This is a genomic window from Curvibacter sp. GW821-FHT09D12, assembly GCF_059416245.1.
Genome location: NZ_JBWKOU010000003.1, coordinates 288,357 through 344,144, shown reverse-complemented (window position 1 = coordinate 344,144; position 55,788 = coordinate 288,357). Strand labels below are relative to the sequence as shown.

At 63.3% G+C, this 55,788-nt stretch carries 56 protein-coding genes, 1 tRNA gene and 1 pseudogene (2 of these 58 running past the window's edge); 39 read left to right on the top strand and 19 right to left on the bottom strand.

Annotated features, from left to right (window positions below):
- On the top strand, positions 1-370 hold the 3' end of the coding sequence (locus tag AC07PT_RS06435) for an aldose epimerase family protein (protein ID WP_494656165.1). Its footprint begins 443 nt before the window's first position; only the last 370 of its 813 coding nucleotides appear in the window; its start codon lies off the left edge, out of view; it ends in the stop codon at positions 368-370.
- Between the two features lie 216 nt (positions 371-586).
- On the opposite strand, the gene msbA is transcribed toward AC07PT_RS06435, so the two are convergent.
- Positions 587-2,407, bottom strand: coding sequence for a lipid A export permease/ATP-binding protein MsbA (gene msbA / locus AC07PT_RS06430; RefSeq protein ID WP_494656164.1), 1,821 nt, complete (start codon positions 2,405-2,407; stop codon positions 587-589).
- A 329-nt stretch (positions 2,408-2,736) separates the two neighbouring features.
- On the opposite strand from msbA, the gene tolB reads away from it, so the two are divergent.
- From tolB to typA, 16 genes and pseudogenes are all read left to right on the top strand, one after another.
- Positions 2,737-3,963: a Tol-Pal system beta propeller repeat protein TolB gene (gene tolB, locus AC07PT_RS06425; RefSeq protein ID WP_494656282.1), complete on the top strand. Its 1,227-nt coding sequence runs from the start codon at positions 2,737-2,739 to the stop codon at positions 3,961-3,963.
- Positions 3,964-4,030: 67 nt separating this feature from the next.
- Positions 4,031-4,573, top strand: coding sequence for a peptidoglycan-associated lipoprotein Pal (pal, locus tag AC07PT_RS06420; protein WP_492349039.1), 543 nt, complete (start codon positions 4,031-4,033; stop codon positions 4,571-4,573).
- A 20-nt stretch (positions 4,574-4,593) separates the two neighbouring features.
- Positions 4,594-5,367, top strand: a complete 774-nt coding sequence (gene ybgF, locus AC07PT_RS06415; RefSeq protein WP_494656163.1) for a tol-pal system protein YbgF — start codon at positions 4,594-4,596, stop codon at positions 5,365-5,367.
- Between the two features lie 4 nt (positions 5,368-5,371).
- The gene (locus tag AC07PT_RS06410; RefSeq protein ID WP_494656162.1) at positions 5,372-6,172 is read left to right on the top strand and encodes a tRNA threonylcarbamoyladenosine dehydratase; all 801 of its coding nucleotides are present in this window, start codon (positions 5,372-5,374) and stop codon (positions 6,170-6,172) included.
- 46 nt (positions 6,173-6,218) lie between these two features.
- Positions 6,219-6,294, top strand: a tRNA-Lys gene (locus AC07PT_RS06405).
- A 47-nt stretch (positions 6,295-6,341) separates the two neighbouring features.
- A complete protein-coding gene (locus AC07PT_RS06400) occupies positions 6,342-7,439 on the top strand; it encodes an acyltransferase family protein (RefSeq protein WP_494656161.1) in 1,098 nt (365 codons plus the stop codon).
- 191 nt (positions 7,440-7,630) lie between these two features.
- Positions 7,631-8,287: a c-type cytochrome gene (locus AC07PT_RS06395; protein WP_494656160.1), complete on the top strand. Its 657-nt coding sequence runs from the start codon at positions 7,631-7,633 to the stop codon at positions 8,285-8,287.
- A pseudogene (locus AC07PT_RS06390) lies at positions 8,182-8,721 on the top strand (c-type cytochrome); the annotation flags it as partial. The gene AC07PT_RS06395 and the pseudogene AC07PT_RS06390, both read left to right, overlap by 106 nt.
- Positions 8,722-9,057: 336 nt before the next feature.
- Entirely contained in the window at positions 9,058-9,585 is a 528-nt protein-coding gene (locus AC07PT_RS06385; RefSeq protein WP_494656281.1) for a c-type cytochrome, read from the top strand.
- Positions 9,586-9,619: 34 nt separating this feature from the next.
- Complete coding sequence (locus AC07PT_RS06380; RefSeq protein ID WP_494656159.1) at positions 9,620-10,033, top strand: thioredoxin family protein; 414 nt, start codon at positions 9,620-9,622, stop codon at positions 10,031-10,033.
- A 180-nt stretch (positions 10,034-10,213) separates the two neighbouring features.
- On the top strand, positions 10,214-10,807 hold the full coding sequence (gene rimP, locus AC07PT_RS06375; protein ID WP_492349160.1) for a ribosome maturation factor RimP: 594 nt from the start codon (positions 10,214-10,216) through the stop codon (positions 10,805-10,807).
- Positions 10,808-10,873: 66 nt separating this feature from the next.
- Positions 10,874-12,358, top strand: coding sequence for a transcription termination factor NusA (gene nusA / locus AC07PT_RS06370; RefSeq protein WP_492349033.1), 1,485 nt, complete (start codon positions 10,874-10,876; stop codon positions 12,356-12,358).
- A gap of 24 nt (positions 12,359-12,382) precedes the next feature.
- A complete protein-coding gene (gene infB, locus AC07PT_RS06365) occupies positions 12,383-15,256 on the top strand; it encodes a translation initiation factor IF-2 (RefSeq protein ID WP_492349032.1) in 2,874 nt (957 codons plus the stop codon).
- Positions 15,257-15,283: 27 nt separating this feature from the next.
- Entirely contained in the window at positions 15,284-15,655 is a 372-nt protein-coding gene (gene rbfA, locus AC07PT_RS06360) for a 30S ribosome-binding factor RbfA (protein ID WP_492349031.1), read from the top strand.
- 4 nt (positions 15,656-15,659) lie between these two features.
- On the top strand, positions 15,660-16,661 hold the full coding sequence (truB, locus tag AC07PT_RS06355; RefSeq protein WP_492349030.1) for a tRNA pseudouridine(55) synthase TruB: 1,002 nt from the start codon (positions 15,660-15,662) through the stop codon (positions 16,659-16,661).
- A complete protein-coding gene (gene typA, locus AC07PT_RS06350) occupies positions 16,658-18,481 on the top strand; it encodes a translational GTPase TypA (RefSeq protein WP_492349029.1) in 1,824 nt (607 codons plus the stop codon). Before truB ends, typA begins: the two co-directional genes overlap by 4 nt.
- A 261-nt stretch (positions 18,482-18,742) precedes the next feature.
- Here the strand turns inward: typA and AC07PT_RS06345 are convergent, their stop codons facing one another.
- From AC07PT_RS06345 to cyoA, 7 genes are all read right to left on the bottom strand, one after another.
- The gene (locus tag AC07PT_RS06345) at positions 18,743-19,279 is read right to left on the bottom strand and encodes a response regulator transcription factor (RefSeq protein ID WP_492349028.1); all 537 of its coding nucleotides are present in this window, start codon (positions 19,277-19,279) and stop codon (positions 18,743-18,745) included.
- A complete protein-coding gene (locus AC07PT_RS06340; RefSeq protein ID WP_492349027.1) occupies positions 19,269-20,573 on the bottom strand; it encodes an ATP-binding protein in 1,305 nt (434 codons plus the stop codon). The genes AC07PT_RS06345 and AC07PT_RS06340 overlap by 11 nt, the downstream gene beginning before the upstream one ends.
- Positions 20,574-20,638: 65 nt before the next feature.
- Complete coding sequence (locus AC07PT_RS06335; RefSeq protein ID WP_494656158.1) at positions 20,639-21,424, bottom strand: SURF1 family protein; 786 nt, start codon at positions 21,422-21,424, stop codon at positions 20,639-20,641.
- A complete protein-coding gene (gene cyoD / locus AC07PT_RS06330; RefSeq protein WP_492349025.1) occupies positions 21,421-21,822 on the bottom strand; it encodes a cytochrome o ubiquinol oxidase subunit IV in 402 nt (133 codons plus the stop codon). Before cyoD ends, AC07PT_RS06335 begins: the two co-directional genes overlap by 4 nt.
- Positions 21,819-22,466 carry a cytochrome o ubiquinol oxidase subunit III gene (gene cyoC / locus AC07PT_RS06325; RefSeq protein WP_492349024.1) on the bottom strand — a complete coding sequence of 216 codons (648 nt, stop codon included), beginning with the start codon at positions 22,464-22,466 and terminating at the stop codon, positions 21,819-21,821. The genes cyoD and cyoC overlap by 4 nt, the downstream gene beginning before the upstream one ends.
- Entirely contained in the window at positions 22,459-24,465 is a 2,007-nt protein-coding gene (gene cyoB / locus AC07PT_RS06320) for a cytochrome o ubiquinol oxidase subunit I (RefSeq protein WP_494656157.1), read from the bottom strand. Before cyoB ends, cyoC begins: the two co-directional genes overlap by 8 nt.
- Before the next feature lie 70 nt (positions 24,466-24,535).
- Entirely contained in the window at positions 24,536-25,591 is a 1,056-nt protein-coding gene (gene cyoA / locus AC07PT_RS06315; protein ID WP_494656156.1) for a ubiquinol oxidase subunit II, read from the bottom strand.
- Between the two features lie 169 nt (positions 25,592-25,760).
- On the opposite strand from cyoA, the gene AC07PT_RS06310 reads away from it, so the two are divergent.
- The 3 genes from AC07PT_RS06310 (at position 25,761) to AC07PT_RS06300 (ending at position 29,254) form a co-directional block, all read left to right on the top strand.
- Entirely contained in the window at positions 25,761-27,101 is a 1,341-nt protein-coding gene (locus tag AC07PT_RS06310; protein WP_492349021.1) for an MFS transporter, read from the top strand.
- 186 nt (positions 27,102-27,287) lie between these two features.
- Positions 27,288-28,163, top strand: a complete 876-nt coding sequence (locus AC07PT_RS06305; RefSeq protein WP_492349020.1) for a DMT family transporter — start codon at positions 27,288-27,290, stop codon at positions 28,161-28,163.
- Positions 28,160-29,254: an enoyl-CoA hydratase/isomerase family protein gene (locus AC07PT_RS06300; RefSeq protein WP_494656155.1), complete on the top strand. Its 1,095-nt coding sequence runs from the start codon at positions 28,160-28,162 to the stop codon at positions 29,252-29,254. The genes AC07PT_RS06305 and AC07PT_RS06300 overlap by 4 nt, the downstream gene beginning before the upstream one ends.
- Positions 29,255-29,277: 23 nt before the next feature.
- Here AC07PT_RS06300 and AC07PT_RS06295 read toward each other — a convergent pair whose 3' ends face one another.
- The 4 genes from AC07PT_RS06295 to smpB form a co-directional block, all read right to left on the bottom strand.
- A complete protein-coding gene (locus AC07PT_RS06295; protein ID WP_494656154.1) occupies positions 29,278-30,138 on the bottom strand; it encodes an anti-sigma factor family protein in 861 nt (286 codons plus the stop codon).
- 22 nt (positions 30,139-30,160) lie between these two features.
- Positions 30,161-30,730, bottom strand: coding sequence for an RNA polymerase sigma factor (locus AC07PT_RS06290; protein WP_494656153.1), 570 nt, complete (start codon positions 30,728-30,730; stop codon positions 30,161-30,163).
- A 12-nt stretch (positions 30,731-30,742) separates the two neighbouring features.
- Positions 30,743-31,141 (bottom strand): COG4315 family predicted lipoprotein, encoded by a 399-nt coding sequence (locus AC07PT_RS06285; protein ID WP_492349016.1) that lies wholly within the window; start codon positions 31,139-31,141, stop codon positions 30,743-30,745.
- Positions 31,142-31,230: 89 nt separating this feature from the next.
- Positions 31,231-31,704 (bottom strand): SsrA-binding protein SmpB, encoded by a 474-nt coding sequence (gene smpB, locus AC07PT_RS06280; protein ID WP_492349015.1) that lies wholly within the window; start codon positions 31,702-31,704, stop codon positions 31,231-31,233.
- A 179-nt stretch (positions 31,705-31,883) separates the two neighbouring features.
- Between smpB and AC07PT_RS06275 the strand changes: the two genes are divergently transcribed.
- Together AC07PT_RS06275 and AC07PT_RS06270 are read left to right on the top strand one after the other, a co-directional pair.
- Positions 31,884-32,324: a type II toxin-antitoxin system RatA family toxin gene (locus AC07PT_RS06275; RefSeq protein ID WP_492349014.1), complete on the top strand. Its 441-nt coding sequence runs from the start codon at positions 31,884-31,886 to the stop codon at positions 32,322-32,324.
- Positions 32,317-32,673, top strand: coding sequence for an RnfH family protein (locus tag AC07PT_RS06270; protein ID WP_492349013.1), 357 nt, complete (start codon positions 32,317-32,319; stop codon positions 32,671-32,673). Before AC07PT_RS06275 ends, AC07PT_RS06270 begins: the two co-directional genes overlap by 8 nt.
- Before the next feature lie 42 nt (positions 32,674-32,715).
- On the opposite strand, the gene AC07PT_RS06265 is transcribed toward AC07PT_RS06270, so the two are convergent.
- Positions 32,716-33,240, bottom strand: coding sequence for a DUF4124 domain-containing protein (locus AC07PT_RS06265; protein ID WP_494656152.1), 525 nt, complete (start codon positions 33,238-33,240; stop codon positions 32,716-32,718).
- Positions 33,241-33,356: 116 nt separating this feature from the next.
- Here AC07PT_RS06265 and guaB point away from each other — a divergent pair, with 116 nt between their 5' ends.
- The 5 genes from guaB (at position 33,357) to AC07PT_RS06240 (ending at position 39,072) form a co-directional block, all read left to right on the top strand.
- A complete protein-coding gene (guaB, locus tag AC07PT_RS06260) occupies positions 33,357-34,826 on the top strand; it encodes an IMP dehydrogenase (RefSeq protein WP_027474456.1) in 1,470 nt (489 codons plus the stop codon).
- 14 nt (positions 34,827-34,840) lie between these two features.
- The gene (guaA, locus tag AC07PT_RS06255; RefSeq protein ID WP_492349010.1) at positions 34,841-36,460 is read left to right on the top strand and encodes a glutamine-hydrolyzing GMP synthase; all 1,620 of its coding nucleotides are present in this window, start codon (positions 34,841-34,843) and stop codon (positions 36,458-36,460) included.
- 452 nt (positions 36,461-36,912) lie between these two features.
- The gene (locus tag AC07PT_RS06250; protein ID WP_494656151.1) at positions 36,913-37,080 is read left to right on the top strand and encodes a hypothetical protein; all 168 of its coding nucleotides are present in this window, start codon (positions 36,913-36,915) and stop codon (positions 37,078-37,080) included.
- A 239-nt stretch (positions 37,081-37,319) separates the two neighbouring features.
- Complete coding sequence (locus tag AC07PT_RS06245; RefSeq protein WP_494656280.1) at positions 37,320-38,141, top strand: type IV toxin-antitoxin system AbiEi family antitoxin domain-containing protein; 822 nt, start codon at positions 37,320-37,322, stop codon at positions 38,139-38,141.
- Positions 38,125-39,072 (top strand): nucleotidyl transferase AbiEii/AbiGii toxin family protein, encoded by a 948-nt coding sequence (locus AC07PT_RS06240; RefSeq protein ID WP_494656150.1) that lies wholly within the window; start codon positions 38,125-38,127, stop codon positions 39,070-39,072. Before AC07PT_RS06245 ends, AC07PT_RS06240 begins: the two co-directional genes overlap by 17 nt.
- A gap of 183 nt (positions 39,073-39,255) precedes the next feature.
- Here AC07PT_RS06240 and AC07PT_RS06235 read toward each other — a convergent pair whose 3' ends face one another.
- The 4 genes from AC07PT_RS06235 to AC07PT_RS06220 form a co-directional block, all read right to left on the bottom strand.
- A complete protein-coding gene (locus AC07PT_RS06235) occupies positions 39,256-40,509 on the bottom strand; it encodes an alkyl sulfatase dimerization domain-containing protein (RefSeq protein ID WP_494656149.1) in 1,254 nt (417 codons plus the stop codon).
- 167 nt (positions 40,510-40,676) lie between these two features.
- Entirely contained in the window at positions 40,677-41,657 is a 981-nt protein-coding gene (locus tag AC07PT_RS06230) for a Bug family tripartite tricarboxylate transporter substrate binding protein (protein ID WP_494656148.1), read from the bottom strand.
- A gap of 102 nt (positions 41,658-41,759) precedes the next feature.
- Positions 41,760-41,957 carry a hypothetical protein gene (locus AC07PT_RS06225; RefSeq protein WP_494656147.1) on the bottom strand — a complete coding sequence of 66 codons (198 nt, stop codon included), beginning with the start codon at positions 41,955-41,957 and terminating at the stop codon, positions 41,760-41,762.
- A 476-nt stretch (positions 41,958-42,433) separates the two neighbouring features.
- Complete coding sequence (locus AC07PT_RS06220; protein ID WP_492345561.1) at positions 42,434-42,841, bottom strand: hypothetical protein; 408 nt, start codon at positions 42,839-42,841, stop codon at positions 42,434-42,436.
- A gap of 126 nt (positions 42,842-42,967) precedes the next feature.
- On the opposite strand from AC07PT_RS06220, the gene AC07PT_RS06215 reads away from it, so the two are divergent.
- The 12 genes from AC07PT_RS06215 (at position 42,968) to AC07PT_RS06160 (ending at position 54,019) form a co-directional block, all read left to right on the top strand.
- Positions 42,968-43,228, top strand: a complete 261-nt coding sequence (locus AC07PT_RS06215) for a DUF167 domain-containing protein (RefSeq protein ID WP_494656146.1) — start codon at positions 42,968-42,970, stop codon at positions 43,226-43,228.
- 117 nt (positions 43,229-43,345) lie between these two features.
- Positions 43,346-44,572 carry an efflux RND transporter periplasmic adaptor subunit gene (locus AC07PT_RS06210; protein WP_494656145.1) on the top strand — a complete coding sequence of 409 codons (1,227 nt, stop codon included), beginning with the start codon at positions 43,346-43,348 and terminating at the stop codon, positions 44,570-44,572.
- 1 nt (position 44,573) lies between these two features.
- Entirely contained in the window at positions 44,574-46,607 is a 2,034-nt protein-coding gene (locus tag AC07PT_RS06205; protein WP_494656144.1) for a MacB family efflux pump subunit, read from the top strand.
- 70 nt (positions 46,608-46,677) lie between these two features.
- Positions 46,678-48,126, top strand: coding sequence for an efflux transporter outer membrane subunit (locus tag AC07PT_RS06200; protein WP_494656279.1), 1,449 nt, complete (start codon positions 46,678-46,680; stop codon positions 48,124-48,126).
- A gap of 77 nt (positions 48,127-48,203) precedes the next feature.
- Positions 48,204-48,845 (top strand): FMN-binding negative transcriptional regulator, encoded by a 642-nt coding sequence (locus tag AC07PT_RS06195; RefSeq protein ID WP_492345557.1) that lies wholly within the window; start codon positions 48,204-48,206, stop codon positions 48,843-48,845.
- Complete coding sequence (locus AC07PT_RS06190; protein ID WP_494656143.1) at positions 48,845-49,090, top strand: hypothetical protein; 246 nt, start codon at positions 48,845-48,847, stop codon at positions 49,088-49,090. The genes AC07PT_RS06195 and AC07PT_RS06190 overlap by 1 nt, the downstream gene beginning before the upstream one ends.
- Before the next feature lie 7 nt (positions 49,091-49,097).
- The gene (gene tadA / locus AC07PT_RS06185) at positions 49,098-50,522 is read left to right on the top strand and encodes a tRNA adenosine(34) deaminase TadA (RefSeq protein ID WP_494656142.1); all 1,425 of its coding nucleotides are present in this window, start codon (positions 49,098-49,100) and stop codon (positions 50,520-50,522) included.
- A gap of 65 nt (positions 50,523-50,587) precedes the next feature.
- Positions 50,588-51,580, top strand: a complete 993-nt coding sequence (locus tag AC07PT_RS06180; protein WP_494656141.1) for an LD-carboxypeptidase — start codon at positions 50,588-50,590, stop codon at positions 51,578-51,580.
- Positions 51,581-51,650: 70 nt separating this feature from the next.
- Positions 51,651-52,271 (top strand): flavin reductase family protein, encoded by a 621-nt coding sequence (locus tag AC07PT_RS06175; protein ID WP_494656140.1) that lies wholly within the window; start codon positions 51,651-51,653, stop codon positions 52,269-52,271.
- Positions 52,272-52,273: 2 nt separating this feature from the next.
- The gene (gene arfB, locus AC07PT_RS06170) at positions 52,274-52,726 is read left to right on the top strand and encodes an alternative ribosome rescue aminoacyl-tRNA hydrolase ArfB (protein WP_492345552.1); all 453 of its coding nucleotides are present in this window, start codon (positions 52,274-52,276) and stop codon (positions 52,724-52,726) included.
- Between the two features lie 105 nt (positions 52,727-52,831).
- Positions 52,832-53,179, top strand: coding sequence for a hypothetical protein (locus tag AC07PT_RS06165; protein WP_492345551.1), 348 nt, complete (start codon positions 52,832-52,834; stop codon positions 53,177-53,179).
- Between the two features lie 123 nt (positions 53,180-53,302).
- Positions 53,303-54,019 carry a Crp/Fnr family transcriptional regulator gene (locus AC07PT_RS06160; protein ID WP_494656139.1) on the top strand — a complete coding sequence of 239 codons (717 nt, stop codon included), beginning with the start codon at positions 53,303-53,305 and terminating at the stop codon, positions 54,017-54,019.
- A 19-nt stretch (positions 54,020-54,038) separates the two neighbouring features.
- Here AC07PT_RS06160 and AC07PT_RS06155 read toward each other — a convergent pair whose 3' ends face one another.
- Both AC07PT_RS06155 and AC07PT_RS06150 read right to left on the bottom strand, forming a co-directional pair.
- Positions 54,039-54,476, bottom strand: coding sequence for a universal stress protein (locus AC07PT_RS06155; protein WP_492345549.1), 438 nt, complete (start codon positions 54,474-54,476; stop codon positions 54,039-54,041).
- Between the two features lie 156 nt (positions 54,477-54,632).
- A protein-coding gene (locus tag AC07PT_RS06150; protein WP_494656138.1) for a peptidase U32 family protein crosses the window boundary here: on the bottom strand, positions 54,633-55,788 show its 3' portion. Its footprint extends 854 nt past the window's final position; only the last 1,156 of its 2,010 coding nucleotides appear in the window; the start codon falls outside the window, past its right edge; the stop codon is at positions 54,633-54,635.

Genomic DNA, 55,788 nt, shown 5'->3' with positions numbered 1-55,788 from the left:
GGGGTTGGAGGCCACACCGGGGTTGGACAACCTGTCCGGTCAGCCCTTGCCACCCCAGGCTCAGCCCTGGCGCTTTGGGCCGGAGGGCATGGAGTACCTGTTCGAGGGGCTTCCCTCACTGCAGTTGAAGACCTCGACCCACACCTTGCACCTGCAGGCCAGCGGCTTCACGCAGTGGATGGTCTGGAATCCAGGGCTGGAAGGGGCCCGGGGCCTGTCAGACCTGCCTGATCACGAGGCACACCAATTCATTTGCATCGAGCCGGTGTGCGCCCGCCCCATGCAGTGGCTGGCACCGGGGGCGGGTTTCAAGGGCACGCTTCAGGTACGTTGGGAGTGTGTTTCGGGGGCACGCCCCGATGGTGCCTAAGAACCCCAAACCACGCGGTTCTTGCAGGGCTGCGGATTCGCGCCAAGTCTGACTTGGCTCCTGCGGCTTGAAGGCTCCAGCAGCCCACAGTTCAGCTTGTTCATAAGACTCTAAATGTTATCTGCATCGGTTTAAGAGGCTGCCCACCCAGCCAGTTTTCAGGATGAAGGGGGCGTTGGGGGCGCGCTCCAGGCATGCCGGGGGCGCTCTAAAGGCTCAGTTGGGCTGCTCAGGTGGGCTGTCGAGCGAGGTGCTTGGGCTCATGCCGTGCCCGCCGCCGCTTTGGGCCTGCAAACGGGCGTAAAGGCCCTGCCGGGCCATCAATTCCGCATGGGTGCCTTGTTCTGCGATCCGCCCCTCGGCCATCACCACCACCCGGTTTGCATGCTCGATGGTGGAGAGTCGGTGCGCAATCACCACAGTGGTGCGACCTGCCATGAGTCGGTTCAGGGCCTCTTGCACCAGCCGCTCAGACTCCGTGTCCAAGGCCGAGGTGGCTTCGTCGAGGATCAGGATCGGTGCGTCTTTGTACAGTGCGCGGGCGATGGCCAGGCGTTGGCGCTGCCCACCCGACAACTGGTGTGCGTTGTGGCCCACCACACTGCGCAGCCCCTCAGGCTGCCGGGCCACGTAGTCGCCGAGGTTGGCGGCCTGAAGGCAGGCCAGAACACGAGCCTCGTCCACGGCCTGACCCATGGCCACGTTGTTGGCCAGACTGTCGTTGAACATCACGACATCCTGACTGACCAGGGCGAACTGATGGCGCAGAGAGCCGAGGTTCCAGTCGGGCAGGGCCACACCGTCCAGCAGTACCTGCCCCTGGCTGGGGCTCACAAAGCGTGGCAGCAGATTGGCCAGAGTTGTCTTGCCCGAGCCCGACGGACCGACCAGGGCCACCACTTCACCAGGCTCGATCCGCAGGCTGACCTGGTCCAGGGCCGGCGGATTGTCGGCGTGGTAACTGACCGAGACGCTTTGCAATTCCAAGTGTCCACGCACCGTGGTGGCCTGGTGTGAACCTTGGGTTTCAGGCTGGACCTGGTCCAGCAGCCGCAGTCCGCGTTCCAGTGCGGCCAGGCCGCGTGTCAGCGGGTTGGCCAGATCGGCGAGTCGCCGGATGGGGGCGATCAACATCAACATGGCGGTGATGAAGGCCACAAAGCCCCCCACGGTGATGGCCGCATTGGCCGCACCAGTCACTTGGCGCCCCTGCCAAAGGGCCACGCAGATCACCACCGACAGGGCGCCTGCCGACAGCAACTGGGTCAAGGGCGTCATGGCCGACGAGGCGATCGTTCCCTTGATGGCCAGGCCACGCAGGCGTTGACTCAGGCCCTCAAAGCGCCCAGCCTGGCCACGCTGTGCGCCATGCAGGCGCACCATTCGATGAGCCAGCACGTTTTCTTCGACCACATAGGCCAGCTCATCCGTGGCCTGTTGGCTGGCCTTGGTGAGGCGGTAAAGGCGTTTGGATAGGGTTTTCATCACCCAGGCCACCCCCGGCACGACCACTCCCACGATCAGCGTGAGCTGCCAGTTCAGGTAAAGCAGATAGCCCAGCAGGGCCAGCAATGTGAAGCCGTCGCGCGAGAAGCCCAGCGCGGACTGCACCAGCAACTGGGCACCGGTCTGCACCTCGTAAACCACCGTGTTGGACAGTGCACTGGCACTTTGCTCGCGGAAAAGGCGCAAGTCAGCGCTGAGCAGGCGATCAAACAGGTCTTTGCGCAGGCGCATCATGCCGTCATTGGCGATGCGGGCCAGTGCGTACTGGGCGATGAATTGAGCCAAGCCACGGATGGCAAACAAGCCCATCAGTGCCAATGGCACAAACCACAGGGGCAAAGTGCCCTTGGTAAAGCCCTGGTCCAGCAGCGGCTGCATCAGGGCCGGTATCAGGGGTTCGGTGCCGGCGCCGATCAGCGTGGCCAGCACGGCCATGCTCCAGGCCATGGGCTGGCGCCCAAAGTAGCTGTTCAGGCGCGCCAGTCGTTGGCGCAAGGGCAGAGTGGGGTGGTTGGCATCATCGGTGGGCATGTTGGGGGCCGATTCTACGGGTCCCCCGCGTGCCCGAGCGGTATGGAGACCCGGTCTGAGGCCCCATGAGGGCCCGCGCTTGATACAGATTGACACCTCTGCGGACCATGTAAAGTACACACTTTGTGACAGTGCCCCTTGGGCAGTGTGTAACATCACGGTCTTTGGCGCGGTGCCACTCGCCTTTCATCCGCCGCCCAACCAATTCCCGTGTCGTCACCTGACCACCACTGCGAATGAATCTCCAACGCCACGATCTCCCTGGTTCAGCTCCTTTTTTCCAAGCCTCGCGGCGCGCTCTGCTGACGGGGCTGGCCCTGTCGGCGGCCATGCCAGCCATGGCCCAGTTCCGCGTCGAAGTGTCTGGCGTGGGCCTGACACAACTGCCCATTGCTGTGGCGCCCTTCAGGGGCGAGACCAGCACGCCTCAGCGACCGGCAGGCATCATTTCGGCCGACCTGGAGCGAAGCGGACAGTTCCGCCCCATCGATGCCTCAGGGCCCCAGTTGGACGAGGCTTCCCGCCCGGACGTGAGCCTGTGGCGGCAGCGCAATACCGATTCGCTGGTGACCGGCAGCATCTCCAAGTTGGCCGACGGCCGCTATGACGTTCGCTTCAGGCTGTGGGATGTGGTCCGAGGGCAGGATCTGGGTGGCCAGAGCTATGCTGTGCCAGCCGCCGACCTGCGCCTTGTCTCACACCGCATCGCCGACTTCGTTTATGAAAAGCTGACCGGTGAAAAAGGCATTTTTTCGACCCGCATCGCCTACGTAACGAAGGCGGGTCTGAAATACAACCTCTGGGTCGCCGATGCCGATGGTGAGAACTCCCAGTCGGCCCTGACCAGCCCTGAGCCCATCATTTCGCCAGCGTGGTCGCCCTCTGGAGGGCAATTGGCCTACGTGTCTTTCGAGTCGCGCAAGCCTGTGGTCTATGTGCATGACGTGGGCAGTGGCAAGCGTAGGCTGATTGCCAATTTCAAGGGCTCGAACAGTGCCCCGGCCTGGTCGCCCGATGGGCGTCAGTTGGCTGTCACGCTGAGCCGCGACGGGGGCTCCCAGCTCTACACCATTGACTCGGTCAACGGCGGAGAGCCACGTCGGCTTTTGCAGAGCAATGGCATTGACACCGAGCCGGTGTATTCGGCCGATGGCCGTTACATCTATTTCGTCAGCGACCGCGGCGGCGCCCCGCAAATCTACCGTGTGGCCACCACTGGTGGGGCCGCTGAACGGGTGACCTTCACGGGCGGGTACAACATTTCGCCCACGCTGAGCCCGGACGGTCGATGGCTGGCGTACATCTCGCGGGTGTCAGGCGCTTTCAAGCTCCATGTGATGGATCTTGGGTCGGGCACCGTCAACGCGATCACCGATACCCAGGCTGATGAGAGCCCCAGCTTTGCCCCGAACGGCCGGCTGATCGTTTACGCAACGCAGCAAGGGGGGCGTGAAGCCCTGATGACGACCACGCTCGATGGCAAGATCAAAGCCCGCCTGGCGGGGCAGGGCGGCGACATCCGCGAACCCGACTGGGCCCCTTTCCAGAAGAATTGAGCTTGACGATGCCTTGTGCACGGCAGGCCCTACAGATTGACAGATCAACATCATTCAGGAGTTTTTCATGAGCCAACGTTTCTCCATCGCCCTGGTGGCCGCCATGCTGGTGGCGGGTTGCAGCTCCGGCGTCAAGCTGGACCCGGCCCCGGTCGAAGACCGCAGCGCCACCAGCACCACAGGTTCGACAGATGCCAGCGGCAATGCCTCTGGCACGTCACAAAGCGGTGTCAAGGGGGTTGACCTGAACGGTGCGGACAGCAAGGCCGCAGGCCCGGTCGGTGTTGAGCGTCTGGTTTATTTCGATTACGACAGCTACGTGGTCAAGCCGCAGTTCCAGGCCTTGCTGGATGCGCATGCCCGTTTCCTGAAATCCAATCCGGCCCGCAAGGTGAACCTGGAGGGTCACACTGATGAGCGTGGCGGCCGCGAATACAACCTGGCCCTGGGCCAAAAGCGTGCCGAAGCGGTGCGCCGTTCTCTGACCTTGCTGGGGGTGTCTGATTCGCAGCTTGAGGCTGTGAGCTTTGGCAAGGAAAAGCCGGTGGCTCTGGGCGCCGACGAGGCCTCGCTGGCACAGAACCGCCGCGTTGAAATCACCTACCGTTGAACATGGCCATGCGCTGCTCCATGAACCCTGTGGCCCGCACCTTGTCGGGCGTGGCATTGGCCTGCGTGGCCTTGGTCTCGCAGCCCAGCCAGGCTGCGCTGTTCGGTGACGATGAGGCTCGTCAGGCCATCATCGAGTTGCGTCAGAAGGTGGACGGTCAGACCCGCCGCCAAGCCGATGAAGCCTCCCGTGCTGCAGAAGACCTGGCCCAACTGCGCCGCAGTCTGTTGGATCTGCAGGCGCAGATTGAGACTTTGCGCGCTGAACAGGCCAGTCTGCGTGGCCAGAACGAGCAACTTGCACGTGACGTGGCCGAGATGCAGCGTCGGCAGAAGGACATTGCCCAGGGCGTGGATGACCGCCTGCGGCGCTTCGAGCCCGTCAAGGTGACGGTGGACGGTCGCGAGTTCCAGGTGGATCCGGCCGAAAAGAAAGACTTCGAGGCTGCCCTGGGACAATTCAGGCAAGGGGCGTTCCCTCAGGCGCAGAGCGGGTTTGCTGATTTCATCCGTCGCTATCCGCAAAGCGGCTATATGCCGACGGCCTTGTTCTGGTTGGGCAACGCGCAGTACGCGACACGTGATTACAAAGAGGCCATTGCCAACTTCAAGACGCTGTTGAGCGTGGCCTCCGATTCTCCTCGGGCGCCGGAGGCCGCGTTGTCGATTGCCAACTGCCAGACCGAGTTGAAGGACGCCAAGGCTGCCCGCAAGACCTTGGAAGACTTGGTCAAGGTGTACCCGCAGTCCGAGGCTGCCACGGCAGCACGTGACCGCATCGCCCGCTTGAAGTAAGCCTGTGGCCGACCTGCTGGAGGGCCTTGAGCCTGACCTCGACAGGCGCTTCGGCGGCTTGGCGCGTTTGTACGGTGTCGAGGGTGCCGCGCGCATCCGCGCGGCCCATGTGGTGGTGGTAGGCATCGGTGGCGTGGGCTCCTGGGCAGCCGAGGCTTTGGCGCGCAGTGGCGTGGCTGAGTTGACCTTGATCGACCTGGACAATGTGGCCGAGTCCAACATCAACCGCCAGATCCATGCCTTGGGTGCCACGGTGGGGCAGGCCAAGGTGGACGCCATGGCCGAGCGCATCGCCGACATCCATCCGGGCTGTGTCGTGCATCGGGTGGAGGATTTCGTGACCCCCGAGAATTGGCATGACTTGTGGCCTGTCGGGGCTTCTGCGGTGATCGATGCCTGTGATCAGGTCAAAACCAAGACGGCGCTGGCCGCCTGGGCCCGGCGAAAGTCGGTGCCCTTCATTTCGGTGGGTGCAGCCGGTGGCAAGCGTCAGGCTCATCTGGTGGACATTGACGACCTGAGCCAGACCACCCACGATCCCTTGCTGGCTCAACTCAGATACCGCTTGCGCCGCGAGCATGCGGCGCCCAAGGATGGTAAGCGCATGGGCGTGGCTTGTGTGTTCAGTCGCGAGGCAGTGGCCCCCCCGGATCCATCGTGCCAGTTGGCTGGCGACGGATCCTTGAATTGCCATGGCTACGGGTCGGTGGTTAGCGTGACCGCCACGTTCGGACAATGTGCGGCAGGCTGGGTTTTGGATCAATTGGCTGCCGTGAGTTCTAAACGGTCAAAAAACACGATATAATCTGAGGCTTCGCTGATTCAGATATCGAAAATTTGAAAAAGCTGTTGGGACGTTAGCTCAGTTGGTAGAGCAGCGGACTTTTAATCCGTTTGTCGTGGGTTCGACCCCCGCACGTCCCACCAAAGACACCCAAGCCAGCCCGTGGGGCTGGCTTTTTTCATGGGCCGTCATGACGACTTCTAGTGCTGTCAATCGAATGCCTCTGGTGGACGCCCTCAAAGGCGTCGCCTGTGTGCTCATCGTGAGTCACCATCTGGCTTTTTATGGGCCCATGTCGGATGTGGCGCTGGCCCTTGCGCCGGCCCTCATCAGTTGGCTGTATGACTATGGTCGCCTGGCTGTTCAGGTGTTTTTGGTCATGGCTGGTTTTCTCACGGCAGGCCAACTGTCCCGCTTTGCCCGTTCTGGGCAGCGTGTTCCTCTTTTCTCCCTTGTCTGGCAGCGGTATCTTCGCCTGGCCATCCCTTATGTCTCCGCCTTGCTGCTGGCCATCGTCATGGCTGCTTTGATCAGGCCATGGTTGCACCATGAGTCGGTGCCGTCGGCGCCTGATTTTTGGCGTGTCATCTCGCATGTGTTCATGTTGCATAACTGGCTGGGGCATGAGGCGCTGTCTGCGGGTGTCTGGTATGTGGCCATCGATTTGCAGTTGTACAGCCTGGCGGTGTTGTTGTTCTGGATGGGTCAGAAGCTGGCCGGGCCCATGGATCCCCATGATGTGGTGGCACGATCGCGCCTGACGGCCTGGGTGGTTAGTCTCACCAGCGTGCTCATGCTTGCTTCGCTGCTGTTCTTCAATCGGGATGCCGGGTTTGATGTCACTGGGCTCTATTTCTTCGGCTCCTACGCGCTGGGGATGATGGCGCGTTGGGCTTCGGGGCGCCGTCATCCTTGGTTGTGGCTGGCTGCTCTGGCGGCGGTCGGTGGTCTGGCGTTGATGCTGGAGTTCCGCATTCGCATTGCCATTGCCTTGGCAACTTCGATGTTGCTTGGCGTGGTGTTGCTGCGCGGTTCCTGGCATTGGCTGCATCATGGTTTGTTGGCTTGGCTGGGCCGAATTTCCTATTCGGTTTTCTTGATTCACTTTCCCATCTGTCTGTTGTTCAACGCCGCTTGGCATCATTGGTTTCCGACCCAGCCCTGGGTCAACATCCTTGGGATGGGCTTGGCCTTGATGAGCAGCCTGGCTTGCGGTCACCTGTTCTGGCTGCTGGTCGAAAATCGTGGCAGCGCCAAGGTCATGGGTGCGTTGGCGGCTCTGCGCTGATCCGGTCTTTTATCGGGCTTCTGCTATGGGTGCTTTGGTCGGCGCCCGTTAGAGTGCTTTGTATCTTTGATTCAAGGCGAGTGAGGTGGCTGGTGCAGCGTGATTGGTGGTTTAAGGCCCTTGTGGGTGTGATCTTGCTGGCATCGGCCTTGTCATGGGCTCAGAAGCCGAATGGTGGTGCGCCGGCCCCGATGTCGAATTCTGCTGTGCCACCTCCGGACTCGATGGCTGCACGTCTTCAGGCCTGTACGGCCTGCCATGGCCGCGAAGGGCGGGCCACTCCGGACGGGTACTTTCCTCGCTTGGCGGGCAAACCGCAGGGCTACCTTTACCATCAGTTGTTGAATTTCCGGGAGGGTCGCAGACGCTATCCCCTGATGTCCGGTTTGCTGGAGCACCTCAGCGACGCCTACCTGGCGGAGATGGCGGGCTACTTTGCCGAGTTGGAGATCCCCTATCCGGCACCGCGTCCACCGCAGGTGGATGCCGTGCAGCTGGAGCGTGGCAAACGCCTGGTTCAGCAGGGCGATGGTGCACGCGGCTTGCCGGCCTGTGTTCAATGCCACGGCCCGGCGATGACGGGTTTGCAGCCGGCGGTGCCTGGCCTGCTTGGTTTGCCTCGGGATTACCTCAACAGCCAGTTGGGCGCATGGCAGACGGGGCAGCGACAGGCTTTGGCTCCTGATTGCATGGCTCGTGTCGCACGCATGCTGAGTGCTGACGAGGTCAGCGCCGTATCGGCATGGCTGGCCGCTCAGCCGTTGCCTGCGAATGCTCGGGCGGTCAAGAGTCTGCCTCAGCCCCTGCCTTTGAAATGTGGTGGCCTGAGCGTGAGGGAGGCGTCATGAGGCGATTGATTTGGGTCGCGGCGTTGGTTTGTGGGGCGGTGTTGACGGTGTTTGCTGCGCTGCTTTGGATGGGTTGGCGCGATCCGGCGGAGGCTTTGCCTGTCCTGTCTGGGGGGGGTGAACAGGCCTTGCCTGCCGATCAGGTGTCCCGGGGTGCCTATCTGGCCAGGGCAGGCAATTGCGCAGCTTGCCATACCGCACAAGGTGGCCCGATATATGGCGGGGGGCGAGCGATCGAAACCCCGTTCGGGCGTGTGTTTTCCAGCAACTTGACATCCGATCCAGCGACGGGTCTGGGGCGTTGGACGGCGGACGATTTCTGGCGGGCTCTAAGGCACGGGCGTTCGCGCGATGGGCGCCTGCTGAATCCTGCGTTCCCGTACCTTGAGTTCAGTCGGGTGACGCCAGAGGATGCGATGGCTTTGTGGGCTTTTTTGAGAACGATTCCGCCAGTCACTCGTGAAAATCGGCCTCATGATTTGGCTTGGCCTTACCGCACGCAATGGGCGCTGGCTTTCTGGCGCGGCTTGTATTTCCGTCCCGCAGTCTGGCAGGACCTGCCCGATCGAAGCCCGTCCTGGAACCGCGGTGCCTATCTGGTTCAGGGATTGGGTCATTGCGGTGCTTGTCATACTCCGCGAGATGCCCTGGGTGGCTATCGCCCTGGCGCTGAATTGGCGGGGTACCGTCTGCCTGGACAGGGGTGGTATGCCCCGTCACTCATGGATGTGGAGCAGGCTGGGGTGGCGGCTGGGAGGGGTGAAGAGTGGGTGAAGGTGCTCAAATCGGGCGCGGGCGCAGCTGCCGTGGTGACCGGCCCCATGGCCGAAGTCGTCTTCCGCAGTACGCAGTACCTCAGTCCGGAGGATTTGCGCGCCATGGCGTCCTATCTGGAGCTATCTTCGCAGGCGTCTGGACACTTGCCCTCGGCGGAGGGGGGGCGTGTGCATGTGCCTTCTGTCGCTGCGGCGGGTCCAGGGGGGCAGCTCTATGAGCGCCATTGTTCCTCCTGTCATGGTGAGCAGGGGCAGGGCGTCAAGGGGGCCTACCCCGCGTTGGCTGGCAATCGGGCTGTGATGATGCCGCAAACCAGCAATCTGGTGCGTACGGTGCTGGAGGGTGGGTATGGACCCAGTACGCTGGACAACCCGCGGCCGCATGGCATGCCGCCTTTTCGTCTGGTCTTGCGTGACGAAGAGGTGGCTGCTGTGTTGTCCTATGTGCGCAATGCCTGGGGAAACGCCGCGCCGCCAGTCCTGCCTCTGGATGTTCTTCGCGACGGCGGAACTGCGCATTGAAAATGCGGCCCATGGATCATGAACTTGCAAAAGTTTGCGCTACCATCCGGCCAAACTGGGGGTGTCGATGTCAGAGTGGTTTGTGGTTTGTCTCTGTGCCGGTTGGTGCGGGGTCTGCAAGGAGTATTCGGCAGGATTCCGTGCTCTTGCGGTGCGCCATCCTGAAGCTGCCTTTCATTGGGTGGACATTGAAGACGAAGCGGAGGTCATGGGCGACGTGGATGTGGAGACCTTTCCCACCTTGTTGATCGCTTGTGGCACTGAGGTGCACCACTTCGGCGCCTTGCCTCCGCAGCCCGAAGTTCTGGTGCGTTTGCTGGGTGGATTCCAGGCCGATCCGGGGCGCGTTCCGAGGACTGATGCAGAAGCAAAGGCCTTGTGGCAAAGGGTGCGCGGGGTGCTGGGCGTCGATACGGTATGCACTGATCCCGCCTCGTGCAAAAACTAAAGCTGAAACCTTTGCAAATCAACACTTTAGACGTTACAATAAGGGCTTCACGACCAAACGGGCGGGTAATTACCGCCCGTTTTTTTTGGTTAATCGTTTTTGGTGTGGTGCTTGTGCCCTGGTGTGAACCTGGCTTTTGGCGCCACTGACCACCTCTTAACAGGTTGCATCCGGATCAACGTGGCGCTACAGCAAACCGTCGAACAAACCGTAACTGGACTGGGTTATGACCTCGTGGAGATCGAGCGCTCCGCATCGGGCTTGCTACGCATCACCATTGATCTGCCCTGGTCTCCCGAAGCCGCAGCCCTGCCGCCCGTGTATGTCACGGTCGAAGATTGCGAAAAAGTCACTCGCCAACTGCAATTCGCTCTTGAAGTCGAAGATGTGGACTATCGGCGTCTCGAGGTCTCCTCTCCCGGTCTGGACAGGCCGTTGCGCAACGAACAGGATTTCGTGCGTTTTGTGGGCGAGATCATCGACATCACCTTGAAAAGCCCCATGGGCGCCGCAGCCGGTGGCCTGGTTAGCGCGAGTCGCAAGAAATTTCGCGGCACGCTGGAGCGTGTCGAATCTGCCGAAGCACCGGCCCAGTGGCAAATCGTCTGGCGTGATGAGCCGGCGGTCAAGCCTGGGCAGAAGATCAGCAAGAAGCGCGTGCCTGCGCCCTTGCAGGTGCTTGGTTTCACGCTTGATGAGCTTCGCGAAGCCCGTCTGGCGCCCATCGTCGATTTCAAAGGGCGCGCTTCCCCGCAGGAAGCGCCGTCTGCTTGAACGGGTGCTTGGCCGAGCGATCTGCCAGCACCCCCATTGCATCGTTTTGGATAGGAGAGTCGTGACATGAATCGCGAATTGTTGATGTTGGTCGAAGCCATCTCGCGCGAAAAGAATGTGGAGCGTGATGTGGTCTTTGGGGCCGTCGAATCGGCACTGGCCCAGGCTACCAAGAAGCTCTATGAGGGCGAGGTGGACATTCGCGTGGCGATTGACCGCGACACGGGCAATTACGAGACCTTCCGCCGCTGGCACGTGGTGCCCGATGAGGCCGGTCTGCAACTGCCTGACCAGGAAATCCTGCTGTTCGAAGCCAAGGAACAGATCCCTGACATCGAACTCGACGAGTACATCGAAGAGTCCGTTCCTTCGGTGCCGATCGGCCGCATTGGCGCCATGGCAGCCAAGCAGGTGATTCTCCAGAAGATCCGTGACGCCGAGCGCGAAATGCTGCTCAACGACTTCATGTCGCGTGGCGACAAGATTTTTGTCGGCACGGTCAAGCGCATGGACAAGGGCGACATCATCGTCGAGTCGGGTCGTGTCGAAGGCCGTCTGCGTCGTGGCGAGATGATCCCCAAGGAAAACCTGCGCAATGGCGACCGCGTCCGCGCCATGATCATGGAAGTCGATCTGACCCTGCGAGGTGCTCCGATCGTGTTGTCGCGTTCGGCGCCCGAATTCATGATCGAACTGTTCCGTCAGGAAGTGCCTGAAATCGAGCAAGGCCTGCTTGAGATCAAGTCTTGCGCCCGTGATGCCGGCTCCCGCGCCAAGATCGCCGTGCTGTCGCACGACAAGCGTGTCGACCCGATCGGCACCTGCGTTGGCGTGCGCGGCACCCGCGTCAATGCCGTGACCAACGAATTGGCAGGTGAACGCGTCGACATCGTGCTGTGGAGCGAAGACCCGGCTCAGTTCGTGATCGGTGCACTGGCCCCAGCCAACGTGCAGTCGATTGTGGTGGACGAAGAAAAGCACGCCATGGATGTGGTGGTGGACGAAGAGAACCTCGCCATCGCCATCGGCCGCGGTGGTCAGAACGTGCGCTTGGCCTCTGACCTGACGGGTTGGAAGATCAACATCATGGACGCAGCCGAATCGGCTCAGAAACAAGCCAATGAAACACAGGCCACGCGCCAGTTGTTCATGGAAAAGCTGGATGTCGACGAGGAAATCGCCGAGATCCTGATTTCTGAAGGCTTCACCAGCCTCGAAGAAGTGGCCTATGTGCCGATCCAGGAAATGCTGGAGATCGAAAGCTTCGACGAAGACACGGTGAATGAACTGCGTTCGCGGGCCAAGGATGCTCTGCTGACCATGGAAATCGCTCGTGAAGAGAGCGTTGACGAAGTTTCCCAGGACTTGCGTGATCTCGAGGGCCTCAGCCCCGAATTGATCGGCAAGCTGGCAGCTGGCGGGGTCCATACCCGCGACGAACTGGCGGATCTGGCGGTGGATGAACTCACCGACATCACCGGCCAGACCCCTGAAGAAGCCACGGCTTTGATCATGAAGGCACGCGAACATTGGTTCGCGGGTCAAGAGTAATGGTCATGGAGGCAAGAACCAAATATGTCAAGTACCACTGTCGCCGAGTTCGCTAACGAACTCAAGAAGTCCCCTGAAACCCTGCTCGAGCAGCTTCGCACGGCGGGCGTTTCCAAGCGCTCCTCTTCCGACAACCTGACCGAGTCCGACAAGCAGCAGCTGCTGAGTTTTCTGCAAGCAAGCCACGGCACCACGGCTGTGGATCGCAAGAAGATCACGCTCGTCAAGAAGTCGACCAGCGAAATCAAGCAAGCCGATGCCACTGGCAAGGCGCGCACCATTCAGGTGGAAGTGCGCAAGAAGCGCACCTTCATCCAGCGCGAGGAAGACGTGCGCCCTGAATCCGCCGCTGTGGTGGAGCAGGAAGTGCCGCCGACGGCCGCTGAAACCGCACACAACGCTGACCTGAGCCGCCGTGAGGAAGAAGCCCGTCGCCAGGCCGAGCAGATCCGTGATCAGGAAACCGAGCTGGCGACCAAGCGCCGTGAGCGCGAAGAGCTGGAGCGTCGTGAACGCGAAGCCGAAGAGCGTGCCGCCGCCTATGCCGCCCAGGAAGAAGCCCGTCGGGCCCAAGCCATGGCTGAGAAGGAAGTGGCCAGCAAGGAGCAGGCAGAAGCTGCCGCTGCCGTGCGTGCCGCCGCCGCTGCTGCACGTGAGAAGGCTGAGTCCGAATCCCGGGCCCGCGCTCAAGAAGAGGCCACCCGTGCCGCCGACCTGAGCGAGCGCCGCCGCAAGGCCGAGGCCGAAGCGGCCGCCATCCGTTCGATGATGGCCACTCCCAAGAAGGTTCTCGTGGCCAAGAAGCCCGAGGAGCCGAAGCCGGTGGCCAAGCCTGCTGATGCCAAGGCTGGCGTCAAGGGCACGCTGCACAAGCCTGCCGGAACACCTGGCGCTGGTGCGGGCACCCGCACGGCCAACGCACCGGCACCTGCCGCAGGCCCTGGTGGCAACAAGGAAGTCAAGTCGGCCAAGCTGTCCTCCAGCTGGGCGGGCGATCCGGCCAAGAAGAAAGAAATCAAGACCCGCGGCGACAGCAGTGGTGGCGTGGGCCGCAACAGTTGGCGCAGTGGTCCGCGTGGCCGCCGTGGCAATGACCGCGACAGCCGCGATGACCAGCAGCAGCAGGCACCGGCTGAAGCACGTGTGATCGAAGTGCACGTGCCTGAAACCATCACCGTGGCCGAACTGGCCCACAAGATGGCGGTCAAGGCCTCCGAGGTGATCAAGCACCTGATGAAGCTGGGTCAGATGGTCACCATCAACCAGCCGCTGGATCAGGACACCGCGATGATCGTGGTCGAGGAAATGGGGCACAAGGCCATCGTGGCCGCACTGGATGACCCGGAAGCCTTCACCGACGAAGACGTGGCAGCCCAGGACGCCGAACAACTGCCTCGTGCACCTGTCGTGACCGTGATGGGCCACGTCGACCACGGCAAGACCTCGCTGCTGGATTACATCCGTCGCACCAAGGTGGCCTCTGGCGAAGCCGGTGGCATCACCCAGCACATTGGCGCCTACCACGTGGAAACCCCGCGCGGCATGGTGTCCTTCCTGGACACCCCGGGCCACGAGGCCTTCACGGCCATGCGTGCCCGTGGCGCTCAGGCCACCGACATTGTCATCCTGGTGGTGGCTGCCGACGACGGCGTGATGCCGCAGACCAAGGAAGCCATCAAGCATGCCAAGGCTGCGGGTGTACCGATCGTGGTCGCCATCAACAAGATCGACAAGCCGGATGCCAACCTGGAGCGCGTGAAGAGCGAGTTGGTGGCTGAAGAAGTCGTGCCTGAAGAGTTCGGCGGCGAGTCTCCCTTTGTGCCGGTGTCGGCCAAGATGGGGACGGGCATCGATGAGTTGCTCGAACAGGTGCTGCTGCAGGCTGAAGTGTTGGAACTCAAGGCCCCGGTTGATGCCAACGCCAAGGGCCTGGTGATCGAAGCCAAGCTCGACAAGGGCCGTGGCCCCGTGGCCACCGTGCTGGTTCAGTCCGGTACGCTCAAGACGGGTGATGTGGTGCTGGCTGGCCAGACCTACGGTCGTGTGCGTGCCATGCTCGATGAAGCCGGCCGCGCCATCAAGTCGGCAGGTCCGTCGATCCCGGTTGAAATCCAGGGTCTGACCGAAGTGCCTCAGGCCGGTGATGAATTCATGGTGCTCACGGATGAACGCCGTGCCCGTGAAATCGCCACCTACCGCGCCGGCAAGTTCCGCAACACCAAGCTGGCCAAGCAACAGGCCGCCAAGCTGGAGAACATGTTCTCTGACATGTCGGCAGGCGAAGTCAAGACCTTGCCGATCATCATCAAGGCCGATGTGCAGGGTTCGCAGGAAGCCCTGGCTGCCTCGCTGCTCAAGCTCTCCACCGACGAAGTCAAGGTGCAACTGGTCTACGCCGCTGTGGGCGCGATCAGTGAATCCGACATCAACCTGGCCATCGCATCGAAGGCCATCGTGATCGGCTTCAACGTGCGTGCCGATGCCGGCGCCCGCAAGACGGCCGAAGGCAACTCGGTTGACATCCATTACTACAACATCATTTACGACGCTGTCGATGAGTTGAAGGCAGCGATGTCGGGCATGCTGACGCCGGACAAGAAGGAAGAAGTCATCGGTACGGCCGAAATCCGCACTGTGTTCGTCGCCTCCAAGATCGGCACGGTGGCTGGCTGTATGGTCACCTCTGGCATGGTCAACCGCTCGGCACGCTTCCGCCTGCTGCGCGACAACGTGGTCATCTACACTGGCGAGCTTGAGTCCCTCAAGCGCGTCAAGGACGATGTCCGCGAAGTCAAGGAAGGCTTCGAGTGCGGTATCAAGCTCAAGAACTACAACGACATCTCCGTGGGCGACCAGTTGGAGTTCTTCGAGATCAAGGAAATCGCCCGCACGCTGTGAGCGTGAGGCGACGACCCGAGCAAGACGATGGTACGCAAGGCATCCAGCACCCCTAACCGCAGCTTCAAGGTGGCCGATCAGATCCAGCGCGATCTGACCGAGCTGATCGCGCGCGAACTCAAAGATCCGCGTGTCGGCATGGTCACCCTGCAGGCTGTGGAGGTGACGCCCGACTATGCGCACGCCAAGGTGTATTTCAGTCTCCTGATTGGCGACCCGAAAGAAACCGAGGAAGCGCTGAACCAGGCCGCCGGCTTCCTGCGCAACGGCCTGTTCAAGCGTCTGCACATTCACACTGTGCCGACACTGCACTTCCACTTCGACCGCACCACCGAGCGTGCGGCCGACATGAACGCCTTGATTGCCAAGGCGGTTTCTTCTCGCGCGAAAGACGACTGACCCCATGAACGCGCCACGCACAAGGGTGCAACGGCGCCCTGTGCATGGGGTGTTGTTGCTCGACAAACCGCTCGGACTCTCGAGCAACAATGCCTTGCAGAAGGCCAAATGGCTGCTGCGCGCCGAAAAAGCGGGCCACACCGGCACGCTAGATCCTTTGGCCACCGGGGTGCTGCCGCTGTGCTTTGGTGCTGCCACCAAGTTCAGCCAACTCCATCTGGACGCCGACAAGACCTATGTGGCGGTGGCCCGCCTGGGTCAGCGCAGCAGCACGGGCGACCGTGAGGGCGAGATCATCGAGACCCGTGAGGTCGATCCCGCCTGCCTCAGCCCGGTGTCACTGGCGGCAGTCCGCCAACGCTTTCTGGGGCCGATCCGTCAGGTGCCGCCCATGCACAGCGCCCTGAAGAAAGACGGCAAGGCTTTGTACGAATATGCCCGCGAGGGCATTGATGTCGAGCGCCCGGCGCGGGATGTGACCATTTTTGAGCTGCAACTGACAGACGTTTCGGCAGAGCAGGGGTTTCCTGCGGTGCGCATCGAGGTCCGTTGCAGCAAGGGCACTTACATCCGTACCCTGGGCGAAGACATTGGCGAAGCGCTGGGTTGCGGGGCCTACCTCGTGTCCTTGCGCCGCACCGTGACGGGTGACTTCGACCAAGGCCAGTGCGTCAGCCTGGAGGCGCTGGAGGCTCTGCCCGAAGGCGAGCGCCTGGCCAGCCTGATGCCGGTACAGACCTTGCTGACGCATCACACCCGCGTCACGCTGGACAGTCAGAATGCGGGGCGATTTCTGAGCGGCATGCGCCGCCGAGGCGCCTGGGCTGATGCCCAGGCCGTGGCGGTGTTCGGTGATGAACCGCCCGCTTTGCTGGGGGTGGGCCACACGTTGGCCGGTGAGCTGATCCCGGAGCGGCTGTTGAGCCCCATCGAGATCCAACAGATTCTTGAAAACATGGAACGAACCCACGGAAGCGAAGGCAACCGTACTGAGGAAACGAAATGAGCAAACAAATTCGAAACATCGCCATCATTGCCCACGTTGACCATGGCAAAACCACCATGGTTGACCAACTGCTGCGTCAGTCGGGCACCTTCGCGGAACACGAGAAGATCGTGGACACCGTGATGGACAACAACGCCATCGAAAAAGAACGTGGCATCACGATTCTGGCCAAGAACTGCGCCGTGAGCTGGGAAGGCACCCACATCAACATCGTCGACACCCCGGGCCACGCGGACTTCGGCGGCGAAGTCGAACGTGCCCTGTCGATGGTGGACGGTGTGGTGCTGCTGATCGACGCCCAGGAAGGCCCGATGCCGCAAACCCGTTTCGTGACCAAGAAGGCCCTGGCCCTGGGCCTGCGCCCGATCCTGGTGGTGAACAAGGTCGACAAGCCCGGCGCCAACCCGGACAAGGTCGTCAACGCTGCTTTCGACCTGTTCGACAAGCTGGGCGCGACCGACGAACAACTGGACTTCCCCGTGGTGTATGCCTCGGGCATCAATGGTTGGACCTCGCTGGAAGAAGGCGTTCCGGGTGAACAATGGGGCCCCGACATGTCGGCCCTGTTCAATACCATCCTGAAGCACGTTCCGTCGCAAAAGGGTGACCCGAACGCTCCTCTGCAACTGCAAATCTCGGCATTGGACTTCTCCACCTTTGTGGGTCGCATCGGTGTGGGCCGCATCAGCCAAGGTACGCTCAAGCCCATGAGCGACGTGCTGGTCATGGAAGGTCCGGACGGCAAGGCCGTCAAGGGCCGCGTCAACCAGGTGCTGACCTTCCAGGGCCTGGACCGCGTCCAGTCCACTGAAGCCGGCCCGGGCGAAATCGTGCTGATCAACGGCATTGCCGACATCGGTATCGGCGTCACCGTGACCGACGTGAACAACCCGGCTCCGCTGCCCATGCTGAAGGTTGACGAACCGACCCTGACCATGAACTTCTGCGTCAACACCTCGCCGCTGGCCGGTCGTGAAGGCAAGTTCGTGACCAGCCGTCAGATCTGGGACCGCCTGCAAAAGGAACTGCAACACAACGTGGCCCTGCGCGTGAAGGAAACCGACGAAGAAGGTATCTTTGAAGTCATGGGTCGCGGCGAACTGCACTTGACCATTCTGCTGGAAAACATGCGTCGCGAAGGCTATGAAATGGCCGTGTCCAAGCCGCGTGTGGTGTTCCGCGACATCGACGGTGTGCGCTACGAGCCGATCGAGATGGTGACGGCCGACATCGAAGAGGGCCACCAAGGTGGCGTGATGCAAGCCCTGGGCGAGCGCAAGGGCGAGCTGGTCAACATGGAACCCGATGGCCGTGGTCGCGTCCGCCTGGAATACCGCATCCCGGCCCGTGGCCTGATCGGTTTCACCAACGAGTTCCTGAACCTGACACGCGGTTCTGGCCTGATCAGCAACATCTTCGACAGCTACGAACCCCACAAGGGTGAAATCGGTGGCCGTAAGAACGGCGTGCTGATCTCCATGGACGATGGTGAAATTTTCACCTACGCCCTGGGCAAGCTGGACGACCGTGGCCGCATGTTTGTGAAGGCCAACGACCCGGTGTACGAAGGCATGATCGTCGGTATCCACAGCCGCGACAACGATCTGGTGGTCAATGCCACCCGTACCAAGCAGTTGACCAACTTCCGCGTGAGCGGCAAGGAAGACGCCATCAAGATCACGCCCCCGATCGAACTCACGCTGGAATACGGCGTTGAATTCATCGAGGACGACGAACTGGTCGAAATCACGCCCAAGTCGGTGCGTCTGCGCAAGCGCCACCTGAAGGAACAGGACCGCAAGCGCGCCAGCCGCGCTTGAGGTGGCTGACTCAGCCCCGCCTGTGTTCATGTGACGCAGGCGGGGTTGTGAAGAGAGAAGGGGGCTTTGGGCCCCCTTTTTTGTTTTTGGAGCGGATGCCGACCTGGTGAGGTGTGCGTTTCTCGGACGGGCCGATATCGGCTCGGGGTGGTCGGCTACCTCGACACGAGCTTGATCAAGGGGCGAGTCCGTTGGGGAAACGCCCGAGGCTGGGCGGGGGGCTAAAACAGCTCATCAGAAGCCATGGCTTCGAGACGCTGCTCACTTGACCCGCTGCTTCTCCAGCTTGCGGGCCAGGGTGCGGCGGTGCATGCCCAGGCGGCGCGCCGTTTCTGAGATGTTGAAGCCCGTCTCGGCCAGGGTTTCGTGGATGCGCTCCCATTCGAGCGTTTTGATCGAGGTGGAGCGGTTGGTCAGTTCGACCTCGGTGCTGCCAGCCACATGGCCAAAAGCGGCTTCGATGTCGTCGGTATTGGAGGGCTTGGCCAGGTAGTGGCATGCGCCCAGCTTGATGGCTTCTACCGCGGTGGCAATGCTGGCAAAACCGGTCAGTACCACGATCAAGGCCTCAGGCACTTTCTGGTGCAACTGCTGCACGCAGGCCAGGCCAGTGGCATCTCCGTTGAGTTTGAGGTCGATCACGGCATAAGCCGGCTGGTGTTCTTGCAGCAGGGCCTGCATGTCGTGCAGGGTGCTGGCGTGCAAGGTGCGATAGCCACGGCGTTCGAACGATCGGCCCAGGGTGCGCGCAAAAGCGGCATCGTCTTCAACGATCAACAGCAGACGTTCAGCTTCCATGGCCGCTATTGTCGTCGAGTGTGATGGCCCGCAAAGGCAATCTCAGGGTGACAACCGCACCCCCGTCAGGGCGATTTTCGGCCCGCACCGAGCCGCCCAGGGTACGGGCCACGTTGAAGACCAGAAACAGCCCCAATCCACCGCCCTGGCGCCCTTTGGTGGACTGGTAAGGTTTGCCAATCTGGCGCAGAACCTCCACTGCAAATCCCGCGCCCCGGTCTGACACCTGCAGGGTCAGCCAGTCGTCGTCGCTCTGCGCGCTCACCTTGACCCAGCCGGGTGAGGCCTCCTGGGCGTTGTCCAGCACATTGCAGATCATCTGGCGCAAGGTGGTGTCGGCCGCCAACGGCAGGTCGGTCTTCAGCTTCATTTCAAACTCGAACTGGCCCAGTTCGCGGGTACCGCGCCATTGCGTCACCACCTGTTCGAGAAAGGCCTGCAAGGTGCTGCGTTCGGCCCCCTCACCGCGTGCCTCACCAGCCGACATCAGGATGCCGGTGACGATGGATTTGCAGCGCGCCAACTCTCCCTGCATGTCGGTCAGCTCATCCAACAGGTCGGGGTTCTGGCGGAACAAGGGCATGCGCCGCCAATCTCCGAGGATCACCGCCAGGGTCGACAGGGGTGTTCCCAGTTCATGGGCCGCTCCCGAGGCCAGCAAGCCCATGCGAATGATGTGCTCCTGCTCGGCGGCTTGCTGCCTCAGGTTGGCCAGTCGGGCATCGCGCAGGCGCAGGTTGTCCTGAATGCGGGTCATGAAGACCACCAACAGGGCGGCATTCAACATGAAGCACAGCAGCAGGCCCAACACGTAGAAGCTCGCCAAGCCCCGGTCATGGTCCAGGGGCAAGTCCAGTGGACGGGCCAACAAGGCCAGGCCTGCCACACACAGCGTGCACACCACCACCATCGCCCAGGTCGACCAAGCCTCGAGCAGCATGGCGCACAGGGCGATTTGCAGCAGGTAAAGAAAGACAAACGGGTTGGTGGTACCGCCGCTCAGGTACAGCTGCAAGGTGAGCACGGCCACATCCACGCTCAGGGCCAGCAACAGCTCATGGTTGCCCACCTCGCGCTGTTCATGCCAGCGCAGGTGGCTGGCGATGTTGAAGCCGATCAGGCAGGCCAGCACCTCCACCATCTGCGGCATGGGCAGATGGATGTCCAGCATGAGCTTGGCGACGGCAATGGTGGCAATCTGGCCCATCACTGCAAACCAGCGCAGCTGGATCAGCAGCAACATGTTGCGGTGTCCGGTCAGGTGGTCCAGCCGGGATTGCTCTTTGCTTGTCATGGGCTGCGCATCAGGGGTTGGGAGGCGGTTCATTCGGCCCGCCACACCACGGGCGCGGCGGACGGTCAGGCTGTGGCGTGCTTTTGGCGCCAGGCATAGACCAGGGCACCGGCCACCATCACGGCCAGGGCATACCAGGTCAGCGCATACACCAAGTGGTTGTTGGTGAAATTCACGACGGTCAGGCCCCCCACGGGGCGTTGGGGCTGACCGGCCTTGGCATCTTCGTTTGCGCCGGATTGTCCCAGATCGCTGGCACCTGCGTCGGCATCGATGAAATAGGGGGCCACCGTGCTCAGGCCGTGGATCTGGGCCAGAGCCTGCACATCGCGTGAGTACCAACGTTGTTCGGCGGTATCGTTGTGACGCAGGAAGCCGCCTCCAGGCTCGCTCAGCCGCAACAGGCCCTGAATCTCGATCTCGCTCGTCACGGGGTCAGCCACGGGCGCCCGGTGCTCTACAAAGCCGCGGTTGATGAACACCACCGCGCCAGTCGAGGTGCGCAAGGGGGTCAACACCCAGAAGCCGGCACCCCGCACGGTCGAGGCCTGTACCAGGCTCGTCTTGTCCGAAAGCAAGTGCCCGCGCAGGCTGACGTGGCGGTACTCATCGCTGCGGGCCGTGATTTGGGGCCATTGGCCCGGGCCGGGGGCCGGTGTGGCTGGTGCGTGCACGCGTTGTTCGACGCGCTCGATCAGGTCCAGCTTCCAGCCAAGGCGTTGCACCTGCCAGGAGCCCAGGGCCAGAAACAAGACCATCAGCAACACCCCGGCCAACAGCAGGGCCACGTGCAGTGCGCGAGAGCGCTGTCGTGGTTCTGCCGTTGATTGGGGGGTTGCCGTCAGGCTCATGGCAGGTTGCGCATCTCATGTGCCGAGGTCGGCATCATGTTGTGGTTCAGGTGGAACATCACCCAGAGCGAACCGGCCAGTGTGATCACCACCAGCATGGTGGTGAAGATCAGGGCCAGCATTGACCAGCCGCCTTCGGAACGGGTGTTCATGTGCAGGAAGTACACCATGTGAACCACAATCTGCACGGCGGCAAAGCCCAGGATCACCATGGCGGTGGTGCTGGAGCTGCCGAAGGTCTTGCCCATCACCAGCCAGAACGGGATGGCGGTCAGGATCACCGACAGGATGAAACCCGTGGCGTAGCTCTTCAGACTGCCATGGTCGTGGCCGCCATGCTCATCGTGGTCGTCGTGACCATGGCCATGATCGGCGTGGTCGTGGTGGTGTGCGCTCATGGCAGAACTCCCATCAGGTAAACGAAGGTGAAAACGCCGATCCAGACAACGTCCAAGAAGTGCCAGAACATCGACAGACATTGCAGACGGCGGCGGTTGGCGGCGTTGAGGCCGTGCTGCTTCAGCTGGAACACCAGCGTCACCAGCCACACCAGACCGAAGCTGACGTGCAGGCCGTGGGTGCCCACCAGCGTGAAGAAGGAGGACAGGAAGGCACTGCGCTGCGGGCCGGCACCTTCGTGGATCAGGTGGGCAAATTCATACAGCTCCAGGCTGATGAAGCCCGCGCCCAACACGCCGGTGACCAGCAGCCAGGCGATGGTGCTGTTCAGGCGCTTCTTCTGCATTTCCAGCATGGCAAAGCCATAGGTGATGGACGACAGCAGCAGCAGCGAGGTGTTGACCGCCACCAGGGGCAGGTCGAACAGCTCGGCGCCCGAGGGGCCGGCCGCATAGCTGCGCCCCAACACGGCGTAGGTGGCAAACAGGCAGGCAAAGATGAGGCAATCGCTCATCAGGTAGAGCCAGAAGCCCAGCAGCGTGCCGTTTTCCGGATGGTGTTCCAGCACGTAGTAGCGCGAGCTCGGGTTCGAGCCCGCCGATGCGCCGGCCAGGCCGGCAGAGGCGGTGTGTGACTTAGACATGGGCGGTGGCCAGTTGGCGGGTACGGGCGGCTTCAACACGCACGACCTCTTCGGCCGGGATGTAGTAGTCGCGCTTGTAGTTGAAGGTGTGGACGATGATGGCAGCCAGTGTGGCCACAAAGCCCAGACCGACCAGCAACCACATCTGCCAGATCAGGCCGAAGGCCGTGGCGGCACTCAGCGCAGCGATCACGAAGCCGGCGGCCGTGTTCTTGGGCATGTGGATGGCCACAAAGCCCTGCTGCGGACGCTGGTAGCCGTTTCTCTTCATGTCGTCCCAGGCATCGTTGTCATGCACCACGGGGGTGAAGGCAAAGTTGTAGTCGGGCGGCGGCGACGAAGTGGACCATTCCAGGGTACGGGCATTCCATGGGTCACCCGTGGTGTCGCGCAGTTGTTCGCGGCGCAGGTAGCTCACCACCAGCTGGATGATGAAGCTGCCGATGCCGAGGGCAATCAACACGGCACCGAAGGCGGCCACCTGGAACCAGATCTGCAGCGACGGGTCTTCGAAGTGGCTCAGACGACGGGTCACGCCCATCAGGCCCAGCACGTACAGCGGCATGAAGGCCAGGTAGAAGCCGACCAGCCAGAACCAGAACGAGCACTTGCCCCAGAACGAGTCCAGTTTGTACCCAAAGGCCTTGGGGAACCAGAAGTTGATGGCGGCAAACACGGCAAACACCACGCCGCCGATGATCACGTTGTGGAAGTGGGCGATCAGGAACAGCGAGTTGTGCAGCACGAAGTCGGCCGGGGGCACGGCCAGCAAGACGCCTGTCATGCCGCCGATCACAAAGGTCACCATGAAACCGATGGTCCACAGCATGGGCACCTCGAAGCGGATGCGACCCTTGTACATGGTGAACAGCCAGTTGAAGATCTTGGCCCCGGTCGGGATCGAGATGATCATGGTGGTGATGCCGAAGAACGAGTTCACACTCGCCCCAGAGCCCATGGTGAAGAAGTGGTGCAGCCACACCAGGTAAGACAGGATGGTGATCACCACGGTGGCGTAGACCATCGAGGTGTAGCCGAAGAGGCGCTTGCCGCAGAAGGTCGAGACGATTTCGGAATACACGCCGAAGCAAGGCAGTACCAGAATGTAGACCTCAGGGTGACCCCAGATCCAGATCAGGTTCACGTACATCATGGCGTTGCCGCCGAGGTCGTTGCTGAAGAAATTGGTGCCGACATAGCGGTCCAGCGACAGCAGGGCCAGCACGGCGGTCAGCACCGGGAAGGCTGCGACGATCAACACGTTGGTGCACAGGGCGGTCCAGGTGAACACCGGCATCTTCATCAGCGTCATGCCGGGTGCGCGCATTTTCACGATCGTGGCGATCAGGTTGACCCCCGAGAGCAGCGTGCCCACCCCCGCGATCTGCAGGGACCAGATGTAGTAATCCACCCCCACGTCCGGGCTGCCCAGGATGCCCGACAGCGGCGGGTAGGCCAGCCAGCCGGTACGGGCGAATTCGCCCACAAACAGCGAAGCCATCACCAGAACGGCGCCGAAGGTGGTCATCCAGAAGCTGAAGTTGTTCAGGAAGGGGAAGGACACGTCGCGCGCGCCGATCTGCATGGGCACGATGTAGTTCATCAGGCCCGTCACGAAAGGCATGGCCACGAAGAAGATCATGATCACGCCGTGGGCCGTGAATACCTGGTCGTAGTGGTGCGGCGGCAGGAAGCCGGCGGCGTCACCAAACGACAGGGCCTGCTGCGCACGCATCATCAGCGCGTCGGCAAAGCCGCGCAGCAGCATGATCACGCCCAAGATCATGTACATGATGCCGATGCGTTTGTGGTCGATGCTGGTGATCCAGTCGCGCCACAAGGGGCCCCAGAGGCGGAATTTGGTCAGCAAGGCCAGCACGGCCAGGCCGCCAAGCGCCACCATGATGAAGGTGGCCAGCAGAATGGGTTCGTGGAACGGGATGGCGTCCCAGGAGAGACGGCCAAAAATAAGCTTCGTCAGGTCAAGATGTTCGAGCATGGTCAGTCTCGCGGGGAAAGAGTAGGGGAGCCGTGCGCGGTCTGGCCGCAGGCGTCAGTGGCAGCTCGTGTCACAGGCCGGTGGAGGCACTGGAGGCCCCTTCTAGGTTGCTGGGGTCGTTGGGGGTGCACAGCTCGGCCTTCACGTAACGTGCGCCGCGCTGCTTCCAGCCCTGGGCTTCGCCCCGGGTGGCCACGCTGAAGTTGTTGGTGCCCATGCCGCCGGCGGCGTCAATGGCCATCATCTCGTTCATGCACATCTTGCTGCTGTCCACACAGCGGTTCAGGATGGCGTTGTAAAGGTCGGGCGCCACGCTCGCAAAGCGCTGCACGGGATCACGTTCGCTGGGTTGCTCCAGCTTCAGGTATTCGTTGCGGCCCAGGGTGCTGCCCGAGTTTTTGTTGGTCTGCACCCATTTTTCGAAGTCAGCACCGCTCAGACCGTGGAACTTGAAGTGCATGCCCGAAAAGCCCGCGCCGCTGTAGTTGGCCGAGAAGCCTTCAAATTCACCAGCCTGGTTGATCACGGCGTGCAACTGGGTCTGCATGCCCGGCATGGCGTAAATCTGACCGGCCAAGGCTGGGATGTAGAACGAGTTCATCACTGTCGAGGCCGTGATCTTGAACTGGATCGGCACGTCCACCGGCGCCGCCAGCTCGTTCACCGTGGCAATCCCTTGTTCGGGGTAAATGAACAGCCATTTCCAGTCCAGTGCCACCACTTCCACCGTCAGGGGCTTGATGTCCGAGGGCATCTCGCGCTGGGCATCCAGCCGATGCAGCGGGCGATACGGATCCAGGGTGTGGGTGCTGATCCAGGTCAGCAGGCCCAGCGCGATGATGATCAGCAGCGGCGCACCCCAGATCACCAGCTCCAGCTGGGTGGAGTGATCCCAGTCCGGTTCGTAGGCCGCGGCCTTGTTGCTCTGGCGGTAGCGCCAGGCGAACAGCAAGGTCAGCACGATCACCGGAACGATGATCAGCAGCATCAGCAAGGTGGACACCACGATCAGGTGGGCCTGCTGGGATGCGATGTCCCCCGAAGGGTTCATCACCACGGTATTGCAACCGGTCAAGAGAACTGCAGCCAGCGGCAGCAATCCCCGAAGGGGCTTGAGGAGGGTCATGCCAGGGAAAAGCAGTATGTGCTAAGGAGATTGGGTGCGGTAATCTAGCGCTGCCTGCCGTTTTTGGCGATTGGACGTTTTGTCCCAGGTCAAATGTCGGTGGGGGTTCGCTTTGGGCCTGCCCGGGCGGATGGCACAACTATTTGAGAGGCAAACTATGGTGTCCAGCATGACTCATACCCTCGGCCTTGGCGCCGAAGCAAACCTGCCGTCTCAGGACGCAGTCCGCCGCGAGGGCCACGGCGCCCACGGCAGTCCCATCGCCCCCGGAGAGATCGCCGTTGGCGTGATTGTCGGGCGAGCGTCCGAGTATTTCGATTTCTTCGTCTATGCCATCGCGTCGGTGCTGGTTTTTCCCAGCGTCTTCTTTCCGTTTGAGGGGCGGCTGGAAGGTACGCTGTATTCGTTTGTGGTGTTCTCGTTTGCCTTTGTGGCCCGCCCGGTGGGGTCGGTGCTGTTCATGGCCATTCAGCGGCACATGGGGCGTGAGGCCAAACTGACCCTGGCCTTGTTCCTGCTGGGGCTGTCGACGGCGGGCATGGCCTTTTTGCCCTCGTATGCGCAGTTGGGCATGGCTTCCATCGTGCTGCTGTCGGTGTTCCGGGTGGCGCAAGGCATTGCCCTGGGGGGCTCCTGGGATGGTCTGCCCTCCTTGTTGGCGCTGAACGCGCCGGCTGAGCGCCGGGGCTGGTATGCGATGCTCGGGCAATTGGGCGCGCCGCTGGGCTTCTTCATCGCCGCGGGCCTGTTCTCTTACCTGCTGGGCAACCTGGAGGCATCTGATTTTCTTGAGTGGGGCTGGCGTTACCCCTTCTATGTGGCATTCGCCATCAACGTGGTGGCCCTGTTTGCCCGCCTGCGTCTGGTCTCGACCAATGAATACGCCCGGCTTCTTGAAGAGCGTGAACTGCAACCCACCCGCGTGACCGAGCTGGTGCGCTCGCAAGGCCGCAACCTGATCATTGGCGCCCTGGCTGCCCTGGCCAGCTATGCGCTGTTCCACCTGGTCACGGTATTTCCACTGTCCTGGATCACCTTGTATTCCAACCGCTCCATCAGTGAGTTCCTCATGGTGCAGATGTTCGGCTCGGTGCTCGCCGCCGGGGGGGTGGTGATGTCGGGCCTGATTGCAGACCGCTTTGGGCGCCGTACCACACTGGGGACCCTGGCGGCCTTGATTGCCTTGTTCAGTGCCGCCGCGCCCACCCTCATGGGGGGTGGCCAATCGGGCCAGGATGCCTTCATCGTGACCGGCTTTTTACTGTTGGGGCTTTCTTATGGACAGGCCGCTGGTGCTGTGACCGCCAATTTCCCGGCCAAGTTCCGTTACACCGGGGCGGCGCTGACCTCTGACCTGGCCTGGCTGGTCGGCGCTGGCTTTGCGCCGCTGGTGGCTTTGGGCTTGTCGGCCCATTTTGGTCTGGCCTATGTGGGAATCTACTTGCTGTCGGGCGCCATCGGTACCTTGGCTGCGCTGAGCTTGAACCGCGCCCTGGAGATCCGCGACTGAGCGCGGCCCGATCCCGATCCTGGCTCTGACCCCGCCCCCGGCACCAATCCGGGTGGCACGGCGGCAGACGGCCCCGCGCTCGACGCGTCGGGCTGAGGATCGTGCAAAATATTCAATTTGGCCCGATGCGCCGGGTCAGTCCCCTTGTCCGGGCCCCATGAGGGGCCCGGCTTTTCTTTCTTTGTGATGCGACTTTCCCATTCCCGAGCGGTCATTCTGATGGTGGCCGTGACCCTGATGTGGTCGATTGCAGGCGTCGTGACGCGTCAACTCGACCATGCCCAGAGTTTTGAGGTCACCTTCTGGCGCAGCCTGTTCAATGTGCTGGCCTTGTTGCTGATCCTGCCTCTGGTGCAGGGGCGCGCCGTGTACGCCAACATGCGCCATGGTGGGCGGGCGCTGTGGGTATCGGGGGTGTGCTGGAGTGTGATGTTCACAGCCTTCATGGTGGCCATCATGCTGACCACGGTGGCCAACGTACTGGTCACCATGGCCTTGGGGCCCTTGTTCACGGCCTTGATTGCGCGGGTGTTTCTGGGACATCGCATCGCTACACGGACCTGGCTGGCCATCGTGGTGGCCGGGCTGGGCATCGCCTGGATGTATGGCAGCCAATTGGGCCATGCTCCCTGGGTCGGTACCCTGGTTGCTTTGTGTGTACCGCTGGCGGGTTCGATCAATTGGACCGTCGTTCAGCGCTCCCATGCCCAGGGTCACACCATCGATCTGGTGCCCTCCGTGCTGATCGGCGCATTGATTTCGGTCCTGACCACCTTGCCGCTGGCGTTTCCCTTTCAGGCCAGTGGCTCGGATCTGGGCTGGCTGGCCCTGCTGGGGGTGGTTCAGCTGGCGATTCCCTGTGTGCTGGCGGTGCGCTGCGCGCGGGTCCTGAAGGCCCCCGAGGTGGCCTTGCTGGCCCTGCTGGAGGTGATTTTCGGCATTCTGCTGGCCTGGCTTGGGGCCGGAGAGCGGCCCGCACCGCAAGTGCTGGCCGGCGGGGCTCTGGTGATCGGGGCCCTGGTATTCAACGAACTATTAGGTTGGAAGGAGCAAAACGCATGAGTATTTTCAATGGCGACGTGGTGACCGAGGTGTGTGGCCGCGTTGGTCTGATCACGCTGAACCGGCCTCGGGCGCTGAATGCGCTCTCTTTGGGCATGGTGCGTGACCTGACGGTGGCCTTGCAGGCCTGGGCGCAAGACCCGGCCGTGCTGGCTGTCGCGATCCGTGGCTGCAACAAGGAGGGCGCTTTCGGGGCGTTCTGTGCCGGTGGCGACATCCGTTTTCTGCACCAGGCCGGAACAACGGCTGATCCGGATCTGGAAGCCTTCTTCACCGAAGAGTACGCGCTCAACCACCTGATCCATGCCTACCCCAAGCCCTACATCGCCTTCATGGATGGCATCGTCATGGGTGGTGGCATGGGCATCAGCCAGGGCGGCAGCGTGCGCATCGTGACCGAGCGCACCAAGATGGCCATGCCCGAGACCAACATCGGCCTGTTCCCGGACGTGGGGGGCGGCTACTTTCTGTCGCGCTGCCCTGGCCGCGTGGGCGAATGGCTGGCCTTGACGGGGGATGCCATCGGTGCCGCGGACGCCTTGGTATATGGGCTGGCAGACCACTACCTGCCCGCAGAGCGGCAGGCCGGCCTGTGGGAGGCCCTGGCCAGCGGTGAATGGGCCACGACCGAGGCGCTGCAGGCCTTTTTGCAGACCCAATGGGTTCAGCCACCAGCGGCAGAGCAAGCCCACCGCGCTGCGGTGGACCAGCATTTCGCCCTGGCGGATGCCAGCACCATCGTGGCCTCGCTGGCGGCTTCTGGCGACGACTGGGCCCGTCACACGGCGGCCACCTTGCGCAAGCGTTCCCCTTTGATGCTGCATGTGGTGCTGGAGCAGATCCGGCGCGCCCGCAGCCTGGACCTGGCGCAAGACCTGCGCATGGAACGAGACATGGTGCACCGCTGCTTTCACCTGCGCCCTGGCCAAAGCGAGACGGTGGAGGGCATCCGTGCGCTGGCCGTGGACAAGGACCACCAGCCACGCTGGAACCCCAGCCGGGTCGAAGACGTGCCTGCGGATCTGGTGGCTCAGTTCTTCAGCAGCCCCTGGTCGGCGTCCGAGCACCCCTTGCGTGACCTGAAGGGCTGAGCCCCGAGGTCTTTGACGCGGCCTCAGAGCTGCTTGTAGACGGCCAACGCCAGGTCCAGCAAGACTTGGCGTGGCAGATCGGCCTGCAGGGCATAGCCGAAATCGCCCTCGACCCAATAGAAAGAGGGCACCGGCCCCTCCTGGCTGAAACTGAACCCCGCCAGCGGGGCGGCTCCGGCCTGAGTTTGGCCTGTCCCTGTGCCCTGCGCTGGCGATGGGGGCAGGGCACCCAGGTACAGCGTGAGCCGATGCCCTTGCCCATCCTGGTACATGAACTGGGCACGCGCACCGGTGTCGCCGGGCAGCAATCTGCCCCCGACCAGGGCATACCCTTTGGTTTGCAGGTCGGGCAGTTTGAGTGGGCGTCCCAGCCGCTTGGAGAGCCACTGCACCAGATGTTGTTGTTGGCTGGCATCCACCTCCACAGGGTGTTTCTGTTCGGGGGCATACACCGCATGGGCCACGCTGGCCTGCGCCGAGAACTGGTGGCCAGGCGCGCGATCCAGCGCCAGGTTCTGGCCAGGGGCTTGCAGGCCCCGGCTCCACCAGCCTGCACCAAACGTGAGCAACACGGCCGCGGCCATGGCAGACCATCGGGCAGCGCTGTGCCAGTGCTGCTGTCGTCTGCCGGCGCGCTCCAGCGTCGCCTGCAACACGGTGGGGATGGGTTCTTCAAGCACCTCGGCATGCAGCGCCTGCAGGGCCAGCCGATCGGCCTGCTGGGCCTGCACCTCGGCAGTCCGGGCCGGCTCGCGAGCCAGGGCCTGCCAGGCGGCGGCGCTATCGGCAGGGCCCAGGCGTTGGTCGATCAAGGCCTGCAGAACGTCATCGGGCGGCAGGTTCGGCGGCTGGCCCTGAGAGGGGTGTGGGGTGTTGTCAGGCATGGCTGGATGGGCTGTGGGGGCCTCAATGAGGCCGTTGCCGGGCAATCGGGTGCACCTTGCCCGTGGTGTCCGGCGTCTGGGCTGGTACCGCGGCCTGGGGCCGTGCCGGGGCTTCGAGCAATTCCCGCAGTCGCGCCCGGCCGCGCGACAGGCGTGACATCACGGTGCCCACAGGCACGCCGGTGATGTGCGCCACCTGTTCATAGCTGAGGTCTTCCAGGCTGACCAGCAGCAGGGTTTCCCGTTGCTCGTGTGGCAGCCGCAGCAGGCAGCGCTGCAAGTCCATGGCCTGCTCATGGCCCGAGACGGGGGCGGCCACGCGGTCCAGCGCCGAGCCGCTCAGATCGTCCTGCCCGGGGCTGTCGCTCACGATGTGCAGGGCTGGCCGGCGCAACTGGTTGATGAACACGTTGTGCATCAGCGTGAACAACCAGGCCAGCAGGTCGGTGCCGGGCAGCCACAGTCGCCACTTGCTGCAGGCTCGTTCCAGGGTGTCTTGCACCAGATCGTCGGCAGCCCAGCGGTCACCCGTCAGCGAGCGGGCATAGCGCCGCAGGCGGGGAATGTGTTCGCTGAGCGCCGTGGCATTCATGGTTTGAGACGATCAGGGGCGGGCCGTGTGCCAGACCTGATTGAAACCGTCGCCCGTGCGGTCGCCCGGCTTGCTGTCTTTGGCCCAGTGGTACAGCGGCTTGCCTTTGAAGGCCCACTGCAGTTGGCCATCATCGCGGGTGAGCACGCTGTAGTCGCCGCGGGCCTTGTCGGTGGCGCTGGCCTTCAGAGGCGGCCAGTTGGTGGCGCAAGGACCGTTGCACATCGATTTGCCTGAGCCGGCGGTGTCTCGGTCAAACACGTAAAGCGTCATGCCGCTGGGGCCCACCAGCGCATCGCCCGACACCGTGGCGGGCAGGGGAGGCGAGCTCATCGAGGCGCACCCGCCCAGCAAAGCAGTGGCCAACAGAGTGGCGACAAGCGCCGAACGCGAAAAATTCAAGGGGGTCATGGTGTTCTCCTGGGTATGCAGGGGGTCTGCAAGTGGGTGAACACGTCGCGAGCCCGGAATATTCCGTGACGCTGAAAAAAATTTCAGGGTCAGCGGTTGCGGCTCTTCATGGCCCGCTCCACCTCACGCTTGCCCTCGCGGTCCTTGATGGTGTCGCGCTTGTCGTGCTCGGCCTTGCCCTTGGCCAGAGCCACTTCGCACTTGATCTTGCCGTTCTTCCAATGCAGGTTGATCGGCACCAGGGTGTAGCCTTTTTGTTCCACCTTGCCGATCAGGCGCTTGATTTCGTCTTTCTTCATCAGCAGCTTTTTGGTGCGGATGGAGTCCGGGCTGACGTGGGTGGAGGCTGATCTCAGCGGGTTGATCATGCAGCCCAGCACATACAGCTCGCCATCACGGATCACGACATAGCCGTCGGTGAGCTGGACTTTGCCTTCGCGGGCGGCCTTGACCTCCCAGCCTTGCAGCACCATGCCCGCCTCGAAGCGCTCTTCGAAGAAATAATTGAACGCGGCCTTCTTGTTGTCGGCAATGCGGGTAGAGGTTTCGGGTTTTTTCGCCATGGTGTCCAGATGGGGCGGCAACAAGAGATTGAAAGAGCCGGGCCATCCCGACCCTGCCATCGCCGCGGCTTGCGGCCAAAAGGCGGCAGCCACTCACTACAATCCGTTTCGCCTGAACCCAAGATTTTAGGCGCCCCGGTGCCTGTGGGGCGCCGAGTTGCGGGCTGGCCCGCAAATTCATGAAAACCGTCAACAAGTCCGTCCTGATCTGGTACAGCCCGCAGGAAATGTTCAAGCTGGTCACCGATGTGGCGCAATACCCCCAATTTCTGCCTTGGTGCGACCACGCCCAGGTCCTGGCCAAGCAAGAGGGCGGTATGACGGCCGAGGTGGGCATCGCCTTCAGCGGCATCCGTCAGACCTTCGTCACTGAAAACACCCATGTGGAAGGCCGCGAGGTGGGCATGAAACTGGTGAAGGGGCCTTTTTCCAAGCTCGAAGGCACCTGGCAATTTTTGCCGGTGGGTGATGGCACGCAGCGCGCCTGTCGTGTTGAGCTGGTGCTGAGCTATGGTTTTTCCAACAAGGCGCTTGGCGCGCTGGTCGGGCCGGTTTTCGACAAGATTGCCGGCAGCCTGGTGGATGCTTTCGTCAAACGGGCTGAGCAGGTGTATGGCTGAGTCCACCCCGTTGCTGACCCTCACCGTGGCGATGGCCCCGGCGCCTCGTCAGGTGCTCGAGCAGGCACTGAGGCTGCCTGCGCCCGTCACGGTCATGCAGGCGCTTCGTGCCTCGGGATGGCTGGAAGCCGGCGAGGGCATCGATCTGAACCACTACACCGTCAGTGTCTGGGGGCGGCGGGCTGGCTGGGATCAGCCCCTGCGGGAGGGTGACCGGGTCGAGCTGTGTCGCGCCCTGGTGGTCGACCCCAAGGTCGCGCGGCGCGAGCGCTTTGCCAAGCAAGGTGCACGGGGCACCGGTCTGTTCGCCCGGCGCCGGCCAGGGGCTGCGGCCGGTTACGGCGCCTGAGGCGGGCTGGCCCCGCCGCTGCCGGCGCTGGGTGCCAGCCAGTCAGCGGCAATCCGAGTCGATCGTGGCCTGAGCACGGGTGACTTCGGCGTTGCGGGCACTGTCGTCCAGAATGACCCGCTCGCCGTTTTCGTTGACCTGCGCCAGTCGGATGCCTGATTGCAGGGTGGCCATGTTCTGGCGGGCCCGCGCGCAGTTGTCGGCCTTTTGGCTGGCAATGCGTGCCTCTTCTGCTTTCTTTTTCTCGTTTTCTGCCGCTTCGGCCTGGCGCTTGCGCTCTTCGACGGCCTTGTCCAGATTGCTCTTGCCAGGGTTGGCGGCGGGTTTGGGGGCGTCCGGCGTGTCGCTGCGAGCGCCATTTGCCGCGTCGTTGCCCCCCGAGGCATCGCCTGCGGAACGCGCCGGCATGCCAGGCTGCTTCAGGATGCTCTTGGCCGGCACCTCGGGTGGCGGGGCCCGATCGCTGAACACTTTGCGGCCATCCTTGTCCAGCCACATCCATTGGGCAAAAGCAGGGGTCGCCGCCATCAGCAGGGCGGCAGAAAGCAGCAGCAAAAGTGATCTCATGGCCTGAGTTTATCCTGCGGCCATTGTCCCGCGACAGTCCGCCAAAAGCAGGTTGTGAGGGGCCAGCCGGTCAAGGGTCCCCGACACGGCTACAATCCTTCTTTTGGAGCTTTGACATGCGCCTTCTCGGAAAAGCGCTCACCTTCGACGATGTGTTGTTGGTGCCAGCGTACTCCCAAGTCCTGCCAAAGGACACTTCCCTCGCCACGAAATTCACCCGAAACATTACCCTGAACCTGCCCTTGGTGTCTGCCGCCATGGACACGGTGACGGAAGCCCGCCTGGCGATCGCGATCGCCCAGGAAGGGGGCATCGGGATCGTCCACAAGAACCTCACTGCGCAAGAGCAGGCCGCTCAGGTGGCCAAGGTCAAGCGCTACGAATCCGGCGTGTTGCGCGATCCGGTGGTCATCACCCCGGAGCACACCGTGCTGCAGGTGATGCAGCTGTCCGAGCAACTGGGCATCTCGGGTTTCCCGGTGTGCGACGGTGGCAAGGTGGTGGGCATCGTGACCGGCCGTGACCTGCGTTTTGAAACCCGCTACGACGTCAAGGTCTCGCAGATCATGACGCCGCGCGAGAAACTCATCACGGTCAAAGAGGGCGCCACCGCCGAAGAGGCCAAGGCCCTGCTGAACAAGCACCGCCTGGAGCGCCTGATGGTGGTCAATGACGCCTTTGAGCTCAAGGGCCTGATCACTGTCAAAGACATCACCAAACAGACCAGCTTCCCCAATGCCGCACGCGATCCCTCGGGCCGTCTGCGGGTGGGCGCTGCCGTCGGCGTGGGTGAGGGCACCGAAGAACGCGTTGAAGCCCTGGTCCGGGCCGGCGTCGATGCCATCGTGGTCGACACCGCCCACGGCCATAGCAAGGGTGTGATCGAGCGCGTGCGCTGGGTCAAGCAGAACTACCCCCAGATCGAAGTCATTGGTGGCAACATCGCCACCGGCGCTGCGGCGCTGGCCCTGGTGGAAGCCGGTGCCGATGCGGTCAAGGTCGGTATCGGCCCCGGCTCGATCTGCACCACCCGCATCGTGGCCGGCGTGGGTGTGCCCCAGATCATGGCCATCGACAACGTGGCCAGTGCGCTGAAAGGCACCGGTGTGCCCCTGATCGGCGACGGTGGCATTCGTTACAGCGGTGACATCGCCAAGGCTTTGGCGGCAGGCGCCTCCACCGTGATGATGGGCGGCATGTTTGCGGGCACCGAAGAAGCCCCGGGCGAAGTGATCCTGTTCCAGGGCCGCAGCTACAAGAGCTACCGCGGCATGGGCAGCATCGGCGCCATGCAACAAGGCAGTGCCGACCGCTACTTCCAGGAGTCCAGCACCGGCAACCCGAATGCCGACAAGCTGGTGCCCGAAGGCATCGAAGGCCGTGTGCCCTACAAGGGCTCCATGGTCTCCATCGTGTACCAGATGGCGGGCGGCATCCGGGCCTCCATGGGCTACTGCGGTTGCGGCACCATTGCCGAAATGCATGAGCGTGCCGAATTCGTCGAGATCACCTCGGCCGGCATCCGCGAAAGCCACGTGCACGACGTGCAGATCACCAAAGAAGCGCCCAACTACCGCGCCGAGTAAGCGAAGCCCCTGCGATGCAACACCAGAAAATCCTCATCCTCGACTTCGGCTCCCAGGTCACCCAGCTGATCGCACGTCGCGTGCGCGAAGCCCATGTGTTCTGCGAGGTTCATCCCTGCGACGTGTCTGACGAGTGGATTCGCCAATACGCGGCCGATGGCCAGCTCAAGGGCGTGATCCTGTCCGGCAGCCATGCCAGCGTCTATGAAGAAACCACCGACAAGGCGCCTCAGGCCGTGTTCGAGCTGGGGATTCCGGTGTTGGGCATCTGCTATGGCATGCAAGCCATGGCGCACCAGTTGGGCGGCAAGGTCGAAGGCGGCCACAAGCGTGAATTCGGCTTTGCCGCGGTGCGCGCCCGCGGGCATACCCGTCTGCTCGAAGGCATCCAGGACTTCGTCACCGACGAAGGCCATGGCATGCTCGACGTGTGGATGAGCCACGGCGACAAGGTCACCGAGCTGCCCCCGGGCTTCAAGCTCATGGCCAGCACCGACAGCTGCCCCATCGCCGGCATGGCCGACGAAGACCGTCGCTTCTACGCCGTGCAGTTCCACCCCGAAGTCACGCACACCAAACAAGGCCCGGCCTTGTTGCAGCGCTTTGTGCTGGGCATCTGCGGCGTCTCGCCGGATTGGATCATGGGCGACTACATCAGTGAGGCGGTCGAAAAGATCCGCCAGCAGGTGGGCGACGAAGAGGTGATCCTGGGCCTGTCGGGTGGCGTGGACTCCAGCGTGGCCGCCGCGCTGATCCACCGCGCCATCGGCGACCAACTGACCTGTGTGTTCGTCGACCACGGTCTGCTGCGCCTGAACGAGGGCGACATGGTGATGGAGATGTTTGAAGGCAAGCTCCACGCCAAGGTGATCCGTGTGGATGCCTCCGACCTGTTCCTGGGGCAATTGGCCGGCGTCAGCGAGCCCGAAGCCAAGCGAAAGATCATTGGTCGCGAGTTTGTCGAAGTCTTCAAGTCCGAAGCGGCCAAGCTCAAGGCCGGCAATGGCGGCCACAAGGGCGCCACCTTCCTGGCCCAGGGCACCATCTACCCCGACGTGATCGAGTCGGGCGGTGCCAAGAGCAAGAAGGCCGTCACCATCAAGAGCCACCACAACGTGGGCGGCCTGCCCGAGCAACTGGGCCTGAAGCTGCTGGAGCCCCTGCGCGAGCTGTTCAAGGACGAAGTGCGCGAGCTGGGCGTCGCCCTGGGCCTGCCTCACGAAATGGTCTACCGCCATCCCTTCCCGGGCCCCGGCCTGGGGGTGCGCATCCTGGGCGAGGTCAAGAAGGAATACGCCGACCTGCTGCGCCGCGCCGACGCCATCTTCATCGAAGAGCTGCGCAACTTCCGTGACGAGGCCACCGGCAAGACCTGGTACGACCTCACCAGCCAGGCATTCACCGTCTTCCTGCCGGTCAAGAGCGTGGGCGTGATGGGCGATGGCCGCACCTACGACTACGTGGTGGCCCTGCGCGCCGTGCAGACCAGCGACTTCATGACCGCTGACTGGGCCGAGCTGCCCTACGCGTTGCTGAAGAAGGTCTCCAGCCGAATCATCAACGAGGTGCGTGGCATCAACCGCGTCACCTACGACGTGAGCTCCAAGCCGCCAGCGACGATCGAGTGGGAGTGAAATCAGGTCCTTCTGGGACTATCTCAGATGATCGAGAAACTGCCGTAACGTATTGATTTAAAAAAGAATACGTCACGGCAGCTATCGGTTGTTATCGCCGGCCAGCAGAAAAGGTTGGCGGTGGAACTGGCGGCAAGAACCGAGGGCCGGATCAAGGCCTGCCAGTTCACTATCCAGACCCAACCCGTGTTTCACGGTAAAGGTCTTATTGGGAAAGCTTGTTTGAGGCGGCTTTCCCGGCGTCAGCAGGCCTCCTGATCGTTGGCAGTGAAAGCCGTCACGAAACAGGAGAACGACCTCGCTGCTGACCGACCCAGCAATACGCAATCTCAAGCCCCAATATTTCGCTGGTGATGGCCCGTGAAAAGCGTGATCGCCGCCAAGAAGGCCGTCGCGCAGGGCAAGTCTCCCGCGCTGGAGAAGCTGCGGGAGAAACGCCGCCTGACCGCCGCATGTCCAAGGCGACGCTCAGCCGAGTGACCCAGATCGTGTCCGAGCGCACCAAGGCCGACGACCTGCCGCTCGCCCACGAGGACTGCTGTTCCTCGCGTTCGATCCGCAACACGGCCGAGTACGCCGAGCAGCGGCGCCATATGCTGCGGAGTGGGCGGATATGGTAGATGCCTGGATTGACAGGCGAACCCATGTGCCGAAGCCGCTTTCTGAATACGTGGTGGTGTCCGTCTGCAGCGCGGCATTGTGAAGGGAGAACGGCATGACAGCTCTCTCTGAATGTGCCACCGATGCCCGGCGCGTGGTTTATTTTTGTCGTAAAAAGATTACTTATAGTGATCTTTTTCATCTTAAACCAAACCTTCAGGCCTTGGCAAGAGTTTATAAAAGCTGTATTTTGAGCATCATGAGTGATCAAAAAAAAGGGAAGCTGAACCTGCTGCTGGCCGAGCTTGGCGACACACGCCTGATATCGAGCCGCTGGCTGCGAGCGCACGGCTACTCCAACAGCCTCGTCGCGCGTTATGTGAGCAGCGGCTGGCTGGTGTCACCTGTACGCGGCGTTTACATGCGCAAGGGTGGCCACCTGCAGTGGGAGGGGGTGGTTCGCAGCTTGCAGGTTGGCGAGGGGATGCCACTGCATGTCGGCGGCCGATTCGCTCTAAGCCTGCAGGGGCACGAGCACTACCTGCGTCTGGGCGACGCAGGAGCAATCACGTTGTATGGGCCGGAGCGGTCACCGGGTTGGCTCTACAAGCTCCCGTTGGAGCAGCGTTTCGAGTTCTTGGGCAGAGGGGCGTTCGATCTGTCATCCTTGTCGTTCATATCGGAGGTGTCTGAGAACACGCTGTCCGAACAAGGGCTGGCCTGGTACCAGGCGGCGCCAGGCACCGATGCCTTGGTCTGCTCTACGCCCGAGCGGGCCATGCTGGAGCTGTGCGATGGCATCGCAGGCGCAACGTGGGTCTACGAGGCCGATGCGCTGATGCAGGCCATGACGACGCTGCGGCCGCAGCGGGTTGGCCTGCTGTTGCGCCACTGTTGCAGCATCAAGGCCAAACGGGTGTTTCTGGCGCTGGCCCAGCGCCACCGGCATGCGTGGCTGTCGCACGTGTCGCTGGAGGGGGTTGATCTGGGCCGGGGAAAGCGCGCACTGGTGCCTGGCGGCCGCCTGCATCCGACCTATCAGATCACCTTGCCGGCAGACCTCGATGAACACCTGGCTTGATCACTGGGATCGCCGCTATACCGACCGGGTCCGGCTGCTGGTCGAGATCCTGCCGCTACTGGCGCAGGAACCGCGTTTTGCGCTCAAGGGCGGCACGGCAATCAATCTGTTCGAGCACGACCTGCCACGCTTGTCGGTGGACATTGATCTGGCTTGGTTGCCGGTACATGGCTATGCCGAGGATGCGAAGCTGATCGCCGAAGCGCTTGGGCGACTGGCCGACAGGCTGCGCACCCGGCCCCTGCAGTTGCAGGTGCAGTTGTCTGCAGGCGAAGGCTCAGGCGTTACGCGGTTGGTGGCCAGTCGCGGTCGTGCGCGTGTGCAGATCGAGACAACCCCGGTCATGCGGGGGGCGGTGCATCCAGTACGCAACATGGTGGTACGCCCAAGGGTGGAGGACGCGTTCGGTTTCGCCTCGGTGCAGGTGTTGGACTTTGCTGATCTCTACGCCGGCAAGCTGGCAGCGGCACTCTCGCGGCAGCATCCGCGCGATCTTTTCGATGTTGGCTTGTTGCTGGAAGACAAACGAGCTGATCAGGTACTCTGGCGGACTTTCCTCGTCTATCTGACCTGTAGCCCCAAGCCTGCTTGGGAGATGCTGGCACCTCGCGTGCCAGCGGATTTCTCGGCTACCTTCGAGGTGCACTTCAAGGGCATGACGGCAGAGCCCATTGAAGCCGAAGTCTTGCTGGGCATTCGTGAACGCCTGTTGGCGCGTGTCGCCAGTTGGCTTGATGAGCCATCATGTGCGTTCCTACGATCCATTGAAGATCAGCAGCCGGACTTCGATCTCATTGGGCTTCCACATGCGGTCGATTTGCCGGCTGTGCGGCGCAAGCTACACAACCTGGCTCAGCGCACCGACGCCAAGCGTCTGGCGGACCGGAGCCTACTGGAGGAAACGCTGGCTCGGATCGTTGGTGCCCGATGAGGCGAGGTGCTGACAGCCAGCCTCGCTCACCACGAACTTCCGCGCAGCGAGTAGGGTGCAGGCCTGCCAGCCTTTGAAATCCAGGCACGCGCACTGTGAAGGGGTTTCAAGGCACAGGGTCAACGGTTTGACGCGCCTGTTTTCATGCATCGTGCCAGGGTTCCCATGAGGGCACGTTTTGCCTCAGTGAATTCCGAACCGGCATGATGTGGATTGCTCGATCATGTCGGCACTCACGCGGTAGAGATTTTGAGAGACAAAGCTCTCAACCTGGGTTGCGCGTTGCCGCAACAAGCTTGCCTTGAGTTTTCGGGCCAGGGTGATATCGGGTGCGTCGCTGTCTGACAGGGCCAGCAGGTCGATCACATGGAGCGCCAATTGATGCTGCCCTGAATCGCCCAGTGTTTGGGCATGCTTGATCAAGGCGCTTTTGTCGGTGATGGCTTCCGCCACGGCGGTCGCAACGGCTTCGGGCGCTGCCGGATGCAAGGAGGTCGGGTTGCGGTCCCACCAGCCGTTCTCGGAGCGATAAATGTCGCGCACGATGTAGCTGGGGTCGCCATAGCTTGGCTGCATCCATGGCACACAGAAGAGCTCTTGAGGGTACCGGATGGCTGCGAGCACCTGTTGTTCGTTCAAGCCCTCGTTCATCAGTCTCACCACTTCGGATCGCAGCCAACGCAGCGTGCGTGCCGTGTGGCCCAGTACCTGCTGCACGGACTCCTCACCCTCGATCACGGGGCCGAACTCGCGCACGGCCTTGAGTGGACGGAGTGCGGCCATGGCTTCCAGCGTATTGGCCCAGCGAGCCGTGTCCCGTTGGGTGCGAAAAGGCGTGCCGATGTTGGGGATGGAATTCAGCAATGCAGCGCCCCCGTAAAGCACACGGTGGGCAGGGCACCACAGAGCAATCGCATCATCGGTTTCTGATGGTGCCCAAAAAAGTTCGATGCGCTGCTCATCGTTGCCGAGGATGAGGCGATCCGCGAAGGTCTCTGTCGGCTCATGCAAGTCGATCCGATGATCAAAGAAGCCGGGCGATCGGTTGAACTGAACTTCCGCCATGCGATGTTGCAGTGCCAGAGTCTCCCGGTAGCGGGCGTACCGGCGTGGGAGGTTGTCGTGTGCGATCAACCGTGGGGCTGCATCACCCCGTTCTGCTGCATGGGCCAGCCAGGTGGCCACGCCTGCGTTGTAGCCCATGTGCCCATGGCTGTAGCACAGCGCATGCACAGGAGACCTGCTGATCTGGCGCAGACTGGCGATCATGCTCTCGGTCACCGGGCCACCAGGGCCCGCATCGATGACGACCAGACCGACATCGGTCTCGGCCACAAAAGACTGGCCTTGGCCATGCAGGATGTGCAGGCCTGGCGCCACAGTTTCGCTGCCGGTGCCCATGAACAGGATGGAAGGGGTGTCGTCTTTGGTGGTCATGCTGATTCCTTTTTCTTTGGCGTCGGTACCCGTGCCGGCACGGTGCTCAGGCCGGTTGGCGCCGCTGCCCGCGGCAGTGCAACCCATCAGACCCACAAGGTGACTCAGGCAGCGCGCGGCGGGGAGCGGGGTGCATTCGCCGGGGGGGCTTGGTGCTGAAAACCGGGTCAATCCAAGCTCACGCCGGTGGAGCGGGCCAGGTCGAGGGCAACGGGGAGAAAACTCGCGTAGGCGGCTGTGGCCTCGGCGGGCGTATTCCCAACCGGCTCAAGCCCCAGGCTCTCGACGCGTTCGCGGACCCAGGGCTCACGCATCACGGCGGCAAGCTCATGAGCCACGCGTTGAACAATGAAGTCGGGTGTCCGGGCGGGAGCCATCAGCGATATGGCACCCGTGTTGCTGTAGACAGCATCTTTGTAGCCCTGCTCGCTGAAGGTTGGAACCTGGGGCAGGCCTTGAGCGCGGTGGTTGCCCACCACCGCCAGGGCTCGCAACTTGCCGGTGTTGATGAAGGGCTTGAGGGTGGCGGCGGAGCCCAAGGTGATCTGGACGACGCCGCTGATCAGGTCTGCGGACATCGGACTTTCACCTTTATAGGCGACGTGCAGAGTTTGCAGGCCATAGGTTTTGTCCATGTACACCTGAATTTGATGGGGCAAAGTGCCAGCGCCCCAAGATCCCATCGCATAGTTGCCGGGAGACCGCCGTATGGCCTCAATCAGCGTCCTGAAGTCTCGCGCCGGTACCGACGGATTGACCGCAAGTACCAAAGAGGGTCTGACGACATCCGAGATCATGCGCAGGTCAGTGCGCGGGTCGTAGGGTAGCTTCTTGTAGAGGACCAGGTTGGTGCTGATGGCCGCTGGCGTGGTCAGGAGCAGCGTGTAACCATCGGCAGCACTCTTGGCCACATGGTCGCTGCCGATGATGCCTGTGGCACCGCTGCGGTTGTCGACCACAAAAGGCTGATGAAGCCGCTTGCCCAGAGCTTCTGTGAGGATCCGCGCCAAGGTGTCGGTTGCGCCGCCAGCCTGGTACTGCACGACGATCCGCACCGGACGACTCGGATAGCCGTCGTTCGCGGGCGCAGCGCCTGCACCTGCGGCGCAACTCCAGAGCAGTGCCGCGCCAATTGGAGATATGTTCATTGTGACCTCTTTGGAGAACAGACAGGGGGGGGAATCAGTCCGAGCCCTCCGGCAGCCCACGGTCAGAGAAATCCTGCCAGGGCTCGGTTGTTCATGGCGACGTTAGAAGGTGTGACGCAGGCCCACGGCCAGTGACCGCACGCCATCACCGCTTTGGGCTCGTATGGCCAACATGGCCATGTTGGCGATGGAGGTCGAAGCGTTGGCCAGCACACCCAACATTTGCACCGCCAATTGCGCCCACGCAGCGGAGCCGAGCGCTCTCACGCCGCTGGCGACTGGCCATTGTTTTTGCTTCATGAACAGGTTCCCTTCATCACGTCTGTCACGACTAGATTGCCGATGGCTGCCTACTCTAGGACGCGAGGGGGGCACTTTCTGTCAAGCTACCGACACATAGAGGCATGAGGGTTGCCGACTTCCTTGTTCAGGGCTCCGGCTGTCGTTTTGACTGAAAGATCGTGTCCGCAGCCGAGCCCGCAATCAGGTGATCGAGGGGCATGTCAGGGTGGGCCAGATCCGTCGGGAGGGCTAAAAGGGAACGGTGGCCTCGGGTTGGGCGGTGCTCGACTGGCATCAGGACCCAGGCGATCTTTTGCGGCCGGCTCAGGCGGTGTTCGACTCCAGGCCTCGGGAAATGCCTTCGTCCGCGTTGCCCGACCTGGCCGAGGAGGTGCTGAGTCGTTGCGAGACCGCTTTCAGTCGTCGTTCGGCCTTGCGCTCGCGGTGACCCGACCGAGTCCATACGGAAGGGCACAGAGGCCGAATGCGCCGACTCATCCTCCCCCAAACAATCCCCCCTCATCCAGCAACTCGAACGCGATCTCAGGCCGTTGCTCCAGGCTTTTCTTGATGGCGGCGGGGATGGCCTGGCGGGTTTTCTTGCACAGGCCAGGTTGCTCGTGGACCAGGATGGTGATGCCGCGCAGGGTGCGCACCTCGTTGGGGCTGGTGCTGATGGTCAGGCGAATGCCAAGCTGCTCTTCCAGGCGCTCTTCGAGGCGGCGCAGGTCGCTGAGGCTGGCCAGGTTTTCCAGCCGCTGCAGCAGGCGCTTTTCCTCTTCACGCGTCAGGCGCAGCACGCGCAAGTCACCGCTGGGGTTTTGCAGCAGGGCGTCACGGTCACAGACGCAGGCGCCGGGCGGGCATTCGGTGCGGATCGGAAAACTGGCGCTGGGGGTCATCAAGGGGGTGTGGGGCAGGGCAGGCGAGCGTCATCTTACTGAAACAGCGGTGGCCGCGTTCTATCATCCCTGCCATGCTGGGGGCCGTCCAAGGCCGCTTTCCCTGTCCTTGATCGTTTTTCCTCCATGGCCAAGATCGTTCTCTACTGCCAACCCGGCGCCAAGCAAACCCAGCTGATGGGCACCCATGACGGCAAGCCCAAGATCCAGCTGAAGGCGCCGCCGGTGGACGGCGAGGCCAACAAGGCGCTGATCGCCTTCGTTGCGCAACGCTGCGGGGTGTCCAAATCGGCCGTCACCATCGAGCTGGGCAGCAGTGGGCGCACCAAGCGGGTGGCGGTGGAGGGCATGGACGATGGGGCACTGCGGGCTCTGTTCGGCCTTTGACGGGCCGGGCCTGAAACCGGATGGGGGCGGGCTCGCTTTACCTTCCTGTGACGCTGCGCAAGCGCTGGTGTCATGCGGGGCTGGCAAACTGGGCGACTTGCAAGCCTCAGATTTTTCATGAACATTGAATTCAAACGCCTGATCCGTCCAGGGATCGCGGTCGGGGTATTGGCCATCGCCCTGGTGGTGGGCAAGAAGACCTTCTTCGCGCCGCCGCCGGCCCCCGCCTACATCACCGCCCCGGTGGCTCGGGCCGACATCGAAGACACCGTGCTCGCCAATGGCACGCTCAAGGCCTTCAAGCAGGTCAGTGTGGGGGCCCAGGTGTCGGGCCAGGTCAAGTCGCTCAAGGTGGCCTTGGGTGACATCGTTCACAAAGGTGATCTGGTGGCCGAGATCGACTCGCTCACCCAGCAGAACACCTTGCGCAACAACGAGGCTGCCCTGGCCAATGTGCAGGCGCAGCTGCGCTCTGCCGAGGCCACCCTCACGCAGGCCGAACTGGCCCTGAAGCGGCAGCAGCAGATGCGGGCTTCCGAGGCAAGTTCACAGGCCGATCTGGAGGCCGCTCTGGCCACCGAAAAGACCAGCCGGGCCAGCGTGGAGGCGCTGCGCGCCCAGGTGGACCAGGCCAAGGTGGCGGTGGACACGGCCCGCGTCAACCTGGGCTACACCCGCATCGTGTCGCCCATTGATGGGCAGGTGGTGGCCCTGGTGACCGAAGAAGGCACCACCGTCAACGCCAACCAGTCCACCCCCACCATCATCATCGTGGCCAAGGTCGACACCATGACCGTCAAGGCCTCGATCTCAGAGGCCGATGTCACCTCGGTCAAACCGGGACAGCGGGTGTACTTCACGATTCTTGGCGAACCGCAAAAGCGCTACGACGCCACCTTGCGCACCATCGAGCCGGCCACCGACAGCATCAGCACCTCCACCACCAGCAGTTCCTCCAGCAGCAGTTCCAGCTCGACCTCCACCAGCAGCGCCACGGCCATCTACTACAACGGCCTGTTTGACGTGCCCAACCCCGACAACAAGCTGCGCATCTCGATGACCGCCATGGTCTACATCGTGCGCGGTCAGGCCAAGAACGCGCTGACGATGCCTGTGGGCGCTCTCAGTGCCCGCCAGCGCGACGGCAGTTACCGGGTCAGCGTGCTGGGCGGCGACGGGCAGTTGCAGCCGCGCACCGTGCACGTGGGCATCAACAACAACGTGACGGTGGAGGTCCTGGACGGCCTGAAAGAGGGTGAGAAGGTGGTGCTGGGCAATGCTGCCGGGGCCCCGTCGGCCTCGGGCGAATCGCGCAGCATGCGCCCGCCACCGGGTGGGTTCTGACATGAGCGCGCACCCAACACCGGGCGGCGCGGCCCCCGCCTCGGCTTCAGATCCCGCCCAGCCCCTGCTGTCATTGCAGGGGGTGTGGCGCGAGTTCCTGGTCGGTGACAGCCCGCTGGCCGTGCTCAAGGACATCCGCCTCGATGTGGCCGCCGGCGAGATGATCGCCATCGTGGGCCAGTCGGGTTCCGGCAAGTCCACCTTGATGAACCTGATCGGCTGCCTGGACCAGCCCAGCCGGGGCAGCTACCAGATCAATGGTCGCGAAGTGGGCAGCCTGCAGGCTGACGAACTGGCCGCGCTGCGGCGCGAGCATTTTGGCTTCATCTTCCAGCGCTATCACCTGCTGGGCGACCTGTCGGCCGCCGGCAATGTGGAGGTGCCCGCGATCTATGCCGGCTCAGGAGCGCGTGAGCGCCGGGCCCGCGCCCTGGCCCTGCTGGAGCGCCTGGGCCTGGGCGGACGCACCTCGCATGTGCCGGGCAAGCTGTCGGGTGGCCAGCAGCAGCGGGTGTCGATCGCCCGAGCCCTGATGAACGGTGGCAGCGTCATCCTGGCGGACGAGCCCACCGGGGCGCTGGACACCCAGTCCGGCGCCGAGGTGATGAAGATCCTGGCTGAATTGCATGCGATGGGCCACACCATCATCCTGGTCACACACGACATGCAGGTGGCCAGCCATGCCCAGCGCATTGTTGAACTGCGCGATGGCGAGGTGGTCTCCGACCGCAGCAACGTCCCAAGCCAACCCTTGACGCCCGCCTCGGCGGGTGACGCGGTGATCCTCCGCCCCAAGGCCGCTGGCCGGACTGGGCCCTGGACCGCCCTGAGCCGCTGGGCAGACCGGCTGGGTGAAGCCTTCCGCATGGCCTTGCTGGCCATGAATGCGCACCGCCTGCGCACCTTGCTGACCATGCTGGGCATCATCATCGGCATTGCCTCGGTGGTGTCGGTGGTGGCTCTGGGGGAGGGCTCGCGCCAGAAGGTGTTGGCCAACATCAGCTCCATTGGCACCAACACCATCGATGTGTACTCGGGCACCGGGTTCGGCGACCCGCGGGCCGCCCGCATCCAGACCCTGAGTCCGGCCGATGCGGATGCGCTCAAAGAGCAGAGCTACGTCGACAGCGTCACCCCCAATGTGCAAGCCTCGGTCACGGCGCGGTATGCCAACATCGATGCCTCGGTGCAGGTCACGGGCGTGGGCGAGCAGTATTTCCGGGTCAAAGGCCTGGAGATGGCCGGCGGCACGGCCTTCAGTGAAGCCGCCGTGCAGGCCTACGGCCAGGTGGCGGTGATCGATGAGAACGCCCGCAAGAAACTGTTCCCCAACACCAACCCGGTGGGCCAGGTGTTGTTGCTGGGCAGCATGCCGGTCTATGTGGTGGGCGTCACCGCCAAAAAGGAAGGGGGGTTCGGCCCCAACATGGAGACCCTCAATGTCTTCGTGCCTTACACCACGGCCATGCGCCGCCTGATCGGACAGGGCTACCTGCGCAGCATCACGGTGCGGGTGGACGATCGCACCTCGATGGCCGCCGCCGAGCAGGGCATCAACCAATTGATGGAGCGCCGTCACGGCCGGGTGGATTTCTATGTGCTCAACACCGACAGCATCCGTCAGACCATTGAAAGCACCACCCGCACGCTCACGTTGCTGGTGTCGTCGATTGCCGTCATTTCGCTGGTGGTGGGCGGCATCGGCGTGATGAACATCATGCTGGTGAGCGTCACCGAGCGCACCGGCGAAATCGGCGTGCGCATGGCGGTGGGGGCACGGCAAAGCGATATTCAACAGCAGTTCCTGATCGAAGCCGTGCTGGTTTGCCTGTTGGGCGGTGTGCTGGGCATCTCGCTGGCTTTGGGCTTCGGGGCCCTATTCAAGCACTTCAGCAACAACTTCACGCTGGCGTTCTCCACCTCGGCCATGGGGGCGGCCTTTCTGTGCTCAACCCTCATCGGGGTGGTGTTCGGCTTCCTGCCGGCGCGCAGCGCGGCCCGGCTCAACCCTGTCGAGGCCCTGGCCCGTGATTGACCCAGGACTGACCCGTGATCGACCCGAAATGGACGCCCCTGGACACAAGGCGCTGTGGCGCAACGATTTCATGATGGACCTTCCTTTTTCAAAGCCCAAGACACCGGCCCCGCATCGACTTGCGCTGCCGCTTGCTTTGGCACTGGCCCTGGCACAGGGCTTGTTGCTCGGGGCCTGCAGCTCGGTGCGCACCCCTTACCAGGCGCCCCAGGTGGCCGTGCCCGGCGCCTGGTCACACCCAGGCGCCGTGGTGACGGCCCCCGCCGATGGGCCTGATACCTGGTGGGGCGCCTTTGGCGACCCGCAGCTCAACACCCTGGTCGAGGCGGCCCTGAGCCGCAACAACGATCTGGCCGTGGCGGCCCTCAAGGTGCGCAAGGCGCGGCTGCAGGCCGAACTGGCGGAACGCAACCGCTGGCCCACCCTCGCAGGCAGCGTCAGCACCCAGGGCCAGAAGCCGCTGGACGGCGGGGCCAGCACCCGCAGCAGCGGCGCCAGCGTCTCAGTCAGTTACGAGGCCGATTTGTGGAACCGCCTGGGCAGCTTGAGCGATGTGTCGCGCTGGGAGTCGCTGGCCACCGAGCAGGATCGCCAGGCCACCCGCCTGAGCCTGATCGGCAGCGTGCTGCAGGCCTACTGGCAACTGGCCTACCTGAACCAGCGCATCAGCACCGGTGAGCAAAGCGTGGCCTACGCCGAAAAGACCCGAGACCTGGTCCAGGCTCAATACCGGGCCGGTGCGGTGTCGGCCCTGGAGATCAGTCAGGCTGAGGCCACGGTGCTGAGCCAGAAGGCCACGCTGGCCGACCTGCAGCAGCAGCGGCTGAGCGCCCGCACCACCCTGGCCCTGTTGTTGGATGTGGCGCCGAGCGACACGGCCTTGCAGCCCTGGTTGGGTACCGAGCCGCAGCGCTTGCCGCTGCAGGCCATGCCCGAGGTGGCGCCCGGGCTGCCGGCCCAATTGCTGGGTCGACGCCCCGACCTGCGTGCGGCCGAGCTGCGCCTGCGTGAGACCCTGGCCAGCGCCGATGCCACCGCCGCCAGCTACTACCCTGCGCTCACCCTCACCGGGGCCCTGGGCAGCAGCAGCCTGGCTTTGGGGCAGGCTTTGTCCAATCCCTATGCCTTGCTGGGCGCCGGTGTGACCCTGCCGTTCCTGCAGGTCAACACCATGAAGCTGAACAACGCCATTGCCCGCACCCAGTACGAGAGTGCGGTCGTCAGCTTCCGCCAGACGCTTTATTCGGCCCTGGGCGATGTCGAAAACGCCCTGAGCAACCGCAGTGCCCTGGCCCGGCAGGGCGAACTGCTGGCCGGCTCGCTGGCCGCCAGCCGGCGCAGCGAACAGCTGTACGAGGTGCGCTACCGCCAGGGGTCAGTGGCCCTGAACCTGTGGCTGGATGCCCAGGAGACCCGCCGCACCGCCGAAACCGCCTGGGCGCAGAATCAGCTCTCGCAACTCAAGAACCAGGTCACCCTGTACCTGGCTCTGGGCGGCAGTGCCCAGGGGGCGCCATAGCGCCATAGCGCCATAGAGCAGGCGGTCTGGCACACAATATCGAACTTGTCACGCTCTGACGCAGAGAGGCTCATTCGATGTACCTGCCCCCGCAATTCGACGGCTCGGACCCGGCGCTGGCCCACGCGCTGATGCGCGAGCACCCCCTGGCCAGCCTGATCTCGAACGACGATGACGGTCTGCCCTATGTCACCCATCTGCCTTTGCATTTGGCAGCCGAGGACGGGGCAGGGGGCCCGGCGCTGCTGCTGGGACACTGTGCCCGGGCCAACCCGCACTGGCGCTACCTGCAACAGCGCCCGCGTGCGGTGCTGACCTTCATGGGGCCGCAGGCCTATCTATCGCCGGCGGTCTACCCCGATCTGGCGCGAGTGCCCACCTGGAACTACCTGGCGGTGCATGCGACCGTGCAGGCCCGGCTGCTCGACGAGGCCGAGGCCAAAGACGCCTTGCTCAAGCAGTTGATCGCCGATCACGAGCCGGGCTACGCTGCGCAGTGGCACGGGCTGGACGCCGATTGGCGCCAAGGCATGCTGCGCGGCATCGTGGCATTCGAGCTCCGTGTCGAGTCGCTGCAGTGCAAGCTCAAACTCAACCAGCACCGGCCCGAATCCCACGCCGCCATGTACGAGGCCTACCGCAGCGCCGACAACGACGCTGCGCGTGGCCTGGCTCAATGGATGCAACGTCTGGGCCTGGTCCCTCAGGAGAATCTGTGATGCGTGGTGGAATCGGTTTGATCGGATTGGTGCTGGCCCTGGTCATCACGGGCCTGCTGGTGAAGCGGCAACTGGGCAGCGCCGTGGCGCCACCGCCCCTGGTCAGGCCCGCGTTACCGGCGGCGGCCAGCGGTTCTGCCGGTGCGCCGCCTGCGGCGGTGCCCCTGAACCAACTGCCCCAGCAGACCAAGGAGGCGGTTGACGCCCTGATGCAAAAGCCGCGGCCCATGCCCGACGAGAATTGAGCACACCATGTTGACGGCTTCTGATACCCCGCTACCGGACCCGCAATCCGCGATGGACCACGCCTTCATGCAATTGGCCTTGGCCGAAGCCCGACTGGCGGCGGCCGCGGGTGAGGTCCCGGTGGGCGCGGTGGTGGTCAAGGCGGGGCGTGTGATCGGTCGCGGCCACAACCAGACCATTGCGCGGCACGACCCCAGTGCCCATGCCGAGATCGTGGCGCTGCGCGAGGCCGGTGCGGCCCTGGGCAATTACCGTCTCGACGGCTGCAGCCTGTACGTCACGCTGGAGCCCTGTGCCATGTGCAGCGGGGCCCTGCTGCAGGCCCGTCTGGCCCGCGTGGTCTTTGGTGCTGCCGAGCCCAAGACCGGGGCGGCGGGTTCGGTCCTCAATCTGTTCGGGCAAGCCCAGCTCAACCATCAGACCACGGTGCAGGGTGGCGTGGCCGAGCACGATTGCAGCCTGGCTCTGCAGCATTTTTTTCAGGCCCGGCGAGCGACCCAGCGTGAGCAGGCCAGAGCGGCCCACCCGCTGCGTGACGACGCGGTGCGCGCACCCGACAATGCCTTTGCCGCGCTGCCCGGCTACCCTTGGGCGCCCCGGTACCTGAGCGATCTGCCGGCCCTGGCCGGATTGCGGCTGCATTACCTGGACGAGGGGCCTGTCGACGCGCCCATCACCTGGCTGTGTCTGCATGGCAACCCGGGCTGGAGTTACCTGTACCGTCACATGCTGCCGGTGTGGCTGGCCGCCGGGCACCGGGTGGTGGCCCCCGACATGCCGGGCTTCGGCCGCAGCGACAAGCCCAAGAAGCCGGCTGTTCACCAATTCGACTGGCATCGCCAGGTGCTGCTCGAATTGGTGCAGCGCCTGGATCTGCAACGCGTGGTGCTGGTGGTGCAGGACTGGGGCGGCATTCTGGGCCTGACCCTGCCCATGGCCGAGCCCTCGCGCTACCAGGGCCTGCTGGCCATGAACACCCTGCTCGCCACCGGTGAGGAGCCCTTGTCCCCAGGCTTTCTGGCTTGGCGCGAGATGTGCCGCAGCAAGCCTTTGTTCGACGTGGGGCGCCTGATGGCACGGGCTGTGCCCGCGCTCAGCACCGAGGAGTGCGCGGCCTACAACGCGCCGTTTCCCGATCGAGGGCATCGCGCTGCGCTGCAGGCCTTCCCACCCATGGTGCCCGAGCACCCCGGGTCGGCTGGGGCCGCGCTGTCGCGCCAGGCCCGGGATTTCTGGCAGCAAGAGTGGGCCGGTCGCAGCCTGCTGGTGGTGGGGGCAGCCGACCCCGTGCTGGGCCTGCCGGTGATGCAGCGCCTGCGTGAGCAGATACGGGCATGCCCCGAGCCCTGGGTATTGCCAGAGGCCGGGCATTTTGTTCAGGAGCACGGTGAGCCGATTGCCCGCCGGGCTGTGGAATACTTCAAGCCATGAACCGCGGTGGCTGCAGGCCCCGCACAACCAAGGAGCCGCGGCCCCCAGGCCGGCGGACAAGCACTTTGTCAGACTTCGACGATCACGACCACGCGGCCTGTGGGCACGACCACGGCCCCAAGCACATCTACATCTATTCGCCTTCGAGCGCGGTGCGCGACAAGGCAGCCTTTCGCCGTGGGGTCGCCCGGTTGCGGGCCATGGGCCATGAAGTGGAGATCGACCCCGATGCCCTGGCGAGCCACACCCGTTTTGCGGGTGATGACGACACCCGTCTTGCCGCCATTGGCCGGGCGGCCGCCAGCGGTGCCGACATCGCGCTGATCTCGCGTGGCGGCTATGGCCTCACACGGCTGCTGCCCCAACTGCCCTACAAGGCGATTGCCAAAGCCGTTGAGCGCGGCACCGAATTTGTCGGCATCAGCGATTTCACCGCTTTCCAGAATGCCGTGTTGGCCAAGACGGGCGCCATCACCTGGGCCGGCCCGGCCTTGGGGGCCGACCTGGGCACCGAAGAAGAGCCCGACGACATCATGTTGGCCTGCCTGGACGACCTGTTCAGCGGCCATGGCGAGGGGGCCGGCTGGGAGTTGCCACGCCCCCGCAAAGGCACGGCCGCCGCGGCCACCGCACCGGTGCAAAAGCCCTTCACGGTCAAGCAGGGCACCCTGTGGGGCGGCAACCTGGCGGTGCTGTCCAGCCTGATCGGCACCCCCTACCTGCCTGACGTCAAGGGCGGGGTGCTGTTTTTCGAAGACATCGGCGAACACCCCTACCGTCTGGAGCGCTTGCTCACCCAGTGGCTGCATGCCGGGCTGCTGGCCCGCCAGAAGGCCATCGTGCTGGGCCAGTTCAATGAGTACAAATTGACGCCCCATGACAAGGGTTTCAAGCTCGACTCGGTGGTGCAGTGGCTGCGCAGCCAGCTGAAGGTGCCGGTGCTGACCGGCCTGCCGCATGGTCATGTGGCCACCAAGGTCTTGCTGCCGGTGGGCGCGCCCGTGTCGCTGTCGGTGGACGAGCGCGATGCCCTGCTGTTCTGGGGCCACCTGCGCTGAAATATGCGCTGAAATATGCGCTGAAATTTCGCTGAAGTATCGGCCTGTGCCGTCATCGAGTGAGGACTCCTTGGACAACGAAGCTTATTTTTACGAACCGGCCCAGGGCCACGGCCTGCCGCATGACCCGTTCAACGCGATCGTGGGGCCGCGCCCCATCGGCTGGATCTCGACTTGCTCGGCTGACGGCGCCTTGAACCTGGCACCGTACAGCTTTTTCAATGCCTTCAATTACGTGCCGCCCATCGTGGGGTTCGCCAGCATTGGGTACAAGGACACGGTACGCAACATCGAGCAGACCGGGGAGTTTGTCTGGAACCTGGTGAACCGGCCACTGGTCGAGCCCATGAACCAGAGCTGCGCCGCCGTGCCGCCTGAGGTGAGCGAGTTCGAACTGACAGGGCTGACGCCCAAGGCCTCGCGTCTGGTGAAGCCGCCACGGGTGGGCGAAAGCCCGGTCAACTTCGAATGCCGCCTGACCCAGTTGCTCCAACTCCAGACCGCGGCCCACGAGACCGTGCCAACCTGGCTGGTGCTGGGTGAGGTGGTGGCGGTGCACATCGAGCGCAGCCTGTTGCGCGACGGCATCTTTGACACGGCCGCTGCCGGCCCCGTGCTGCGTGGGGGTGGTCCGGCCGATTACTTCAGCGTCGGGCCTGAGCAGCTGTTCAAGCTGTACCGACCGCGGTGAGCGTGGACCCGGACGACGAAACCCGCAACCCAGCCCCCGCCGGCGCGGGCCCGGTGGTGCGCGAAGACGAGGTGGAGTTCAGCGCCATCCGTGCCCAGGGTGCGGGCGGCCAGAACGTGAACAAGGTGTCCAGCGCGGTGCACCTGCGCTACAGCATTCCCGATGCTTCCCTGCCCGACGATCTGAAAGAACGGCTGTTGGGGCTGCGTGACCACCGCATCACCGCCGAGGGTGTGGTGGTGATCAAGGCCCAGACCCAGCGCAGCCAGGAGCAAAACCGGCTGGAGGCCTTGCAGCGTTTGCAGGCGCTGATCGATTCAGTGGCCATCCCTCCCAAGACACGGCGAGCGACCAAGCCCACCCGTGGTTCACGCCTTCGGCGACTGCAGGACAAGAGTCAGCGCGGGCAGGTCAAGCAACAACGCAGCCGGCCGCGCGATCTGGGCAACGCTTGAGTTTGTTGTGCGCTGGCCGCAACACGGGAGATGAAAACGGCAATTTGCAATCGACCTGGGTAGCGGTTGCCGGTTTGGATTTATCATCCGCGCAAGGGAGAAAATATGAAACAAATTGTTCAACCCTTGCGATCCAGCCAAGCCCAACGCCAGTGGCAGATTGCACGCATCCTGATCGTGTTGGGCCTGGCCGCAGCCTGGGGTCATCTGGCGGGTCACTCCATGGGGCTCAGCAGCCAGGGCACCTCGGCACTCACCCCGATCAGCATCCTGGCCCTGGTGGCTGGTTTTGCGCTGGCGGCCTTGACCCGCCAGGAACAGAAGGTCTGCCTTGCCCAGCAGGGCTGGTTTATGGCACAGCAAGCCGCGATGGAGCGCCCGGCCAAGGCGGTCAATGTGACGCGACGTTTGCAGCTCATCCAGGGCAAGCTGCCTGTGGACACCGCTCGTTGACACGCTGACAAAGGCCCGGCCGTCCTGGGCGGCGTGACGGCAAGATGGGCATCTTGTTGGTTCGTGCGGCGCAACTGGGACACAATCCAGGGCTTGACGACGCATTTTTCGCGCGCATTGCCCATGATCCCCATCAAGACCGAATCCGCCTGGCGCGGAACCTCCGACTGCAGCGCCTGTGCCGTGCGTGACATGGCTTTGTTCGCCGAGCTGGATGAGCGCGACTTTGCTCAGATCCACGCCCCGATAGACGACCTCGAATACAAGGCTGGTGAATCCATGTATTCGGAGGGACAGGCTGCACAGGGGGTTTTCACCCTGCGCAAGGGGCTGCTGAAGTTGGTTCGCCTGACCTCTGACGGGCGTCAGCGCATCGTGCGCGTGGTGCGGCCCGGCGATGTGGCGGGCCTGGAGGCCTTGGTAACACGCCGTTACGACAGCGAAGCCGTTGCGCTCTCCGATGTGCTTGTGTGCCGGATACCGCTGACGGTCTTGCAAGGTCTGGCAGCCCAGAGCCCGCGCCTGCATGGTGCACTGATGGCCAAATGGCAAGGGGCCCTGAAGGCCGCGGATGACTGGCTGGCCGAGCTCAATTTCGGGTCGGCACGGCAACGGGTCAGCCATTTGGTGCGCAAGATGCAGACCCGTGAGCAACCCGACGAGGTGCTGCTGTTCCGGCGTGAGGACATGGGCGCCATGCTGGATCTGAAGCTGGAAACGGTCAGCCGCGAGGTCAGCGCCCTGGTCCGCGACGGGATTCTTGAGCCCATGGACCGGCTGGGGCGGCGCTACCGCCTGCTTGACAACGCCGGCCTGCTGGCTCTTCAGCAGGGCGACTGAACAGCGCCCTGGGCTTGGGTCAGTCCTGTGCAGGGGGCTTGACGATCAGCACCGGCACCGGAGAGGCCTGCAGCAGATCATGGGACACCGATCCCTCCAGCGCCGTGCGCAGCAGGCTCTTGCCGTGGCCGCCCATCACCACCATCGCGCAGCGTTTGAGCTCGATCAGATCGAGCAGGGCCGGGACCGGATCCCCGGTCACCACCTCGGTGTGGTGGGGCACCCCTGCGGCATGCAGCAAGGCCTGTGCCTTTTCCAGGGCATGGCTGCCCGCTGCGGTGCTGATCTGCTCGATCACCTCGGGGTTGGGCGCCTTCACCAGTTCATACAAGGTCGCCGGGGATTGCACATTGGCCAGCAGCAGATGCGCCTGCAGGCCGTCATGGGCCAGGCGGATGGCAAAGCGGACGGCGTCCAGAGACAAATCGGTTCCGTCGATGGGCACGAGGATGTGCATGAGGATTCCTTTCAACAACCGGTTGCCACGGTGTGGCAACCCTGTGAAATCAATATACCTCTGGCAGCCATCTCCTGGATGTCCAAGACCCTGTGGGCAGGATGTGGCGGCGGCTCCTCTTGACGCAGGTCAGGACTTGCCCGGCCCTGCGTGGGCTCAGTGCAGGGGCTTGGCGTCAGGGCGTGTGCGGTAGAAGGTCAGGGGCTCGGCTTTGGCCTGGTTCAGCACCGATCGCTTGATTTTGCCCACCACGTGCATCTCGCAGGGCTTGCAGTCAAAGCGCAGCGTGAGCTTCTCCTTGCCATTGATCAACGTGAGGGGCTCGGCCCGGACCGTGCCCTGAACGCCGGTCACACCCTTGGCCTGCTTGGGGCACAGGCTCATCGAGAATCGCACACAGTGCTTGGTGATCATCAGCGACACCTCGCCTTCTTCCTCGTGGCTTTCATAGGCCGCGGCGATCACCTTCACGCCGTGGCGTGCATAAAAGGCGCGGGCCTTGTCGTTGAAGACGTTGGCCAGGTAGGTGAGGGTGTCTTCGGGGTAATTCACTGGCGGCTGCACGGCCTGCCCGCGCTCTGGGCGCTGATAGGCGGCCGCGCGGGCGGTCTCCAGGGCCGCGATGGCGTCCCGGCGCAGCGGGTTGAGCACCGAGGCGGGCACAAACCAGGGCTGGCTCAAGGCCACGCTCACATCAATGGGTTCGAACACCGTGGCGCCGAACTTGCTCAGGTGCTCGCGCAGGCTGGCCTCGTTGCGCTGGGCATCGCGGGCGGGCTCATGCGGGTGCTGCAGCCGTGCATGGCCCTGGTGACCCTCTTCATCAGTCAGCTGCAGTTCAAACCCATCCGGCGTGTCCTGCAGCGCAGCCCACACCCCGATGCGGCGCTCGCTTGACTTCTTCTCCAGCAGGCGCACCCAGTCCATGTCGCGGTTGCGGTTGATCTCGGTGCCCCGGCGCAGGTCCTTGAACCCCTCCATCGGGTCTTTGGGGAAAACACGCCAATGCCCCACCTTGCCGGCCGCCGCCGGCTCGGCCCGGTTGATGGCCACACCCACCAGTTCCTTTTGCAGGTCGTAATAGCAGAGACCATCACCGTTGTGCAGCACCGTGGCGGGGCTGCTGGTTTCGAGTTCGATCCAGTTGGGGCCCACCTGGGTCACCCAGCCGATGGCCTGGCCGGGGTTCTTGGGCGTGTCAAAGGCACCGATGTCCTCCTTGCGGCCGTTCACAAAGTAGTCGGTGAACTCGCGGTTGAAGTTCTGGTCGGGGTCCGGGGTGAAGGTGAAGCGGGTGCGGCCGCTGGAGGCC

What these genes read in the sequence shown, in the direction of transcription:
- guaA (WP_492349010.1), top strand. Translation starts at nt 34,841, where the DNA reads ATGCAACACCAGAAAATCCTCATCCTCGACTTCGGCTCCCAGGTCACC.
- AC07PT_RS06295 (WP_494656154.1), bottom strand. Translation starts at nt 30,138, where the DNA reads ATGCCTGACAACACCCCACACCCCTCTCAGGGCCAGCCGCCGAACCTG.
- AC07PT_RS06395 (WP_494656160.1), top strand. Translation starts at nt 7,631, where the DNA reads ATGTCGAATTCTGCTGTGCCACCTCCGGACTCGATGGCTGCACGTCTT.
- AC07PT_RS06285 (WP_492349016.1), bottom strand. Translation starts at nt 31,141, where the DNA reads ATGACCCCCTTGAATTTTTCGCGTTCGGCGCTTGTCGCCACTCTGTTG.
- AC07PT_RS06225 (WP_494656147.1), bottom strand. Translation starts at nt 41,957, where the DNA reads ATGAAGCAAAAACAATGGCCAGTCGCCAGCGGCGTGAGAGCGCTCGGC.
- AC07PT_RS06245 (WP_494656280.1), top strand. Translation starts at nt 37,320, where the DNA reads ATGAGTGATCAAAAAAAAGGGAAGCTGAACCTGCTGCTGGCCGAGCTT.
- msbA (WP_494656164.1), bottom strand. Translation starts at nt 2,407, where the DNA reads ATGCCCACCGATGATGCCAACCACCCCACTCTGCCCTTGCGCCAACGA.
- AC07PT_RS06235 (WP_494656149.1), bottom strand. Translation starts at nt 40,509, where the DNA reads ATGACCACCAAAGACGACACCCCTTCCATCCTGTTCATGGGCACCGGC.
- truB (WP_492349030.1), top strand. Translation starts at nt 15,660, where the DNA reads ATGAACGCGCCACGCACAAGGGTGCAACGGCGCCCTGTGCATGGGGTG.
- tolB (WP_494656282.1), top strand. Translation starts at nt 2,737, where the DNA reads ATGCCAGCCATGGCCCAGTTCCGCGTCGAAGTGTCTGGCGTGGGCCTG.
- rbfA (WP_492349031.1), top strand. Translation starts at nt 15,284, where the DNA reads ATGGTACGCAAGGCATCCAGCACCCCTAACCGCAGCTTCAAGGTGGCC.
- AC07PT_RS06190 (WP_494656143.1), top strand. Translation starts at nt 48,845, where the DNA reads ATGCGTGGTGGAATCGGTTTGATCGGATTGGTGCTGGCCCTGGTCATC.
- cyoA (WP_494656156.1), bottom strand. Translation starts at nt 25,591, where the DNA reads ATGACCCTCCTCAAGCCCCTTCGGGGATTGCTGCCGCTGGCTGCAGTT.
- AC07PT_RS06215 (WP_494656146.1), top strand. Translation starts at nt 42,968, where the DNA reads ATGGCCAAGATCGTTCTCTACTGCCAACCCGGCGCCAAGCAAACCCAG.
- AC07PT_RS06310 (WP_492349021.1), top strand. Translation starts at nt 25,761, where the DNA reads ATGACTCATACCCTCGGCCTTGGCGCCGAAGCAAACCTGCCGTCTCAG.
- AC07PT_RS06340 (WP_492349027.1), bottom strand. Translation starts at nt 20,573, where the DNA reads ATGACAAGCAAAGAGCAATCCCGGCTGGACCACCTGACCGGACACCGC.
- AC07PT_RS06335 (WP_494656158.1), bottom strand. Translation starts at nt 21,424, where the DNA reads ATGAGCCTGACGGCAACCCCCCAATCAACGGCAGAACCACGACAGCGC.
- guaB (WP_027474456.1), top strand. Translation starts at nt 33,357, where the DNA reads ATGCGCCTTCTCGGAAAAGCGCTCACCTTCGACGATGTGTTGTTGGTG.
- AC07PT_RS06220 (WP_492345561.1), bottom strand. Translation starts at nt 42,841, where the DNA reads ATGACCCCCAGCGCCAGTTTTCCGATCCGCACCGAATGCCCGCCCGGC.
- infB (WP_492349032.1), top strand. Translation starts at nt 12,383, where the DNA reads ATGTCAAGTACCACTGTCGCCGAGTTCGCTAACGAACTCAAGAAGTCC.
- AC07PT_RS06265 (WP_494656152.1), bottom strand. Translation starts at nt 33,240, where the DNA reads ATGAGATCACTTTTGCTGCTGCTTTCTGCCGCCCTGCTGATGGCGGCG.
- cyoB (WP_494656157.1), bottom strand. Translation starts at nt 24,465, where the DNA reads ATGCTCGAACATCTTGACCTGACGAAGCTTATTTTTGGCCGTCTCTCC.
- AC07PT_RS06195 (WP_492345557.1), top strand. Translation starts at nt 48,204, where the DNA reads ATGTACCTGCCCCCGCAATTCGACGGCTCGGACCCGGCGCTGGCCCAC.
- AC07PT_RS06160 (WP_494656139.1), top strand. Translation starts at nt 53,303, where the DNA reads ATGATCCCCATCAAGACCGAATCCGCCTGGCGCGGAACCTCCGACTGC.
- ybgF (WP_494656163.1), top strand. Translation starts at nt 4,594, where the DNA reads ATGAACCCTGTGGCCCGCACCTTGTCGGGCGTGGCATTGGCCTGCGTG.
- AC07PT_RS06270 (WP_492349013.1), top strand. Translation starts at nt 32,317, where the DNA reads ATGGCTGAGTCCACCCCGTTGCTGACCCTCACCGTGGCGATGGCCCCG.
- AC07PT_RS06230 (WP_494656148.1), bottom strand. Translation starts at nt 41,657, where the DNA reads ATGAACATATCTCCAATTGGCGCGGCACTGCTCTGGAGTTGCGCCGCA.
- AC07PT_RS06275 (WP_492349014.1), top strand. Translation starts at nt 31,884, where the DNA reads ATGAAAACCGTCAACAAGTCCGTCCTGATCTGGTACAGCCCGCAGGAA.
- AC07PT_RS06290 (WP_494656153.1), bottom strand. Translation starts at nt 30,730, where the DNA reads ATGAATGCCACGGCGCTCAGCGAACACATTCCCCGCCTGCGGCGCTAT.
- AC07PT_RS06200 (WP_494656279.1), top strand. Translation starts at nt 46,678, where the DNA reads ATGATGGACCTTCCTTTTTCAAAGCCCAAGACACCGGCCCCGCATCGA.
- AC07PT_RS06345 (WP_492349028.1), bottom strand. Translation starts at nt 19,279, where the DNA reads ATGGAAGCTGAACGTCTGCTGTTGATCGTTGAAGACGATGCCGCTTTT.
- tadA (WP_494656142.1), top strand. Translation starts at nt 49,098, where the DNA reads ATGTTGACGGCTTCTGATACCCCGCTACCGGACCCGCAATCCGCGATG.
- AC07PT_RS06250 (WP_494656151.1), top strand. Translation starts at nt 36,913, where the DNA reads ATGTCCAAGGCGACGCTCAGCCGAGTGACCCAGATCGTGTCCGAGCGC.
- AC07PT_RS06240 (WP_494656150.1), top strand. Translation starts at nt 38,125, where the DNA reads ATGAACACCTGGCTTGATCACTGGGATCGCCGCTATACCGACCGGGTC.
- AC07PT_RS06165 (WP_492345551.1), top strand. Translation starts at nt 52,832, where the DNA reads ATGAAACAAATTGTTCAACCCTTGCGATCCAGCCAAGCCCAACGCCAG.
- typA (WP_492349029.1), top strand. Translation starts at nt 16,658, where the DNA reads ATGAGCAAACAAATTCGAAACATCGCCATCATTGCCCACGTTGACCAT.
- AC07PT_RS06205 (WP_494656144.1), top strand. Translation starts at nt 44,574, where the DNA reads ATGAGCGCGCACCCAACACCGGGCGGCGCGGCCCCCGCCTCGGCTTCA.
- AC07PT_RS06400 (WP_494656161.1), top strand. Translation starts at nt 6,342, where the DNA reads ATGACGACTTCTAGTGCTGTCAATCGAATGCCTCTGGTGGACGCCCTC.
- smpB (WP_492349015.1), bottom strand. Translation starts at nt 31,704, where the DNA reads ATGGCGAAAAAACCCGAAACCTCTACCCGCATTGCCGACAACAAGAAG.
- AC07PT_RS06210 (WP_494656145.1), top strand. Translation starts at nt 43,346, where the DNA reads ATGAACATTGAATTCAAACGCCTGATCCGTCCAGGGATCGCGGTCGGG.
- AC07PT_RS06305 (WP_492349020.1), top strand. Translation starts at nt 27,288, where the DNA reads ATGCGACTTTCCCATTCCCGAGCGGTCATTCTGATGGTGGCCGTGACC.
- AC07PT_RS06300 (WP_494656155.1), top strand. Translation starts at nt 28,160, where the DNA reads ATGAGTATTTTCAATGGCGACGTGGTGACCGAGGTGTGTGGCCGCGTT.
- AC07PT_RS06155 (WP_492345549.1), bottom strand. Translation starts at nt 54,476, where the DNA reads ATGCACATCCTCGTGCCCATCGACGGAACCGATTTGTCTCTGGACGCC.
- nusA (WP_492349033.1), top strand. Translation starts at nt 10,874, where the DNA reads ATGAATCGCGAATTGTTGATGTTGGTCGAAGCCATCTCGCGCGAAAAG.
- cyoD (WP_492349025.1), bottom strand. Translation starts at nt 21,822, where the DNA reads ATGAGCGCACACCACCACGACCACGCCGATCATGGCCATGGTCACGAC.
- cyoC (WP_492349024.1), bottom strand. Translation starts at nt 22,466, where the DNA reads ATGTCTAAGTCACACACCGCCTCTGCCGGCCTGGCCGGCGCATCGGCG.
- pal (WP_492349039.1), top strand. Translation starts at nt 4,031, where the DNA reads ATGAGCCAACGTTTCTCCATCGCCCTGGTGGCCGCCATGCTGGTGGCG.